Source organism: Sporosarcina newyorkensis, from assembly GCF_900167515.1.
Lineage (GTDB): Bacteria > Bacillota > Bacilli > Bacillales_A > Planococcaceae > Sporosarcina > Sporosarcina newyorkensis.
Genome location: NZ_FUYJ01000002.1, coordinates 461,370 through 519,040 on the forward strand (window position 1 = coordinate 461,370; position 57,671 = coordinate 519,040).

Annotated in this window: 54 protein-coding genes, 1 tRNA gene and 1 other annotated feature (2 of these 56 cut by a window edge); of the genes, 42 read left to right on the forward strand and 13 right to left on the reverse strand. The window is 42.7% G+C overall.

The annotated features are described in order from the left end of the window. From B5D59_RS18160 to B5D59_RS06490, 8 genes are all read left to right on the forward strand, one after another. Positions 1–92: the 3' portion of a hypothetical protein gene (locus B5D59_RS18160; protein ID WP_176132517.1), read on the forward strand. 79 nt of this gene lie to the left of the window's left edge; 92 of the gene's 171 nt are visible here — the last part of the coding sequence; the start codon falls outside the window, past its left edge; its stop codon occupies positions 90–92. Between the two features lie 73 nt (positions 93–165). Further along, complete coding sequence (addB, locus tag B5D59_RS06465; protein ID WP_078817325.1) at positions 166–3,657, forward strand: helicase-exonuclease AddAB subunit AddB; 3,492 nt, start codon at positions 166–168, stop codon at positions 3,655–3,657. Further along, positions 3,641–7,351, forward strand: a complete 3,711-nt coding sequence (gene addA / locus B5D59_RS06470; RefSeq protein ID WP_078817326.1) for a helicase-exonuclease AddAB subunit AddA — start codon at positions 3,641–3,643, stop codon at positions 7,349–7,351. Before addB ends, addA begins: the two co-directional genes overlap by 17 nt. Beyond that, positions 7,348–8,535, forward strand: a complete 1,188-nt coding sequence (locus tag B5D59_RS06475) for a DUF418 domain-containing protein (RefSeq protein ID WP_078817327.1) — start codon at positions 7,348–7,350, stop codon at positions 8,533–8,535. The genes addA and B5D59_RS06475 overlap by 4 nt, the downstream gene beginning before the upstream one ends. Positions 8,536–8,590: 55 nt before the next feature. Next, complete coding sequence (locus tag B5D59_RS06480; RefSeq protein WP_040758326.1) at positions 8,591–9,490, forward strand: fumarylacetoacetate hydrolase family protein; 900 nt, start codon at positions 8,591–8,593, stop codon at positions 9,488–9,490. A gap of 100 nt (positions 9,491–9,590) precedes the next feature. After that, entirely contained in the window at positions 9,591–9,965 is a 375-nt protein-coding gene (locus tag B5D59_RS06485; RefSeq protein WP_078817328.1) for a YisL family protein, read from the forward strand. Between the two features lie 33 nt (positions 9,966–9,998). Continuing rightward, complete coding sequence (locus B5D59_RS18530; protein ID WP_281250648.1) at positions 9,999–10,127, forward strand: hypothetical protein; 129 nt, start codon at positions 9,999–10,001, stop codon at positions 10,125–10,127. A gap of 194 nt (positions 10,128–10,321) precedes the next feature. Further along, positions 10,322–11,773: an alpha-amylase family glycosyl hydrolase gene (locus B5D59_RS06490; RefSeq protein WP_078817329.1), complete on the forward strand. Its 1,452-nt coding sequence runs from the start codon at positions 10,322–10,324 to the stop codon at positions 11,771–11,773. A 321-nt stretch (positions 11,774–12,094) separates the two neighbouring features. Here B5D59_RS06490 and B5D59_RS06495 read toward each other — a convergent pair whose 3' ends face one another. Both B5D59_RS06495 and B5D59_RS06500 read right to left on the reverse strand, forming a co-directional pair. Beyond that, the gene (locus B5D59_RS06495) at positions 12,095–12,952 is read right to left on the reverse strand and encodes a DegV family protein (RefSeq protein ID WP_009765732.1); all 858 of its coding nucleotides are present in this window, start codon (positions 12,950–12,952) and stop codon (positions 12,095–12,097) included. Between the two features lie 31 nt (positions 12,953–12,983). Then, positions 12,984–13,823 (reverse strand): Cof-type HAD-IIB family hydrolase, encoded by an 840-nt coding sequence (locus B5D59_RS06500; protein WP_040758322.1) that lies wholly within the window; start codon positions 13,821–13,823, stop codon positions 12,984–12,986. 175 nt (positions 13,824–13,998) lie between these two features. Here B5D59_RS06500 and B5D59_RS06505 point away from each other — a divergent pair, with 175 nt between their 5' ends. The 4 genes from B5D59_RS06505 (at position 13,999) to B5D59_RS06520 (ending at position 18,264) form a co-directional block, all read left to right on the forward strand. Next, positions 13,999–14,775 (forward strand): prolyl oligopeptidase family serine peptidase, encoded by a 777-nt coding sequence (locus B5D59_RS06505; protein ID WP_078817330.1) that lies wholly within the window; start codon positions 13,999–14,001, stop codon positions 14,773–14,775. Positions 14,776–14,821: 46 nt separating this feature from the next. Continuing rightward, positions 14,822–15,133 (forward strand): metal-sulfur cluster assembly factor, encoded by a 312-nt coding sequence (locus B5D59_RS06510; protein WP_009765729.1) that lies wholly within the window; start codon positions 14,822–14,824, stop codon positions 15,131–15,133. Positions 15,134–15,468: 335 nt separating this feature from the next. Beyond that, entirely contained in the window at positions 15,469–15,948 is a 480-nt protein-coding gene (rraA, locus tag B5D59_RS06515) for a ribonuclease E activity regulator RraA (protein WP_078817331.1), read from the forward strand. Between the two features lie 165 nt (positions 15,949–16,113). Continuing rightward, entirely contained in the window at positions 16,114–18,264 is a 2,151-nt protein-coding gene (locus B5D59_RS06520) for an ATP-dependent Clp protease ATP-binding subunit (protein WP_425441333.1), read from the forward strand. 56 nt (positions 18,265–18,320) lie between these two features. On the opposite strand, the gene B5D59_RS06525 is transcribed toward B5D59_RS06520, so the two are convergent. Then, entirely contained in the window at positions 18,321–18,503 is a 183-nt protein-coding gene (locus tag B5D59_RS06525; protein WP_009765726.1) for a YjzD family protein, read from the reverse strand. 178 nt (positions 18,504–18,681) lie between these two features. On the opposite strand from B5D59_RS06525, the gene B5D59_RS06530 reads away from it, so the two are divergent. Continuing rightward, positions 18,682–19,614 (forward strand): beta-ketoacyl-ACP synthase III, encoded by a 933-nt coding sequence (locus tag B5D59_RS06530; RefSeq protein ID WP_078817333.1) that lies wholly within the window; start codon positions 18,682–18,684, stop codon positions 19,612–19,614. A gap of 237 nt (positions 19,615–19,851) precedes the next feature. Next, positions 19,852–21,087: a beta-ketoacyl-ACP synthase II gene (fabF, locus tag B5D59_RS06535; RefSeq protein WP_078817334.1), complete on the forward strand. Its 1,236-nt coding sequence runs from the start codon at positions 19,852–19,854 to the stop codon at positions 21,085–21,087. A 425-nt stretch (positions 21,088–21,512) separates the two neighbouring features. Here fabF and trpS read toward each other — a convergent pair whose 3' ends face one another. Further along, complete coding sequence (gene trpS, locus B5D59_RS06540) at positions 21,513–22,499, reverse strand: tryptophan--tRNA ligase (RefSeq protein ID WP_078817375.1); 987 nt, start codon at positions 22,497–22,499, stop codon at positions 21,513–21,515. Between the two features lie 51 nt (positions 22,500–22,550). Continuing rightward, positions 22,551–22,765: a binding site (T-box leader), on the reverse strand. Positions 22,766–23,182: 417 nt separating this feature from the next. Between trpS and spxA the strand changes: the two genes are divergently transcribed. The 4 genes from spxA to pepF all read left to right on the forward strand — a co-directional run bounded on the left by spxA (position 23,183) and on the right by pepF (position 28,220). After that, entirely contained in the window at positions 23,183–23,581 is a 399-nt protein-coding gene (gene spxA / locus B5D59_RS06545; RefSeq protein ID WP_009765721.1) for a transcriptional regulator SpxA, read from the forward strand. A gap of 230 nt (positions 23,582–23,811) precedes the next feature. Continuing rightward, on the forward strand, positions 23,812–24,462 hold the full coding sequence (gene mecA / locus B5D59_RS06550) for an adaptor protein MecA (protein ID WP_078817335.1): 651 nt from the start codon (positions 23,812–23,814) through the stop codon (positions 24,460–24,462). Between the two features lie 746 nt (positions 24,463–25,208). Further along, positions 25,209–26,351: a competence protein CoiA gene (locus B5D59_RS06560; protein WP_176132518.1), complete on the forward strand. Its 1,143-nt coding sequence runs from the start codon at positions 25,209–25,211 to the stop codon at positions 26,349–26,351. 51 nt (positions 26,352–26,402) lie between these two features. Further along, the gene (gene pepF / locus B5D59_RS06565; RefSeq protein WP_009765717.1) at positions 26,403–28,220 is read left to right on the forward strand and encodes an oligoendopeptidase F; all 1,818 of its coding nucleotides are present in this window, start codon (positions 26,403–26,405) and stop codon (positions 28,218–28,220) included. A 277-nt stretch (positions 28,221–28,497) separates the two neighbouring features. Here pepF and B5D59_RS06570 read toward each other — a convergent pair whose 3' ends face one another. From B5D59_RS06570 to B5D59_RS06580, 3 genes are all read right to left on the reverse strand, one after another. After that, a complete protein-coding gene (locus B5D59_RS06570) occupies positions 28,498–29,322 on the reverse strand; it encodes a DsbA family protein (RefSeq protein ID WP_009765716.1) in 825 nt (274 codons plus the stop codon). Continuing rightward, a complete protein-coding gene (locus B5D59_RS06575) occupies positions 29,319–29,711 on the reverse strand; it encodes a globin domain-containing protein (protein ID WP_009765715.1) in 393 nt (130 codons plus the stop codon). The genes B5D59_RS06570 and B5D59_RS06575 overlap by 4 nt, the downstream gene beginning before the upstream one ends. Positions 29,712–30,044: 333 nt before the next feature. Next, on the reverse strand, positions 30,045–30,731 hold the full coding sequence (locus B5D59_RS06580) for a lytic transglycosylase domain-containing protein (protein ID WP_009765714.1): 687 nt from the start codon (positions 30,729–30,731) through the stop codon (positions 30,045–30,047). Positions 30,732–30,888: 157 nt separating this feature from the next. Between B5D59_RS06580 and B5D59_RS06585 the strand changes: the two genes are divergently transcribed. The 5 genes from B5D59_RS06585 to B5D59_RS06605 all read left to right on the forward strand — a co-directional run bounded on the left by B5D59_RS06585 (position 30,889) and on the right by B5D59_RS06605 (position 35,037). Next, the gene (locus tag B5D59_RS06585) at positions 30,889–31,281 is read left to right on the forward strand and encodes a UPF0738 family protein (RefSeq protein ID WP_078817338.1); all 393 of its coding nucleotides are present in this window, start codon (positions 30,889–30,891) and stop codon (positions 31,279–31,281) included. A 39-nt stretch (positions 31,282–31,320) separates the two neighbouring features. After that, the gene (locus tag B5D59_RS06590) at positions 31,321–32,154 is read left to right on the forward strand and encodes an NAD kinase (protein ID WP_009765712.1); all 834 of its coding nucleotides are present in this window, start codon (positions 31,321–31,323) and stop codon (positions 32,152–32,154) included. Beyond that, the gene (locus tag B5D59_RS06595) at positions 32,138–33,073 is read left to right on the forward strand and encodes an RluA family pseudouridine synthase (RefSeq protein ID WP_078817339.1); all 936 of its coding nucleotides are present in this window, start codon (positions 32,138–32,140) and stop codon (positions 33,071–33,073) included. The genes B5D59_RS06590 and B5D59_RS06595 overlap by 17 nt, the downstream gene beginning before the upstream one ends. 67 nt (positions 33,074–33,140) lie before the next feature. Further along, positions 33,141–34,517, forward strand: coding sequence for a magnesium transporter (gene mgtE / locus B5D59_RS06600; RefSeq protein WP_009765710.1), 1,377 nt, complete (start codon positions 33,141–33,143; stop codon positions 34,515–34,517). Positions 34,518–34,638: 121 nt separating this feature from the next. Next, positions 34,639–35,037, forward strand: a complete 399-nt coding sequence (locus B5D59_RS06605; protein ID WP_078817340.1) for a hypothetical protein — start codon at positions 34,639–34,641, stop codon at positions 35,035–35,037. A 72-nt stretch (positions 35,038–35,109) separates the two neighbouring features. Here B5D59_RS06605 and B5D59_RS06610 read toward each other — a convergent pair whose 3' ends face one another. After that, complete coding sequence (locus B5D59_RS06610) at positions 35,110–35,712, reverse strand: CotY/CotZ family spore coat protein (RefSeq protein WP_078817341.1); 603 nt, start codon at positions 35,710–35,712, stop codon at positions 35,110–35,112. A gap of 128 nt (positions 35,713–35,840) precedes the next feature. Between B5D59_RS06610 and B5D59_RS06615 the strand changes: the two genes are divergently transcribed. The 7 genes from B5D59_RS06615 to B5D59_RS06645 all read left to right on the forward strand — a co-directional run bounded on the left by B5D59_RS06615 (position 35,841) and on the right by B5D59_RS06645 (position 38,940). Continuing rightward, positions 35,841–36,233, forward strand: a complete 393-nt coding sequence (locus B5D59_RS06615; protein WP_078817342.1) for a hypothetical protein — start codon at positions 35,841–35,843, stop codon at positions 36,231–36,233. After that, complete coding sequence (spoVAC, locus tag B5D59_RS06620; RefSeq protein WP_078817343.1) at positions 36,233–36,688, forward strand: stage V sporulation protein AC; 456 nt, start codon at positions 36,233–36,235, stop codon at positions 36,686–36,688. Before B5D59_RS06615 ends, spoVAC begins: the two co-directional genes overlap by 1 nt. Next, positions 36,682–37,701 (forward strand): beta-ketoacyl-[acyl-carrier-protein] synthase family protein, encoded by a 1,020-nt coding sequence (locus B5D59_RS06625; protein WP_078817344.1) that lies wholly within the window; start codon positions 36,682–36,684, stop codon positions 37,699–37,701. Before spoVAC ends, B5D59_RS06625 begins: the two co-directional genes overlap by 7 nt. Continuing rightward, positions 37,698–38,060 carry a stage V sporulation protein AE gene (gene spoVAE / locus B5D59_RS06630; protein ID WP_009765704.1) on the forward strand — a complete coding sequence of 121 codons (363 nt, stop codon included), beginning with the start codon at positions 37,698–37,700 and terminating at the stop codon, positions 38,058–38,060. Before B5D59_RS06625 ends, spoVAE begins: the two co-directional genes overlap by 4 nt. 71 nt (positions 38,061–38,131) lie before the next feature. Beyond that, positions 38,132–38,275 carry a YjcZ family sporulation protein gene (locus B5D59_RS18535; protein WP_078817345.1) on the forward strand — a complete coding sequence of 48 codons (144 nt, stop codon included), beginning with the start codon at positions 38,132–38,134 and terminating at the stop codon, positions 38,273–38,275. A gap of 15 nt (positions 38,276–38,290) precedes the next feature. Then, positions 38,291–38,545: a stage VI sporulation protein F gene (locus B5D59_RS06640; RefSeq protein ID WP_009765702.1), complete on the forward strand. Its 255-nt coding sequence runs from the start codon at positions 38,291–38,293 to the stop codon at positions 38,543–38,545. A gap of 83 nt (positions 38,546–38,628) precedes the next feature. After that, positions 38,629–38,940 (forward strand): hypothetical protein, encoded by a 312-nt coding sequence (locus tag B5D59_RS06645; RefSeq protein WP_078817346.1) that lies wholly within the window; start codon positions 38,629–38,631, stop codon positions 38,938–38,940. A 63-nt stretch (positions 38,941–39,003) separates the two neighbouring features. Here B5D59_RS06645 and B5D59_RS06650 read toward each other — a convergent pair whose 3' ends face one another. The 3 genes from B5D59_RS06650 to B5D59_RS06660 form a co-directional block, all read right to left on the reverse strand. After that, on the reverse strand, positions 39,004–39,444 hold the full coding sequence (locus B5D59_RS06650) for a GNAT family N-acetyltransferase (RefSeq protein WP_009765700.1): 441 nt from the start codon (positions 39,442–39,444) through the stop codon (positions 39,004–39,006). A 7-nt stretch (positions 39,445–39,451) separates the two neighbouring features. Next, the gene (locus B5D59_RS06655) at positions 39,452–39,967 is read right to left on the reverse strand and encodes a YjcG family protein (protein WP_078817347.1); all 516 of its coding nucleotides are present in this window, start codon (positions 39,965–39,967) and stop codon (positions 39,452–39,454) included. 87 nt (positions 39,968–40,054) lie between these two features. Next, the gene (locus B5D59_RS06660; RefSeq protein ID WP_009765698.1) at positions 40,055–40,777 is read right to left on the reverse strand and encodes an esterase family protein; all 723 of its coding nucleotides are present in this window, start codon (positions 40,775–40,777) and stop codon (positions 40,055–40,057) included. Positions 40,778–40,886: 109 nt separating this feature from the next. On the opposite strand from B5D59_RS06660, the gene B5D59_RS06665 reads away from it, so the two are divergent. The 7 genes from B5D59_RS06665 to B5D59_RS06690 all read left to right on the forward strand — a co-directional run bounded on the left by B5D59_RS06665 (position 40,887) and on the right by B5D59_RS06690 (position 47,763). Further along, complete coding sequence (locus tag B5D59_RS06665) at positions 40,887–41,441, forward strand: phosphatidylglycerophosphatase A family protein (protein ID WP_040758313.1); 555 nt, start codon at positions 40,887–40,889, stop codon at positions 41,439–41,441. Positions 41,442–42,227: 786 nt separating this feature from the next. After that, the gene (locus B5D59_RS06670; RefSeq protein ID WP_009765696.1) at positions 42,228–43,235 is read left to right on the forward strand and encodes a TAXI family TRAP transporter solute-binding subunit; all 1,008 of its coding nucleotides are present in this window, start codon (positions 42,228–42,230) and stop codon (positions 43,233–43,235) included. A gap of 93 nt (positions 43,236–43,328) precedes the next feature. Next, a complete protein-coding gene (locus B5D59_RS06675) occupies positions 43,329–43,856 on the forward strand; it encodes a DUF1850 domain-containing protein (RefSeq protein ID WP_009765695.1) in 528 nt (175 codons plus the stop codon). Between the two features lie 40 nt (positions 43,857–43,896). Next, entirely contained in the window at positions 43,897–45,879 is a 1,983-nt protein-coding gene (locus tag B5D59_RS06680; protein ID WP_245799473.1) for a TRAP transporter permease, read from the forward strand. 357 nt (positions 45,880–46,236) lie between these two features. Beyond that, positions 46,237–46,386: a hypothetical protein gene (locus B5D59_RS18165; RefSeq protein ID WP_009765693.1), complete on the forward strand. Its 150-nt coding sequence runs from the start codon at positions 46,237–46,239 to the stop codon at positions 46,384–46,386. 187 nt (positions 46,387–46,573) lie between these two features. Next, a tRNA-Val gene (locus B5D59_RS06685) sits at positions 46,574–46,646 on the forward strand. Positions 46,647–46,848: 202 nt separating this feature from the next. Then, positions 46,849–47,763: an RluA family pseudouridine synthase gene (locus B5D59_RS06690; RefSeq protein ID WP_009765692.1), complete on the forward strand. Its 915-nt coding sequence runs from the start codon at positions 46,849–46,851 to the stop codon at positions 47,761–47,763. A gap of 246 nt (positions 47,764–48,009) precedes the next feature. On the opposite strand, the gene B5D59_RS06695 is transcribed toward B5D59_RS06690, so the two are convergent. Further along, positions 48,010–48,642 carry a LysE family translocator gene (locus B5D59_RS06695; RefSeq protein ID WP_078817348.1) on the reverse strand — a complete coding sequence of 211 codons (633 nt, stop codon included), beginning with the start codon at positions 48,640–48,642 and terminating at the stop codon, positions 48,010–48,012. Between the two features lie 324 nt (positions 48,643–48,966). On the opposite strand from B5D59_RS06695, the gene B5D59_RS06700 reads away from it, so the two are divergent. Continuing rightward, a complete protein-coding gene (locus B5D59_RS06700; RefSeq protein ID WP_078817349.1) occupies positions 48,967–51,072 on the forward strand; it encodes a heavy metal translocating P-type ATPase in 2,106 nt (701 codons plus the stop codon). A 93-nt stretch (positions 51,073–51,165) separates the two neighbouring features. Next, the gene (locus tag B5D59_RS06705) at positions 51,166–52,554 is read left to right on the forward strand and encodes an aldehyde dehydrogenase (RefSeq protein ID WP_078817376.1); all 1,389 of its coding nucleotides are present in this window, start codon (positions 51,166–51,168) and stop codon (positions 52,552–52,554) included. On the opposite strand, the gene B5D59_RS06710 is transcribed toward B5D59_RS06705, so the two are convergent. Then, on the reverse strand, positions 52,531–53,613 hold the full coding sequence (locus B5D59_RS06710) for a two-component system sensor histidine kinase NtrB (protein ID WP_078817350.1): 1,083 nt from the start codon (positions 53,611–53,613) through the stop codon (positions 52,531–52,533). The genes B5D59_RS06705 and B5D59_RS06710 overlap by 24 nt on opposite strands. Positions 53,614–54,051: 438 nt before the next feature. Here B5D59_RS06710 and B5D59_RS06715 point away from each other — a divergent pair, with 438 nt between their 5' ends. The 3 genes from B5D59_RS06715 to B5D59_RS06725 form a co-directional block, all read left to right on the forward strand. After that, positions 54,052–55,542: a UDP-N-acetylmuramoyl-L-alanyl-D-glutamate--2,6-diaminopimelate ligase gene (locus B5D59_RS06715; protein ID WP_078817351.1), complete on the forward strand. Its 1,491-nt coding sequence runs from the start codon at positions 54,052–54,054 to the stop codon at positions 55,540–55,542. A 102-nt stretch (positions 55,543–55,644) separates the two neighbouring features. Beyond that, on the forward strand, positions 55,645–57,219 hold the full coding sequence (locus B5D59_RS06720) for a peptide chain release factor 3 (protein ID WP_040758311.1): 1,575 nt from the start codon (positions 55,645–55,647) through the stop codon (positions 57,217–57,219). A 172-nt stretch (positions 57,220–57,391) separates the two neighbouring features. Next, on the forward strand, positions 57,392–57,671 hold the 5' end (the start) of the coding sequence (locus B5D59_RS06725) for an efflux RND transporter permease subunit (RefSeq protein WP_078817352.1). 2,792 nt of this gene lie beyond the right edge of the window; the window shows 280 of its 3,072 coding nt (coding positions 1–280); it begins with the start codon at positions 57,392–57,394; the stop codon falls past the right edge of the window.

Genomic DNA, 57,671 nt, shown 5'->3' on the forward strand with positions numbered 1-57,671 from the left:
AGACAGGCGATCTTCCTGACTGGCTCATTACGGGAGCCATCCGCAAGCGCCGAAGTGAGTCCAATGCCGACGCTTCTTCCGCCATACACTAGCTCGCTGGATTTTAGCCAGCTTTTCTGTAATTACATTCACCATACCTTACAAGGATAGAAAGGAGAGAGAAAGATGTCGTTGCGTTTTGTGACTGGTCGATCCGGGACAGGAAAGACCACTTTTATCGAAAGGGAAATTGCGGAAGAGTTAAAGGAGCGGCCGATGGGGCCACCGATCATTGTTATCGTACCCGATCAGCTATCCTACTCGATGGAATATAGCCTATCTACAAAATTTGGATTATCGGGGATGATCCGCGCCCAAGTATTGACGTTCAAACGTCTGGCCTGGCGCGTGCTGCAAGAAGTTGGCGGCATCACTAGGGAAGAAGTCGACAGCTTCGGCTATCGCATGCTCGTGCGCAGCGTGCTGGAGGAAAATAAAGATTCATTCCGCTTATTTAAACAAGCCGCTTCAAAACATGGCTTTGCTGAGCAAATCAGCGACGTCATGAAAGAATTCAGCAAATACTGCATCGATCAGCAGGCATTTGCTGAACTGACAACTCTGCTCGAAGACAAACAAGCTCCGCGGATACTGCAGGACAAAGCACATGATCTTCAACTTTTGCTTCAGAAAATCGAAGAGCGTCTGGGTACTACGTTTATGGACAGCGAAGGACAGCTTACAGCTTTAGCTGAGCAAATCCCTTTTGCAGAGTGGCTGAAAGATGCATCGGTCTATATCGATGGCTTTGGAGACTTTACCACACAGGAATACAATATCATCAATCAATTAATGAAATTTACCAAGCGGGTCACCGTCGTATTGCCGATGGAGGACAGGCTGCACAGCGGGGAACATGAACTGTTCTATACCGCGGAGCAACAATATTCGATGCTGCAGCAGCTCGCTCATAGCGATTCTGTAGACATGGAAAAACGGATTCATTTAACTGAAATGAAACGTTTTACGAATGAGGAACTCCAGCATTTAGAGGCGCAGTTCGATCGCTATCCTCCAGTGCCGAACGAAGCGGAAGGTCATATCCAATTGATCGAAGCGACGAACCGACGAGCAGAAGTTCACGCAGTGGCGCGTTCGATTCGTAAAATGATGCGTGAAGGCAAACGTTACCGCGGCATGGCTGTCGTCTATAGACAGCCAGATGTTTATGACGAATTGATTCAGACGATCTTTTCTCAATACGATATCCCAGTTTTCATCAGTCAGAAAAAACCGATGCTCCATCATCCGCTCATTGAGTTTGCGCGTTCACTGCTCGAGGCGGTGCGGACGGATTGGTCGTATGAAGCAGTGTTCCGTGCTGTGAAAACCGATTTGTTCTTCCCGGTGAATGAAAATAAGCGGGTATGGAGGGAACGGGCGGATCGGTTGGAGAACTTCGTGCTGGCTAAAGGAATTCATGGCAGTTCACGTTGGCTTGATGAAGAACGCTGGAAGGTCAACCGCTACCGCGGTCTTGAAATGATTCGTCCGGTTCAAACCGATGAAGAGTTGGCAATGCAGGCGGAGTATGCGGAAACGCGTGATTTGATTCGAGACCCGATTTTGCAATTAGAAAAGCAGTTAAAAAAAGCAAAAACAGGACGCGACGTGGCGGAAGCATTGTTTTTCGCGATGGAGTCGCTGAATGTCTATGACAAGATGGTAGAGTTGCAGAAGGAAGAGCGGAGTGAGCACAGACTGCGTGCGGCGGCAGAGCATGAGCAAGCATGGAATAGCTGGATCAATGTGCTGGATCAGTTTGTCTTGATGTTTGGGGATAAGGAATTGCCGTTTGAGGCAGCCATTAAAATTTTGGATGAAGGTTTTGATACGCTGGAGTTCAAACTCATTCCGCCATCGCTCGATCAAGTGACCGTTACGACGGTGGAGTTGTTTAATTCGATGGATGTTGAGGCGCTTTTCGTCCTCGGTGCGAATGAAGGTGTTTTGCCGTTGCGGAGTGACCGGGAAGGGCTGCTGTCCGATGGCGACCGCGAATTGTTCAGTGAACTCGGTATCACGCTTGCGCCAACTTCGAAAATGCTACTCATGCGTGAGTCGTATATGGTTTATCGTGCATTCACCGGAGCAAGTGAGCGATTGACTGTCAGTTATCCGATTGCGGATGAAGAAGGAAAAGCGTTGATTCCGTCTCTTTATATTCCGAGATTGCGGCAGATTTCATCGGGCATTCCGGTTGAATTAGCGGTGATTGAGCCGACGGAATTGCCTAATACGGAAAACAAGATGCACTATATCGAGCATCCGAAAGTCGCGTTGTCCTATGTGGTGCGTGTCATGCGACAGGCCAATTCGCAGGAGGCCATTGCACCGGAGTGGCAGGCGGTGCTCGCTTATTATAAAGAGGATCCGCTGTGGTCGTCGATCATTCAGTCGATCGTACAGCCGGCGCTGAAACGGCAGAAAACCGAAATGCTCGATCCGCATCTGACGGCTGGTTTATACGGTTCGTCTTTTACGACGAGTGTTTCCCGTATCGAATCTTATTATAGTTGTCCGTTCCAGCATTTCACGACGTACGGACTTGGTTTGCAGGAGCGTTTTGAGTTCCATTTGGAAGCACCCGATATCGGGGATCTTTTCCATGCCGCCCTGAAGTGGGTATCGGATGAAGTGATGAAGCGGGGATTATCGTGGGCATCTCTGACGAAAGAACAGTGCTGGCAGCTTGGACGAGAGGCGATTGAAGCGTTGACGCCAATGTTCTTCCATCGGATCTTGCTGTCCAGTCAGCGGTATGCGTACATTCAGCGGAAGCTGATGCAAATTATTCAGCGGACGATCCGTGCCTTACAGTCACAAGCCCGCAATTCAAGATTCACACCGATTGCCATGGAAGCAGGATTCGGTCCGAATGAAGAAATTCCGCCGCTTGAAATTCATTTGAAACAAGGTCAGCAAATGAAAATCAGAGGACGGATTGATCGCATCGATACGATGAAGAAGGATGATCAGACGTTCTTGCGTGTCGTCGATTATAAATCTTCCGCTCGTGCGCTTGATTTGACCGAAGTGTATTACGGACTGTCGCTTCAGATGCTGACGTATTTAGATGTGGCGCTCGAACACGCAGAGGATTGGCTCGGTGTCCATGCGGATCCGGCGGGCGTGCTCTATATGTATGTGCACAATCCGATGCTACGCTTGACGAAAGAGCTCGCCGAGGATGCAGTGGAAAAAGAGTTGATGAAATCGTACAAAATGCAAGGGTATATCGTGGAAGATGCCGAAGTGGCGCTTGCAATGGATGACAATATTGAGAGTGAATCGCTCATTATCCCGGCACGGCTGAAAAAAGACGGCTCCTTTTATTCCACGTCGAAAGTGGTACCTACGGAAGACTTAAATATGATGCGTTCATTCGTCCGCAAACGGCATCAACAGGCGGGAGATGGCATGCTTGCAGGGGATACGCGAGTGTACCCGTACCGCCTGAAAGAGCATATGCCATGTCAATTTTGCTCGTATCAATCGATTTGCCAGTTTGATCGGACCGATCCGACACAGCCGGCACGAAACTATACGGCGTTTAAGCCTGAAGAATCATTAGATAAAATGCGGAAGGAGATAGGCTGCGATGAAAATTCCCGTTAAACCGCCACATGAGACGTTCACGGATGAACAGTGGAAAGCCATTTATGCATCCGGCAAAGACCTTCTCGTGTCAGCCGCGGCAGGTTCAGGAAAAACAAAAGTCCTCATTACGAGGATGATTGAAAAAGTGTTGAATACAGAACAGCCGATTGACGTCGACCAGCTGCTTGTCGTGACGTTCACGAATGCAGCTGCTGCAGAAATGCGTCATCGTATGGCCAGTGCGCTGGAAGAAGCTATTTTGAACGATCCAACTTCGGTGCATTTGCGCAGACAGTTGAATTTGCTGAATAAAGCTCAAATATCTTCGTTGCACTCCTTCTGCCTGCAAGTCGTCCGGCAATATTCCTACGTGCTCGACATCGATCCCGGATTCCGTATTGCAGATCCAACAGAAGCTGCGGTATTGCGTGATGATACGATTGCATTGGTGCTTGAGGATGCCTATGGCCAGCCAGACCCGGAAGCGATCTATCGACTGAGTGATAGTTTTACCGCGGACCGTAACGACCAGGCGATCGAGACATTGATTGACCGGTTATATGATTATTCACGCGTTCATCCGAATCCTGCTGAATGGCTCCAGATGATTCCGCAACAATATGAAATCGGCGATGACGCAACGATTGATGAATTATCATTTATCGAGCCGCTGAAATTGGCTATCCGACATACGTTGGAAGAAGCGAAGACAGTGGCGCAGGATTTGCAGCGACTTGCTGAGATGAATGACGGTCCGCTGCCGCTTCTTGACACGGCGAAAGCAGATGAGGCATGGATTGATGATGCACTGGAATACGTCATCAACGGTAATTGGGAAGATGTCTATGCCTATTTCCAGACACTTAAATGGATGAAAGCAGGGATGATCAAGAAAGATTCCTGCGATGAAGAACTGGCGAAGCGTGGTAAGGCGATGCGCGAGTCGGTCAAAAAAATTGTTAACGCATTGAAAGAGACCTATTTTACGCGGACACCGGAGAGATTGCTGGAAGAAATCCGTCTGATGGCTCCATTGATGCAAACACTCGTCGAGTTGGTCGAAGATTTTGCGGTTCGTTATCAGGCGCTGAAAGAAGAACGAGGGCTTGTGGATTTCTCTGACTTGGAACATTATGCGCTGCAAATCTTATCGGATGAGAAAGACGGAAAACTTGTACCTTCTGATATTGCGATGGATTATCAAAATCGCTTTGCTGAAGTATTGGTTGATGAGTATCAAGACGTGAATTTTTTGCAGGAAGCAATTCTTCAATTGATCAAGCAAGGCGGAGAAGCGGACGGCAATTTGTTTATGGTGGGCGATGTCAAACAGTCAATCTATCGATTCCGGCTTGCAGAACCTGGTCTGTTCTTGGGCAAATACGAACGCTTTACGGCAGAACCGCTCGATCAAGGACTGAAAATTGATCTGAATGCGAATTTCCGGAGCCGTACGGAAGTGCTTGATGCGACGAACTTCATTTTCAAACAGATTATGGGTGTGCGTGTCGGGGAAATCGAATACGATGACGCAGCGGCATTGAAATATGGTGCGCAATATCCAGAGAAAGAAGTGGCGGCCGGGCTAACGATTCTTTATGAGAATGAAGAGGACGCGGATTTATCGGAAGAGCAGGAAGCACAGCAAGAGTTGAAGAAGTCACAGGCTGAAGCGCGTTTCATTGCACAGAAAATCAAGCAGTGGCAGGCTGATAAGGAGCAAGTGGCGGATGCATTCAGCGGCAAGAAACGGCCGCTTGAGTATCGCGATATTGTCATTTTGATGCGCTCGATGACGTGGTCCAGTGAGATAGCGGATGAATTGAAAGCAGCCGGCATTCCGGTCTATGTGGAATTGTCTTCCGGTTATTTCGATGCGATTGAAGTGATGATTATGCTCAACACATTGCGGGTCATCGATAATCCGTATCAAGACATTCCGCTCGTATCGGTTTTGCGTGCACCGTTCGTCGGTATGACCGAAAATGAACTGGCACAAATCCGCCTGGCGAAACCGAATGCTCCGTTTTACGAAGCGGTTCAAACGTTCATTCAGACAGGCGGGGCTGGCGTGGAGCCGGTAACACAGGAGAAGCTTCAGCGTTTCTTCCTGCGACTCGAGGACTGGCGTAATATGGCGCGCCATGGATCGCTGTCGGACTTGATTTGGAAAGTATATCAGGATACGTTTTATTATGAAATGGTCGGAATTCTGCCGAATGGTAAACAGCGTCAGGCCAATCTGCGTGCGCTGCATGATCGAGCGATGGCATATGAGAAGACGTCTTTCCGAGGATTGTTCCGATTCCTGCGTTTCATCGATCGCATGCAAAAACGAGGAGACGATCTCGGGGAAGCGCGTTTCATGAGTGAGAAAGAAAATGTCGTGCGAATCATGACAATTCATTCGTCGAAAGGCCTGGAATTCCCTTATGTATTTTTAGCTGGGATGGGACGTCCGTTCAATAAAATGGACTTTCATCAGCCGTATTTATTCGACCAGCATTTTGGATTGGCCGTCAAAGCGATTGATCCCGAAAAACGCATCACATTCACTTCACTTCCGTTCCTCGCTGTGAAAGAGAAGAAGGAGCTGGAGATGCGTGCAGAAGAAATGCGTGTGCTCTACGTGGCGATGACGCGGGCGAAAGAGCATCTGGAACTGATTGCCTCAGTGAAGGATATCGAAAAGGCAATCAGTCAATGGCAGGAAGCGCAGCTGCTCGATCCATCTGCTCCGCTGCCTGAGTATAAGCGTTCGCGGGCGGGCGGTTATCTAGATTGGATTGGTCCCGCGATTGCACGCCATATCGATTTCGGCAAGTTCGGCAAGGCGGTTGGCGGCGAATTGATGGACGATTCGTCTTCCTGGGACGTCAATGCCTATCCGTTTTCAGCATTTCACAGTTCAGATGCCGTGGAAGTCGATGACTGGATCCCGTTGGACAGTGAAACTTCGTTTACTGCCGATTCACAATTAGTGGAAAAGATCCAAAATCGTTTTGAGGCGCGCTATCTGTATGAGCACGCGGTAGAAATGCCTTCCAAGCAGTCTGTCAGTGAATTGAAACGGATTGCCCTACTGGAGTTAGAACGGGGAGATGCCGATCCGTTTGAAGAGAGATCACCTGAGATATCGAATAAACCGTCCTTCCTGCATGATCGACCGTCCTTTTTGCAGCAGCGTTCCTTGACGAAAGCGGAAGTCGGAACGGCCATGCATACCGTCATGCAGCATATTGATCTGAAGCGCCCTTTAAATGTAACGCAAGCTAGCGAGTTTGTAGAGGAACTAGAGAAACGTGAGTTGCTGACGAAAGAAGAGGTGGCTGCTGTTGATGCCGATGCAATTGTGCGGTTTTATGGAACATCTTTAGGTAAACGCCTGCAACAAGCCGATCAAGTATTGCGTGAAATGCCATTCACCTATGCGCTGCCTGCTGAACAAGGAGAGTTCCAACTCTTGCAAGGGATCGCGGATTGCTTGTTCCATGAAGATGGGGAATGGGTACTCGTCGATTATAAAACGGACCAAGTAAGCGGTTTTCATTCGGAAAAAGCTTTGTCGAATGAAATGCAGAAACGCTATGGTACGCAGTTGAATTTATATAAAAATGTACTGCAATCCATTTTGGCTATTGAAATAAAAGAAATGCTCCTCTACTTATTTGATGGAGCGAAAACAATTAGACTACAGGAGGAATTGGTTTGAAGTTGACTCCTACTTCCCTAACGGAGCGAGTTGAAGGACTCGATTTTCTAAGGGGAATTGCTTTATTAGGAATTATCATCGCAAATATGCTGCACTTTCATTCGCCTTATGCGTATATGGATCCCTATACATGGTTTTCAACGCCGGGTGAACAGTCGGCATTTCATTTTATTGATGTGTTTGTCGAAGCGAGTTTCTATCCGCTGTTTGCGATGCTGTTCGGTTACGGATTAAATATGCAGTATGAGAAATCGTTGAAGAACCATACACCGTTTGCACCGTTCATGGCACGCCGCATGAGTTGGCTGCTCTTATTCGGAATTCTGCATGCGTTGCTGATCTGGTTTGGAGATATTTTATTTACGTATGCCATCATGGGCTTTGTAATGATCGCTCTTGTTAGGATACCGAAGAAATGGCTGTTTTCATTGGCACTTGTCTTATATATCGTGCCTTCGGTGTTGGTGTATATCTTGCTCGTCTTCAGCCGGAAAATTAATCCGAATTCTTTGCTCGACGGCTTTGTGGATATCCATCAGATCGAGCTTGCCATCTCGGCTTATGCACACGGTTCATTTGGAGAAATCTTCATGTTTCGGCTGGGTGAATGGTTCACGTTCGGAGTAGTCGGTGTGTTCACGTCATTTTTCGCTGTTTTGCCGCTCATGATGCTCGGTGCTGCGTTTTCGAAGTGGAAAGTCGTCGAGAAGATGTATGCAATGAAAGGGAAATTGGTCGTCACCATGATCGTCGGTATTACATTGGGTGTTTTATTGAAGAATGTACCGTACATCGACGGACCGAAATTTGAAAATATCATAATTGTACAGTCAACATTTGGCGGGCCGATTCTAGCGATAGGATACGCTGCTCTGTTGATGTTGTTATGGCAAATTCCATTCCTGAAAATCGTGACGAAACCGTTCGCAACGCTCGGGAGAATGGCATTCACGACGTATATCATGCAATCGATCATTGCGACGCTGATTTTCTATTCATACGGAGCTGGTCTCTATGGTAAAGTAGATATAGTGACAGGTACGTGGCTGGCGATCGGAATATTTGTGATCCAATTGATCGCAGCACAAATTTGGCTGTCGAAATTCCGCATCGGACCTCTTGAATATGTATGGAGAAAGTTGTCTTATGGGAAGAATTTTAGTAATAAAGAGGAAAAAGTATAGATTTTGTCGTAACATAGTAGTATGTGAATACACATGGAAAGGGTTGGGCATACACATGAAATTATTGTCATTCCGTTACGAAGGGCAAACTTTATTCGGACCGAAAGTGAAACGTGAGGAAGCAGTTTGGGATGTGCTCGCTATGGCGCAAGCACAGCAGCAAGCAGATTTTCCGAAGACGATGATCGAGGCCGTGTCCCTTGGCATGGATTTTGTGGAAATGGTTCGTAAATTAGTAGAGGAAACTGAAGCGGGTGAAAATGCGGCGCAATTTAAATATGCATTTACTGATGTTGAATGGCTATCACCGATTCCTCGTACGCCTAAGAATGTAATGTGCGTAGGCAAGAACTATGCAGAGCATGCGCAGGAAATGGGAGCAGAAGCACCGCCTGAAAAGGTCATGATATTTACAAAGGCTCCGACAGCAATTGCCGGAGATGAGCAGACGCTGCCAATTCATAGTGATGTGACAGATTCCCTAGATTACGAGGGAGAGCTTGCCGTCGTCATCAGTAAAACAGGAAAAAACATTCCAAAACAATTAGCGTATGACTATGTATTCGGCTACACGATCGGTAACGATATTACTGCACGAAATGTCCAAGCTGACCATAAACAATTTTTCCTTGGTAAGAGTCTAGACGGCACATGTCCAATGGGGCCTTATGTTGTAACGAAAGACGAGATTCCAAACCCACAGAATTTATCAGTCGTCACAAAAGTGAACGATGAAGTACGTCAAAATGGCAATACGTCATCCATGATGTTTAAAATTGATGAATTAATTGCAGAAATCTCCAAATATGTAACGCTTGAACCGGGTGATGTCATTTTAACAGGCACTCCAGCTGGCGTAGGGAAGGGCATGACACCGCCTACTTTCTTAAAGCAAGGCGATACGGTGAAAGTTTCAATTGAAGGAATCGGGACATTGGTGAATCGTTTCGAATAAAATTTATTTACAGTTTCGATAATATGAGCAATAGAATAGTAGTCGATTGGAAAACATGGTAAAGTATCATTCGACTACATAATAAAATGAGGTGTCAGGATTGGGATTCTTAACAGATACGACCCACTTTCATATATTTACTTGGGTAGTGGGTATCATTCTCTTTCTAGCTTCAGCTAGTATGGCTGCAGGAACGAAAGGGAAAAAGATTACACATATGATTTTGCGTTTGTTTTATATTTTAATTATTGTGTCTGGTGCTGCATTGTTTTTCAAATACCAGACGAATGATTCGATGCTATACGGCATTAAATTCTTATTAGGTCTTTTGACGATCGGATTCATGGAGATGACATTGGTCCGAGGAAGCAAGGGGAAGAACACAGGTCTTATGTGGATTTTATTCGTTGTGTTCTTGCTGGCTACTCTATTCATCGGATTCAAACTGCCGCTCGGTTTCGACTTTTTTGCATAATACCGAACGATTAGAACAAAAGGAGATGGGCAAATGTCAACACAGACTGGATGGATCTTCTTAGCAGTAGTCCTCTTGTTGATGGCGCTGTTTGCAGTCTCCGTTTTCGTTAGTTCGCGTAAACAGCAAGATCCGGATTTTTTTTCGGAAGATGACAATTAAATGACCGGAAAGAGCTAACAGAGGAGGAATTCATAACATTCCACCCTCTGTTTTTTGTTTGCTTGCACCTAGCTGCAATTCACAAGATTGCCGTATTTACAATGAGCATTCACCCTTTTATGAAGAAAGAATGGCGTCACCTTCAGCCGTTTGATAAACTAATAAAAGAGTTTGCGTAAGGAGGATTTACTACAGTGAAACGAATCACCGGACTACTGGCAGCATGCATGCTTGCCCTATCCATAGCACAACCGATCACATACGCTGATACGAAGCAATCCTTCAGTGATGAAAGTATCTATGATCTGCTCGTTGACCGTTTCAATAACGGCTTGGGATCGAATGATATAGAAGTCAATGCAAGGGACCCTCATGCTTTCAATGGCGGGGACTTTGCTGGGATCAGCAACAGATTGCAACATTTGCTCGATATGCATTTTACAATGATTTCCGTTGGCCCTGTTTTCAGCACAGCAACGTATGATGGGAATCAAGTACTCGATTATTCAGAGATCGAACCGCATTTCGGAACGAAAAAGGAATTTACTGAACTGATCAAAGAATTGCATGACAATAAATTGAAAGTCATGGCGGATTTTCCACTTGGAAACGTTAGTTCCGACCATGTCTGGGCAAGTCAGCTCCCGACAATCCCTGCTGAAGAAGGAACGATTGATTGGGATTTAAGTAAACCGAAAGCGCAAGATCAAATCATTAGTGCAGTTGTGCAATTTGTCGAGGATTATAAAATTGACGGAATCCGTCTGACGCATCTTGAGCAGGCAGACACAGAGTTTCTTGATAAGATGATCAATGCGCTGAAAGAGATGCGCGAAGGATTATACGTCATTACCAACGAGCCTAGCGAAGCCGCATTCGACAGTGTACCGGCTGAAGAGCGCAGTCAGGCAATTCAAAAGTCGTTTGTACAGGTGAATCCTGATTCTTCTGCATTGGATATTTTCACCAATGAGGATGCGGACAAACTTCTGCAATTTGATGATTTGACAGGACCGCGTTTCACTTATGAAATGGTGGAATTGCGCCAATTCCCGCCCACTCGTTGGAAGGTAGCAACAACTGCGCAATTCATGTTGCCGGGCGTTCCGTTAGTTCCGTATGCGACAGAAATTGCAGTGAACGGAAAAGAAGCACCAGAATCACATCCATTCTTTAACTTTAAGACAGATATGGAATTACATGAGTGGATTGGTGACCTTAACACGCTGCGTAATGATTCCGAAACATTGCGATCCGGTGATTTCAAGATTTTGCACAATAAAGATGGATTTATCGTGTTCGAACGTTCTTCTGAAAAGGAAAAATGGATCATCGCGATCAATAACACATCTGAAGTACAAAGCTTAGAGATTGATCCTTCAGAAATTGGGGAAAAGAAAAAGCTGCGTGGTGTATTAGGTCAAGATTTAGTCAAGGAAACGAAAGACAATAAATTTCACATCGTTCTGGACCGTGAATTAGCTGAAGTTTATATCGTAGAGGATGATAAAGGATTCAATACACCTTATCTGATTGCTTCGATATTAGTGTATGTCTTCTTCCTGGCATTCTTGTTTTCGGTGATTCGCAAGGGAAGACAGCGCAGGAGAGATGAAGCGTCGAAAGAAGAACAAGCGAAGGAATAACATAAGAACCGGAGTTGTCCAGGAAGTCATTTTTAACTGACTTTTCGGATGGCTCCTTTTTTATGTATGAAAATTATTCTAAATAATTGCCAGGGGAAGGAAAGGTGTGGTGAGCCGGCTGTTTGGATCGCTTGATGGCTGGTTTGGTGCGGTACTACTAGACTAATGTTTGGAGCCGAAGAGTTTTGGTTCGGTTTGTCGGCACTTTGGTTCGGTTTCCCGGTATTTTAGTGCGTACCCCTGATTCTACTCCCTACTAACGAGAAAAAAGGCAATCACTGAAGGACGTTTTTGACTTCAGGATTGCCTATTTGCTATTGGTTAGGTAGAACTTACTTTATTAAGGAAGAAAAGTGCGATAGTTCCAGGTCCTGCATGGGAACCGATGACCGAGCCGATTTGGTGGATTTCGATTGCTTTTGGCTGGATTACTTCTTCGATCATCGCTTTGAATTCATTTGCGGTGGCCAGATCGTCTCCGTGGCTGATCGCAATGGTTTGTTCTTCTAAGTTACTGCCGCGTTCTTCCATTATTTCGATCATGCGCCGGAAGACTTTTTTACGGCCGCGGTGTTTTTCAATTGGTACCAGTTTTCCGCCTTCTACGTGCAGTAAAGGTTTGATATTGAGAAGGCCGCCGAAAAATGCGCTCGCTTTGGACACTCGACCACCCTTTGCTAAATAATCTAAGTCTTCTACTGTGAATAAGTGTTCCATATGAGAAGCCATAGCACGGATTTTTCGTTCAATTTCTCGAACATCCAGCCCTTCCTTGCGCAATCTAACAGCTTCCTTGACGAGCAGGCCGTAACCGAGCGAAGCGCAACGTGAGTCGATGAGTACTAAATTCATAGAAGGGTTGCCTTCTTTTACTTGGTCGCTGGCCATGACGGCTGTTTGGTAGGTGCCGGAAAGCTGGGAAGAGAAGGCGATGTAGATGCCGTCTTCTCCAGAGGCAGCCAAGTCTTTCCATGTTTTTATCATTGTGTCCAGCGAAACTTGAGATGTTTTTGGTTGCTGTCCTTTACGGATTGCATCGAATATTTCTTTCGAGTTAATTTCTACGATATCCTCGTATTCATTTCCATTCAGCAAGACGCTTAGCGGGAATAATTCAACTTCGTTTTCTTCAAAAAAGGATATAGGCAGATCACATGCACTGTCAGCAAAGATTTTCATTGGAATTCCCCCTGAACTTATATATTTACGATCAATTACTGCTGTTCGTCTTAAGTTTTACTTTCCCTAAAGAGAGCCGATCTTTCAGGATATGCGAGATGCCGTCTTCATTATTAGAGTCGGTTACTTCGTCTGCAATGGTTTTTAGGCGGTCGATGGCATTGCCCATTGCGACGCCCACTCCTGCGTAATCAATCATTTCCAGGTCGTTGTCTTCGTCGCCGAAAGCGATGATACGGTCTTGTGGGACATTCAGCCATTTTGAGACTGCATCTATGCCGACAGCTTTATTTAAACCGTGGCGTACAATTTCCACGATATTAAAAGGTGCGCCCCAGCGGCGATGGTCGATTACTTCCGCATGAATATCTTCAAGGTGCTGACGGATTGGATCCACTGTTTGTTCGTTTGCTTGGATCAATAAACTGGTCGGATCCGTTTTTAAGGATCTTCGGATATCGCCTTCTGTAATTCGTGGATTACCGAAGCTTAGGATATCCAAAAAGCGCTCATCATGATACTGAGCATACACATCGTCCATCACTTCTGCAACGATATTCTCAACCGGAAACTGCTGCATCGCTTCCACTACTTCGTTGACGATAGGAAGGGCAATCGTTTCGTGAATAGTCTTCCAGGAAGTATCTGATGGGTGATGGACGAAGGCGCCATTAAAATTGACGATCGGTGTAGTCAGTCCAAGCTGGCGGTAATACACTTCGCTAGCCCGGTATGGACGACCTGTCGCAATCATGACATAGTGCCCCTCAGAAGCCGCAAGTTGCAATGTTTCTTCAGTCTTTGGAGAAATTACTTTTTCATCAGTCAATAACGTTCCGTCTAAGTCTAAAACAATTAAATGTGGTTTCAACGTATCCTCTCCTACTATAGTGATATGATTAAGTCTACTCATTATATCTTCATAGTTTATCGTTAATGGAGCAAGTAAGTCAAAAAATCAAGGGCAAGGCGAAGTTTTTGTCTTCTATCGTAATTGTTGTTATCCTAAAATAACAGTACACATTTGTCAGAAAAGAGGAATTTGAATGATCATTCGTTCGGAACAGTGGCAACATATCCCTGTACTACATATCGTAGACCAATCCAAAGAGCAAGAACATATTCCTACGGTCATCTTTTTTCATGGATTCATGAGCGCTAAAGAGCATAACTTGCATTATGCTTACAATTTAGCGAAGCAAGGAATCCGGGTAATTTTGCCGGATGCGAAGTTGCATGGAGCACGTTCAGAATCGAACGATGAATTTCAACTGCAACTGCGGTTTTGGGAAATTGTCTTAACTTCAATTAAGGAAGCAGACGTGATTCATCAAGAGTTGAAAGCGAAAGATCTAATAGAGAACAGCACGTCAATCGGTGTCGGTGGTACGTCTATGGGCGGCATCACGACATTCGGCTGCCTCGCGAGCTATGACTGGATAGACGCAGCTTCCGTTATGATGGGTTCTCCAGCTTTTACACGACTTGCCAAAGGACAGATCGCTTACGCGGAACGAGCCGGCAAAGAATTACCGGTTACCCCAGCTGAACGCGAACAACTTTTCGCTGCATTGGAGCAAGTAGATTTGTCGAAAAATCCAAACAGACTGAATCGTCGCCCGCTTTTCATGTGGCACGGCGAGCAGGATACACTTGTGCCGTTTGAACTTACAAATGAATTTTATTCTGAAATTCAGCAAGACTATAAAGACCATCCGGAACGTTTGGGCTGGATGCCGGAAGAGGAATCAGGTCATGCTGTTTCGCGTCCCGGTATGCTCGCGTCAGTCGATTGGCTTGCACAGCATTTGATTGCAAGGTAGTATGTTGGTAAGATGAAGATAGCACACAACAGAGAGGAGTATTCCGATGAGCAAAGATGAAATCAAAGATTACCTGTTTGGCGCGTTGGAGAACGTCATTGACCCGGAGTTAGGTGTCGATATTGTCAACTTAGGGTTAGTGTATAACGCCGAGCTGCTCGATGAAGGTCTGGCAAAAATCACGATGACATTGACTTCCATGGGCTGTCCGATGGGGCCGCAAATCGTAGCCAACATCAAACAGGAGTTAATGGAACTTCCTGAAGTAAAAGATACAGAAGTTGACATTGTCTGGAACCCGCCATGGTCCCGAGATAATATGTCCCGTTACGCTAAGATGGCACTGGGCGTACGCTAATATGCATCACCGAACCATACTCTTTGTGGTATGGTTTTTTTGTGCTGTTTAAAATAAAAACAGACGGGGTGAGTGGAACGGGATTTACGCTTCAGACGGTATGCTTTCCGGGGGGCGTGGCCTTGAGCCTCCTCGTTCGCTACGCTTCCTGCGGGGTCTCAAGACGCACGCCCCACGGTAAGCGTCCACCCAGAGCGCAAATCCCCGGACCGCCATCCCTCGGACTACTCGCCCTGTAATCTTTTATTTCAGTCTATGAAAAAGAAGGAATTGCAAAATTTTGTCGAATATGAAGGATGTAGCGTTAAACAGTATCTATTAGGGGGAATAGGGAAATGTCAGTAAAAACAGCAGATTTATGCGATGACTTCATCGATGAACTACAAGTATGCACCGTGGAATTCAACTCGTATGGCAAACACAAACGATTCTCGGGGCCGATTTCCACAGTTAAAGTCTTCGAAGACAATGTCTTGGTAAAAGAAGCACTGCAAACGATTCCTGAAGGCAATGTACTCGTTGTTGACGGAGGAGGCTCAAAGCGCTGCGCATTAATGGGGGACATGCTTGGCGAAATTGCGCAAAATCGAAAACTGGCTGGCGTTATCATCTATGGATGTGCACGCGATACGGCAGATCTCGGCACACAAGAAATCGGAGTCATGGCAATCGGCAGCATGCCAGTGAAAAGTATTAAACGAGGCGAAGGTCAAATTGGAGAAGTCCTTCATTTCGGAAATGTCGAATGGATTCCCGGACACTATGTCTACGCAGATGAAGATGGGGTTGTCGTGGCGCCGCGGAAATTGGTGTAAAAATTATATTGGCCGTTTGCATAATGCAAACGGTTTTTTTATGGGAAATAACCACATAATAAAGTAACTCTTAACTAAGCAAATCAATTTACTTCTCGTAGAAAAGAGACTATAATTAAATTAATCAAAGATAGTCAAAGTCAAACAAACGAAAGGTGGATGTTTATGCGTATGGATGGTGTACAAGAAGACCAGCGCTCACCACTTGAGCAATTTGGTCGTAATCTTGTTGATGAAGTGAAAAATGGAAAAATGGATCCGGTCATTGGCCGGGATGAAGAAATACGAAATGTGATCCGAATTTTGTCTAGAAAAACAAAAAATAATCCTGTGCTAATCGGGGAACCAGGTGTTGGTAAAACTGCAATCGTTGAAGGGTTGGCACAGCGAATTGTCAAAGGTGACGTGCCGGAAGGTTTGAAGGACCGTAAAATCTTTGAACTGGATATGAGTGCGCTCATTGCAGGTGCCAAGTATCGGGGAGAATTTGAAGAACGTCTTAAAGGTGTCCTCAAGCAGGTGAAAGACAGCGATGGCGAAATAATCTTATTTATTGATGAAATTCATACGATTGTCGGCGCGGGGAAAACGGAGGGCGCGATGGATGCAGGGAATATGCTGAAACCGATGCTTGCTAGAGGTGAGCTGTACTGTATCGGTGCGACAACGCTTGATGAGTATCGTATGTATATCGAGAAAGATCCAGCATTAGAACGTCGTTTCCAACAAGTGATGGTGCGCGAGCCATCTGTTGAAGATACCGTTTCAATTTTGCGAGGATTGAAAGAACGTTTTGAACTGCATCACGGTGTACGGATACATGACCGTGCTTTGGTCGCTGCCGCCACGTTATCGGATCGTTATTTAACCGAGCGTTTCATGCCCGACAAAGCGATCGATTTGATTGACGAAGCTAGCGCGATGATTCGGACAGAAATCGATTCGATGCCGCAAGAATTAGATGCAGTAACTCGCCGAATCATGCAACTCGAGATTGAAGAGCAGGCTTTGCGGAAAGAAAAAGATTCCATGAGTCAATCTCGATTGGTTACGCTGCGAGAAGAGTTGCAGCAACTGAAAGATTCATCTAAAGATATGCGTGAGCAGTGGGATTCTGAAAAAACAGCACTGAAGGAAGTTCAGAGCAAGCGGGAAGAACTCGATCGCTATCGAAGAGAACTGGAAGATGCGCAAGCTCGTTTTGATTTGAATAAAGCTGCTGAATTGCAGTATGGTAAAATTCCTGAATTGGAAAAAGAATTAAAAGCGCTTGAGAGTCCATTGGAAGGAAGTCAGGACCTTCGTTTGTTGCGTGAAGAAGTGACGGAAGAAGAAATTGCTTCCATCGTAGCCCGTTGGACAGGCATTCCTGTGACGAAACTTGTGGAAGGTGAGCGGGAGAAGTTACTTCGTTTGCATGAAACATTGAAAGAACGCGTTATTGGTCAAGATAACGCGGTGCAGCTCGTGACGGAAGCTGTTTGGCGTGCACGTGCAGGAATTCAAGATCCGAATAAGCCGATTGGATCGTTCTTATTCTTAGGTCCGACTGGTGTCGGGAAAACGGAATTGGCGAAGACGCTGGCTGCCACTTTATTTGATTCTGAAGATCATTTCGTCCGGATCGACATGTCTGAATATATGGAGAAGCATAGTGTGTCACGTCTTGTTGGGGCACCTCCAGGATATATCGGCTACGAAGAAGGCGGTCAATTAACGGAGGCTGTTCGACGAAACCCGTATGCTGTCGTGCTGCTGGATGAAATCGAGAAGGCGCATCCAGATGTGGCGAACATTTTGCTGCAGATTTTGGATGACGGTCGGATAACAGACAGTCAAGGGCGGTTGGTCAACTTTACGAATACCGTTGTGATTATGACATCCAATATCGGCTCTGCTTATTTATTAGAAGGCAACTTAGAAGACGGAGATCATGCAAAAGAAGACTTGATTATGGCAGAGTTACGCCGCCATTTTAAACCCGAGTTGTTGAACCGGATGGATGACATCATTATCTTTCACTCGTTAACGGCGGACTCGTTCAAGTCGATTACCCGCAAAATGTTGGGTGATTTAGTGGAACGTTTGGCAATGCAGGATGCGACGTTAAGCTACGATGAAGACGTCGTGAACTGGATTGTGGCGGAAGGTGCAGATGCGGATTTTGGTGCACGGCCGTTGAAGCGATTTATTCAGCGTCATGTGGAAACGAAGGTCGCTAAAGAAGTGATTAGAGGTAGTCTGCAGGAAGACGAACAAATTCAATTGTCGATGGAAGATGGACAATTAGTTGTTCAGCTCATCAAGAAAGATTAATCTGTGAAATTTTAAAAAGCGTAAGAACTGTCAATAGTTCTTACGCTTTTTATGTGTTATACGTCTGCTGGAGCTTCATCAGGGATAATTGCTGTGATAATAAGTACAACAACAGCCATAACGATAGAGACGATTACACCTGTCATGAAGTCAAATGGTGCCTCGACAATTGAACCTGCAACATAGTTCAACATGGCAACTAATAGGAATGACCAAACAAATGTCATAATATATTGCATGATTTTCACCTCGACTAGTCTATTTCAAACTTCATCATACCATAGCCGATCAAAACGATGAAATAATAAATAAATTTAATTTTGACGAAAAAGTGTCCTTGTATTGAAAAGTGAGCGATTTTCTTCTATAATTAACACCAGGTACTAATAATAGATGATAAGAAACGGGGTAGATGAAATGAGAGCAGGGCTGCTGGGTATGGGGAAATACAACCCGCCACATGTTTTGACGAATGAAGATTTGGAAAAACGAATAGATACTTCAGATGAATGGATTCGTACACGCACAGGTATCGAAGAACGCAGGATTGCAGATGATGATACGAATACATCAGACATGGCTTTTGAAGCGGCGAAAGAAGCGCTCGCATCGGCAGAAATTCGCCCTGATCAGATAGGTCTTATCCTAGTGGCGACAGTGACACCGGATTATACGTTTCCTTCCGTTTCAACAATGATTCAAGAACGTTTGGGTGCAAAAAATGCGGCTGCAATGGATGTTTCGGCAGCATGTGCAGGATTTATATATGGTGTGGTGACTGCAAAGCAATTTGTCGAAGCAGGCACGTACGATTATGTCTTAGTTGTCGGGGTGGAAAAGCTGTCTAAAATTACAGACTGGGAAGATCGCAACACAGCTGTTTTGTTTGGAGATGGTGCAGGTGCTACAGTTGTAGGGAAAGTGAGTGAAGGAAGAGGAATTCTTTCATTTGAACTAGGTGCGGATGGTTCTGGAGGTAAACACCTATGCCATAGAGAGTTCATCGAAATGAACGGTCGCGAAGTATTTAAGTTCGCAGTCCGTCAGATGGGCGAATCTGCGCTCTCAGTCACTGAAAAAGCAGGACTTACTAAAGATGATGTGGATTATCTGGTTCCTCATCAAGCAAATATACGCATTATGGAGGCTTCGCGTGAGCGCTTAGGATTGCCGATTGAAAAGATGTCGAAGTCCGTTCATAAATACGGCAATACTTCCGCAGCTTCTATTCCAATTTCATTGACGGATGATTTAGCGGAAGGTCGCGTCAAAGATGATGACGTGATTGTATTGGTTGGATTTGGTGGCGGCTTGACATGGGGCGCCTTATGTATAAAATGGGGTAAGTAAAACATTAAAAAGAACGAACAAGTTGATCTTTATTCAGCAGAAAACTCTCACCTTTACAGTTGGTCACATGAATACGATTTTGTTTCCTGTTCAGTGGCTGTTCAAACGCCTGCTGAACAAAAATCATGCCTCCGGCGGATGTCACAGATTTTGAGAGGAGTGAATTGTGCATGCACAATTCAAAATCTGGACGCAATTACGCCAAGGCGTAATTGATTATAGAAAGGAAGTTTAGAATTGGAAAAACGACGTGTAGTGATTACGGGAATCGGTGGCGTTTCACCAGTAGGAAATACCGCAGAAGACTCATGGAAAGCAGTTGTGGAAGGAAAATCCGGCATTGATATTATGACGCGACTGGATCAGGAAAAATTCCCGGTCCGTGTGATGGCGGAAGTTAAAGATTTCGATATCGAACAATTTGTTTCACGTAAAGACGCACGTAAGATGGATCGTTTCACACACTATGCCGTCGCTTCTGCCATGATGGCAATGAAGGATGCGGATCTTGAGCTGGATGATGAACTGGCGCTTCGCACAGGCGTGTGGATCGGGTCGGGGATCGGCGGTATGGAATCGCATGAAACCCAATTCAATACATTCCTTGAAAAAGGCTATCGACGTGTCAGTCCATTTTTTGTCCCCATGATGATACCGGATATGGCGGCAGGACAAGTATCAATTTTCACTGGAGCAAAAGGCATCAACTCCTGTTCGGTAACAGCTTGTGCTTCCGGCACGAACTCGATCGGAGATGCGTTTGAAGTTATACTTCGCGGAGATGCAGACGTCATGATCACTGGAGGAACAGAAGCGCCGATTACGTCACTTGCAGTAGCAGGTTTCATTGCAAGCACGGCACTCTCCTTGAATGAAGACCCTGAAAAAGCATCTCGTCCGTTCGATAAGAATCGTGATGGATTCGTAATGGGAGAGGGAGCAGGAATTCTGATCTTGGAAGAGTATGAACATGCGGTCAAACGTGGCGCAAAAATTTATGCGGAAATCGTCGGCTATGGTTCTACTGGAGATGCACACCATATCACGGCTCCAGCACCAGGCGGAGAAGGTGGCGCACGTGCAATGGTACAGGCGCTGGAAAAAGCGGAGATTGATCCTACGCAAATTGATTATATTAACGCGCATGGGACGAGTACGCCGTATAATGATTTATTCGAAACGATGGCTGCCAAAACAGTGTTTGGTGAACATGCCTATAAGTTGGCAATGAGTTCGACAAAATCCATGACGGGCCATTTACTCGGCGCGGCTGGCGGTATTGAAGCGATCTTTACCGTAAAGGCTTTGCAGGAGGGCATCATTCCTCCGACAATGAATTACGAAACTCCGGATCCAGAATGTGATTTAGATTACGTGGTCAATGAAGCACGTAAAGCAAACATCACCTATGCAATGAGCAACTCTCTAGGCTTCGGCGGTCACAACGCTTCGCTGGTATTTAAGAAAATATAATGAAAAAGGAAAGAGCACAGTAGCTCTTTCCTTTTTTTGACTTTTAATAAACGATGAAATGATAAAGTGAATTAACGTTGGAGGGGAAAGCTCGGATAGGGCACATGGGCTTGTGGTCGCTCTGTTCATTCTCTTCATGATCCATGCATCTACTCTTAATACTTTCCGTGCAAGCAAGTTGAAAGTACTCGTCTAAAAGGCATGTACTTATACATAAGATGAAAGAAAACGATAAAGGGCGAGGATCCGTTTGACGCGTTTTCTAGTTTTCCTATTCAGCTATTCTATTATCGTCATCTGTGTTGCCAATTTACTCTTCTACTTGAACTACGCAGCACTCGGTTACGATTATAAGCAAATTACTTTGTTTATGTTGCAGTCGACAGACTTTACAATGCTCGTCATAGCCATTATTTCGTTAGTGTTTACCGTCTGCGTCCCAAGCCCATCGCGGCCTCCATCTTCTTGAGAGTGGTGGAAGCGATGGCATTTGCTTTTTCAGCGCCTTGGTCCAGAATAGAATCCAATTCAGGTGAATCAATTAATTCATGATAACGCTGCTGGATTCCTGCTAAATGATTGTTGACCGTTTCAGCTACGCCAGCTTTAAAGGCGCCATAGCCAAGCCCCTCATATTTTGTCTCCAGTTCTGAGATGGACAATCCGCCTAATGAAGATTCGATGATCAATAAATTTGAGACACCAGGTTTGTTTTCAACATCGAATTTCACAACGCCTTCTGAATCTGTAACAGCACTTTTGATTTTCTTTTCAATTTCTTTCGGCGTATCCAGAATGGAGATCGTCGCTTTTTTATTTGGATCGGATTTACTCATTTTCTTTAAAGGATCTTGTAAAGATTTTATTCGGGCGCCGTTTTTTGGAATACGAACGGCAGGAATGGTCAATACTTTGCCATAGCGGCTATTGAAACGTTCCGCCAAATCTCTTGTCAGCTCCAAATGTTGCTTTTGGTCTTCACCGACAGGGACGATATCTGTGTTGTACAGTAAAATATCTGCAGCCATTAATGGAGGGTAAGTCAACAGCGCTGCAGAGACACCTTCAGCACCTTCAGATTTGTCTTTGAACTGTGTCATGCGTTCTAGTTCGCCGATGTAAGAGACGCATTGCATAATCCATCCTGCTTGTGCGTGAGCGGGAACTTCCGATTGAATAAAGAGTGTAGATTTTTCTGGATCGATGCCGCTCGCGATATAGGTGGCGGCAAGGGATCGGATAGCTTGTTTTAAGTCGTCAGGATTTTGCTGCACGGTAATAGCGTGTTGGTCAACGATGCAAAAGATGCAGTCCTCTTCATTTTGCAACTCTACAAATTGGCGGAAAGCGCCAATATAATTTCCTAATGTGATGACACCTGTTGGTTGAACACCTGAGAATATAGTTTTCATTGTATTTCCTCCTTTATAAATTGGCATAAAAAAACACCAGCCATCCCTATAAAAAGGGACGATTGATGAAAAGTAACCGTGGTACCACCCGAATTGCTTCGTTAAAAGCCGCTCTATTCCCTTAACGCGGGATACGTGTCGGACTACTGTTGTTCGTCCGTCAAGCTCGGGAGCCCATTCTTTTTGTACGATTTTGCCTGCTTCCACCATAGACAGGCTCTCTGAGAAAATCGCGTCAAAAATACTTTTTCCTTCTTCGCCATTTACTTATTGCTCTAAAGTATATCGATTTCGATTGGAAAATGCAACTTTCAGAAAAAAATAAGGATTAAATTGAAACCTTTCAGTACATCTGTACGTACTATAGAGGAGAGAGAAAAAGATAGAACGACTTTCTAAATGAGAATACCATTTCTTTCTTTTTAGTAGGTTTAAATCAATTCATTACTGGGTATAAAAAGAGAAGATGTTCAATTACCGCATAAAACAGCATCATTCTGCACAGATTTGTAGGAACTAAAGAATGTCGAAATTCTGTATAATTTTTTTGGAAAAACTATATTAATTGAGAATGATTATGTGTATAATGAGTAGTATGAAGACAAATTATAATAATTCTAAATTGAAATCTAAACATATCAAATCTAAATGAGCGTAAGCCGTGGGAAAGGACGTGTCAATACATGGGTGTTACACTTTATACATCACCTAGTTGTACATCTTGTAGGAAAGCAAAAGCATGGTTGGAGGAACATGAGATTCCTTATACCGAGCGTAATATCTTCTCTGAGCCATTGAACATTCAAGAAATCAAACAAATTCTTCGCATGACAGAAGACGGTACAGATGAAATTATCTCCACGCGTTCCAAGATTTTTCAAAAGTTGAATGTTGACGTAGAGAGTCTGCCGCTTCAAAGGTTATATGAATTAATTCAAGAACATCCGGGCCTTTTAAGAAGACCAATCATTCTAGATGAAAAAAGACTCCAAGTAGGGTACAATGAAGATGAGATTCGTCGTTTCCTACCGAGAAAAGTTAGAGCCTATCAGCTGCTCGAAGCGCGGCGAATGGTGAACTAATCTGAATACAAAAGCTGATAGGGATGACACACTGGATACATTTGTGCCTATCAGCTTTTTTGAATTGAAATTCCCTTGTATTCCTCTAGGATTTTCGCTTCAATGCTTAGGCAATTGAAATAAACCCTTTCGAAATCGGTTTGGTCGACATATAGTAAGAGTAAGCATTGCAAGTGAGTTTAAATTATAAAACAGGGGAAGGCCTGTTTGACAGAAGGGAGAGATAAGGGATGGAAATAGAGCGCATTAACGAAAATACGGTAAAGTTTTATCTTTCTTATGGAGATATAGAAGATCGCGGCTTTAGCAAAGAAGATGTTTGGTATAACCGCGATAAAAGTGAAGAGCTTTTTTGGGATATGATGGATGAACTTGGCGATGATACAGAGTTCGAAGTAGAAGGACCGCTTTGGATTCAAGTCAATGCTATGAATGAGGGAATTGAAGTGATTGTGACAAGAGCACATCTTCCGAAGAACGCTGAATCTTCACAATTTCCTTTTGGCATTGAAGACCCTGAAGAATTATTCGATCCGATTTTTGACGCGATCAATGAAACGGAAGAGGATAGTGAAGAAGAAGTGCAAGTCAATGATAAGTTGTTTGTATTCAGAGATTTTGATGAGCTGATTCCATTGGCATCTCAAATGGCTTCACTCGAAGACCCTTTTGAAACTCAGCTGTATGCATTTGAGGGTCGTTATTATCTCAACTTGCGGTTTGATTACACTCTTATAGATACGAAACGCGCCAAGGACATTATCAGTATGATCACAGAATACGGCATTCTATCTAAGATGTCGATTCATCGTATTGAGGAATATGGCACAGCCGTTATGGAGTCCGACGCTTTCGCTCAAATAGATAAATATTTTTCATAATCCACTGGAAAGCTACCAATAATTTGGTAGCTTTTTTTGTATGCGCCCTTAGTTAAAGTATGGCTTTTTATCAATCGTGAGGCGGCAGGCAAAGGAAGTGTCGTCACTGAACTCACTTCGGCGCTTGCGGATGGCTCCCGCGATGAGCCAGTCAGGAAGGGCCCCTGTCTGTCTCATCACTCCGCCTACCGCTTGTAAGGCGCCTACGTTTAGTGTGGGGAGAGCATTCTTTGCAAACTACAAAGCGGACACTGAAATATCTTCTATTTTAAACACCGCACTCTTTAATTTGTACGTAAAAGCGAAGCCGCAACTGCAGGGTCGGCCGAAGCCATGAGGCAGCTAGCGTTCTTTGCTAGGTGGCTCATGGCGGGAGGCAATCCCCCAGCGGCGAAGCGGCGACAATGTACACCCCTGTACCTATCTTGGACACATTAAAAATTCGAGCAACGAGATGATGATATATTACTTCTTTAAACACCACACTCAAGTACTTCCTGACACCAACAAAGGGGTCAGCCGAAGCCAGGAGACAACCCCAGCGGCGAAGCGATGACAATGCACAACCTCTGCCCCTTGCCATAACCCACTATGAGTCAAGCGACGAGACAACAAAATATCAAAAAACAATAACCTCATACAATAGTTCAGCAAAACAAAACGTCACAAGCTTTTAGTATGTAAAAAGACTTGCGAAATAATCAGTTAATTCGTAGAATATAGCTGGAAGGAGAGTGAACAACTTGTTGACAGCTCGTACAACTGGCGGGGAACTGGTGATCTTGACTAAACAATATTCCCTAGAACACTTAAGAAAATGGCGTGAAGACGAAACGTTCTATTGTCCCCAATGCAAAGAAAAGCTGATTTTGAAAGTCGGCGACGTTATGATACCACACTTTGCGCACCGTCAGCAGACCAACTGCCGAGACAGCTTCTCAGAAGGAGAATCTCCAACTCATCTGCTTGGTAAAACTCAACTATACGAATTGTTTTCCCGCCACGCCCTCAACGTCAACTTAGAACCTTTTTTAGTAGACGTGCGACAAAGGCCGGACCTTCTCGTTACTTGGCAGGATACTGCGGTCCCTATCGAGTTCCAATGTAGTGTCATTCCACTTTCGCTTGTCCAGCAAAGAAACGCTGGCTACCACATGCTAAACATGCTGCCGATCTGGATTGTCTTAACCCCTCAAACGATCCATGCCACTTCTGCAGCCACACTCTCTATTCGTATCTCTCAGTTCCATCATTTTTTTATTCGGCAAATCAATGACCGGATCACCATCCTTCTTACATACCATCCGCTTAGCGAACAATTTCATTACCTCAGCCATATGATTCATCTGCATGGTTCTACTTATGCCGTTCGCCATTTGATTTTGCGCATAGATAAACAAACGGTTCCTTTTGCTACGCCCGCAGCACCGAACCCGACAGATATAGAGGAGCTGACTCGTCACTATCAATCAGCCCGGCGAAAGTATCTTCGTTCTGTGATCGGTTACAATCCACTAGGAATTCATAATCGTTTTTTACGTGCGTGCTATGAAATGCGAATTCAACCGATTCAACTGCCTTCATGGGTTGGCGTGCCGACGGCGGGACAGGAGGCATTCAAACAGCCTGACTGTGAATGGCAACTGTTGCTTGTTGCAGCAATGCGGGAAACTAGAAAAATGCCTAATCAGCTTAATTCATCATTTTTTCGAACGTTTATTAAAAGATTTGAAGGAGAGACGGAAGATCAATTAAAAGCATGCAGAGTGTATACGGATTTTTTACGCCAAGAGCGCATAGATATCTACAGAATGGATAAATTTATTGGAGGTAATTTCGTGCAGGAAATTCTGGCAGGGCGATTTCTTGCAATGCATGCGAAGAATTGAGAAAATATAGTGGATTCGAATTACGGTGAAATGGCTGAAGGAGGAATTTGATTGACAACCGATCAAAAAGTTTTAACACGTGACGAAGTAGCTGAAGAAGAAACTTGGCGTCTGGAAGATATTTTTGTTTCCGATGAAGCATGGGATAAAGAATATCAAAAAGTTGAAGAGATGGTCAATGAAGCTGAGCAGTATAAAGGGACGCTCGGCAACGGAGCAAGACAACTTTTTGAGGCATTGACGTACCGTGATAAATTGGCAGAGCGTTTACGCAGATTGTATACGTATGCACATCTTAAAACTGATCAGGATACGACGAATGGTTTTTATCAAACAATGGATGGCCGTATCAAGTCACTAGTAGTAAAGGTGTCCACAGCATTGTCTTACTTTACGCCCGAGCTGCTTTCTATAGACGAAGAGCAATTAAACCAAACGATTGAATCGCATGAAGGTTTGCGTTTGTATAAACAAGAGTTTAAGGAATTGAATGCAGAACGTGCGCATATTCTATCAACTGAACAAGAGGCATTACTCGCTCAGTTGTCCGAAGTAACTGGAAATCCGGCTGAAACGTTCAGCATGTTGAATAATGCTGATCTAACCTTCGGATTAGTTAAGGATGAAGAAGGAAATGAAATCCAACTAACACATGGCCGGTATTCTCGTTTTTTAGAGAGTAAAGACCCTAAGGTGAGAGAAGCTGCATTTAAGGAAATGTATGCAAAATATGGAGAGTTCAAAAATACATTTGCATCCACACTTAGCGGGAATGTCAAGGCACATAATGTAAATGCGAGAATCAGGAATTATACTTCTGCAAGAAATGCAGCATTATCCAGCAATCATATTCCTGAACAAGTATATGAGAATCTCGTTTCTACGATCAATAAGAACTTAGACTCGCTGCATCGCTATGTTGCTTTGCGTAAGAAAGTACTGCAACTTGATACACTTCATATGTGGGATATGTACACGCCGTTAGTGGAAGACACAGAAATTAAATACACTTATGAAGAAGCGAAAGAGACGATGCTGGAAAGTTTTCATCCGCTAGGCGAAGATTATACCTCGATCGTAAAAGAAGGACTTGAGAATCGTTGGGTCGATGTCCGTGAAAACAAAGGAAAGCGTTCAGGTGCTTATTCTTCTGGTTCATATGGAACAAATCCGTATATCTTAATGAATTGGCAAGATAATGTGAATAACTTATTCACGTTGGCGCATGAATTCGGCCATAGTGTCCATAGCTATTATTCTCGGCAAAATCAACCGTTTATTTACAGTGGCTATTCAATTTTCGTTGCAGAAGTAGCATCTACAGTGAATGAAGCATTACTCAATGATCATTTATTGAAGGTAACTACAGATGAAGACAAACGAATTTATTTGCTGAACCATTGGTTGGATGGATTCCGTGCAACTGTATTCCGCCAGACGATGTTTGCTGAATTTGAGCATCTCATCCATAAGTTGGATCAAGAAGGAACGCCATTGACAGCTGAAAAATTAACAGAAGAGTACTATGCATTGAATCAAAAATATTATGGTGAAGCAATCGTCAGCGATGAAGAAATTGGTTTGGAATGGGCGCGTATTCCACATTTCTACTATAATTATTATGTCTATCAGTATGCGACAGGGTATAGTGCAGCAGTAGCGCTAAGTAAACAGATTCTCGAAGAAGGGGAGCCGGCAGTCGACCGATACATTTCCAACTTCCTGAAAGCTGGATCTTCTGATTATCCGATTGAGGTGCTGAAAAAGGCAGGAGTCGATATGACATCTGAAAAACCGATTGAAGAAGCGTGCCGTGTTTTTGAAGAGCGATTAAATGAACTCGAGCAGCTTTTGGCGAAGAGAGGATAAGCGATAGCTATAAATCTCTAGGTATGTTGTCGGAGTATGTGACATAAGGATGAAAGCGAGTATAATTTGTTGAAGTCATAAGTTAGATATGGTATGTTATGTACGTGGAATAAATCACATACCAAACATACACCCCTTTTGTTTGAACGTGAACATTTCTCCCATTCCCTTTGAAAAAGAGTATTCACTCCCCCCCAGGAGAGAATGCTCTTTTCTTTTTTTGTATAAAGAAATCCGAAGTGATCATTTTCTTGATCACCTCGGATATGAATAAGTACTATTTAATTAGAGAGCAATTTGGTTGTTTTTTACGCCAAAGCGTTCGATCTTGGAAAGGAATTCGTTCGATTTGCTGCTTGAGCAGGCGCTTCTTCAATTCGCGTTCTGCTTCTTTTTCTGAAATATGATAGATTTCGGCAACTTCTTTAGTGGTTAGTAAATCAAAACGATTGAACAATGAGCTAATGGATGGCGGAATATCGGGTAAGATCTGTTCGCCAATCAATTCCTCTAAGATTTGTTCGTAAATCCCATAATCATAGAGACCGCTCACTTTCAAACCTTCATCTTCAATATTGCTATTGAAAAATACGAAAGTCGGTGCTTCATCTACTTCCATTTCATTTCCTAGAAACATATCGACTTGCAAGGCGCGTATTGCTTCTTCCGACGTGAAGTCGACAATGAATTCATCTACATCTAGATTGATCCGTGCGGCAATTTCAACTAGCACAGAAAAAGATGTGACATCACGCTTCTTTAAAAACGAATACTCAAATAAGCAAGATAGGTAACGGAAGCCAGCCCGTTTCCCTTGAAATTCAGCAGCTTTCACCGCGAGGCTCGGGAAACATGGGTTTGATCGCTTTGTCGGCTGGGGGTCTTGTCTCTCCGTTAAGCAGTTCCTATTTAGTTTATTTATAGGTGTACGCAACGCAACTCTCAACGTAAAATAATGATCATATTCTACTTGAAGTTTACGTAGGAGCGGTTGGAGTGACCAGCAGTCCTTGCAGTATGGATCCAAAAATACATAAAGTTCAATTGGTTTTGCTGAAGTAGAATAGTGTAACGTATCATCAATAACAGTTAGATAGTTCACTGGTCTTCCTCCTCGTTCCTATTTACCATATGGTTGGCTGTTAAGACAAGGCGTTGATAATAGACATTCCGAAGCGGTCCCTCCAGTCCCACTTCATCCATTGCTTCTTCCATGCATGCAAGCCACGCTTTCGCGCGAGTAGGCGTAATTGGGAACGGCATGTGCCGTGCCTTCATCATGGGATGGCCGTGTTCTTCCGTATATAGGTTAGGGCCTCCTAAATATTGTGTCTGAAATTGTTTTTGTTTCCGAATTGTTTCGGTTAAATCTTCAGGAAATATTGGAATAAGGTCCGGGTGCACAGCCACTTTATCATAGAAGCGTTCAATTAGTTCATGTAACCTTTTCTCGCCAATCTCCTCAAAAGGGATGACAGGTTTTCGGGTCATTACATTCACACCCCTTCGTTCATCTGTGACTTTATTCTATCAACGAATTATTTTGTATACAAATAAAACAGCTTATTTCTAATTATTGTTATATAGCAGGCAATTGCTGGTTGGATGTAAATAGGGATTCCGAGAACCGTTGATTTGCGCTACAGGCGTGACGCTTTCCGCGGGGCGTGCGGTGAGCCGCTTCCTTCGCTTCGCTCAGTCCAGGGTCTCACCTGTCACGCTAATCCCGCTGGAGTCGCCCGCCTTTCACTCCAATCAACTAGCGTGTTCCTTAGAAAATAGTGAAGGAAACATCAAAACATCAAACTTTAAAACATATCTATGCTACGCCATCTGCCCGTAGTAATTCATGACTTTTTTGACGTATTGTTGTGTTTCTTTGAAGGGAGGAATTCCACCATATTTTTTTACGTTCCCTGGTCCTGCATTATATGCGGCCAGTGCGGTTTCTATTTTTCCGAATTGATCTAGCATTTTTCGCAAGTATTTGGCGCCGCCCATGATGTTCTGTTGCGGGTCAAAGCGGTCTGTGACACCGATGAATTTAGCTGTTCCGGGCATTAATTGCATTAAGCCGGCTGCTCCTGCGTGGCTCGTGACATTATTATTAAAGTTGGACTCTTGCTTGATGACAGCGGCAATCAGATTTTGCGGCAATTGGTATTTGTCAGCAGCTTGCTTGATGATGTCTCCATACGGACCTTGGTAGGTTGCACCGGATGATGGTGCAGCTATTGTTGGAGAGGAGTTCTGTAACTGGAATGCTGGAATATGGGCTGGCATGTATACTGGATTGGCGCCTTGGTAAAGCAGGCCGTCAGCAGCAGTGCCATTCACTGTATTTGATGAACTTACTGACCCTAATGTACTTTCTGTCATTAACTGCGTCAGCATCGATTGGAATTCGTTAGAGCTGCCTGAAGAGTTCGTGCTGAAGGACTGAACTGCTCCGAGCGTTTGCAGCGCGTTGATTTCTAGGAGTAACCTTAGATTTTGTAGGTCTAGGCTCATACTTTCTCCCCCTATCTATGATTTTTCTATTAGTTTTTCATTGGTCGATTATATCCATTATACCAACTTTTGTACCCGAATGTACAATAACAAAATGCAACTATGTGTGTCATATGGTAGACTGAACGTAAAGACTTGTATTAAGGAAGTGATCATATTGGATATCAAAAATAAAATAATAAAAGTGAGTCAGCAAGGGAATGAAATACACTTTATTTTGGATCCGGAAGCAGAGTGGCCTTTAGATAGTGTCCCTACAGGAAAAATGCTGACAGACACAGACCGACAATCATTTGTTTATGTATTTGATCATGATTCGGGCTATCAGTATGCATATTTTCCACAAGAAAGCTGGTACGGCCTTGTAGATTTGCTGTTGAATGAGATGGAACCTTTTCTAATTTGGGTAGATCAGAAAATACCTCTAGAAAACGCGGCAGAGGAACTACAGGCACTGGTATTGAATATCGAAGGCAATGATAATTATGGTGAAGCATTCAGTGCAGCTGTTGAGAAAGTCTTCCAATCTGTATTAGAACAGGAAAACTAAGCGGTATACGAAGAAACAAAATAGAAAGGAAGTGGCGTAATGAAATTCACAATTCAGTCTCGAAACGACGAACTTTCGAATAAGTTAATGAAAGAAGCGCGAGTATATTTACGAGATTTCGGTTTAAAGTATGATGAGGAAGAACCGGACATTGTATTGTCAATTGGTGGAGATGGCACATTACTGCATGCTTTTCATAAATACATACATCGACTCGACAAGACGTCATTCGTCGGTATCCATACAGGTCATCTAGGATTTTATGCTGATTGGAAACCTTCTGAAGTAGAAAAATTAGTGATTTTGATTGCTAGACAGGAATACGAAGTCATTGAGTATCCATTAATTGAAGTGACGATTAATTACCGCCACTCAGAAAAAAGTGCATCCTATTTGGCACTTAATGAATCAACAGTGAAATCACCTGAAGTGACATTAGTTATGGACGTTGAGTTAAATGGGGAACATTTTGAACGCTTTAGAGGAGACGGCTTATGTATGTCAACGCCATCTGGCTCAACTGCCTATAGTAAGTCACTTGGTGGAGCGATCATTCATCCATCTTTACCTTCGATGCAACTGACGGAAATGGCATCGATCAATAACCGCGTCTTCCGAACAGTTGGTTCTCCTCTTATTTTGCCCGATCACCATATCTGTACGTTGACTCCTGTAAAAGGGCCTGATTTCATGGTGACAGTGGATCACTTGCAATTGCTTCATAAAGACGTAAAGTCTATTGAGTACAAAGTTTCCAATGAAAAAATGGGCTTTGCGCGGTTTAGACCTTTCCCATTTTGGAAGCGAGTGAATGAATCTTTTATAGCGAGTGATTTAAGATTTGAACGTGAAGACAATGAACAGGATAGCTAATCATTTGTTTCAATTAGACTATGAAGTGGAAGAACAACTGATACTGCGAGATTTTTTAGCGAGGAAAGATATTTCCAAAACCACATTGACCGCCATTAAATATCAAGGCGGGGATATCTTGGTGAATGGTCATGCACAAAATGTTCGTTATATTTTACGGCCAGGTGATCAAGTTACCGTAGTGTTCCCTCCTGAACAGATGAGCGAAGGGTTGAAGCCAGAATTGGGTCCATTGTCTGTTTTATATGAGGACAAGACGATTTTATTACTTGATAAACCTGCAGGTCAGAGTACAATCCCTTCACGTAATCATCCGTCCGGAACACTTGCGAATTTTGTCTGTGGGAAGTTTGAAGAAGAGGGCATACTATCGACAGCTCATATCGTGACGAGGCTGGATACAGATACGTCAGGAGTAATTTGCGTGGCGAAAAATCGACACATTCATCACTTATTAAGTAAGCAGATGAATGAGCAGCTCTTTCATCGGCGCTATACGGCATTCGCGGAAGGTCACATCAATACTCCTTTGATTAGGATCGAACAACCAATCGATAGAAAAGAAGGAAGCATAATTGAGCGGAAGGTAAGTGCAGAGGGACAATACGCAAAAACAGATGTAACTCTTCTGGGTAATTATGTCAATGACGTTCAGGCTTTTTCTGTAGTCGAGCTGAAACTGCATACGGGAAGAACTCATCAAATACGTGTTCATATGCAATGGTTAGGCCATCCTTTAGTTGGCGATGATTTGTATGGTGCTTCGAGTCACCAATTTGCGCGTCAGGCATTGCATTGTTCATCTATCAGTTTTCTTCACCCGCTTACGAAGGAAAGAATGATATTTGATAGTCCGTTGCCAAGTGACATGAAGTACTACTTAAAGCAAAGTAAGACAGTCGAAATAAGGAGTATGTAATAATTTCCCGGGGAATAACAGAAGGATTTGATATGAACCGTAACTGCAGAAGGGAAGGTGTATAATCATGAACAATCAACCAGAGGAATTAAAAAATGAAGTCATCTATGATGAAGATAGCTTGCGTGAGTTGCTCGTAAACGAAGATATCCATTCATTTAGACAAGAATATTTAACCCTTCATCCATATGATCGAGCGATTTTTTATGAAAAAGTTGATCCGAAACTCCGAGAATTGATGTATTTCTATTTATCACCAAAAGAACTTGCTGAAATTTTTGAGACGAGCGAAATTGATGAAGATGAATACAAAGAGTTCCTTGAGGAGATGGACGCGACATATGCTGCAGAGATGATATCTTACATGTTTGTGGATAATGCGGTAGATGTCCTGAAAGAACTTGATAAAAAGCAAGTAGTCAGCTATTTGACATTAATGGATAAAGACGCTGCTGTTCAGATCAAAGCTTTGCTACACTATGAAGAGTACACAGCAGGATCCATCATGACCACTGAATTTGTTACGGTTCCCGAAAATTCAACCGTCCGTTCTGCGATGACTATACTGCGTAATGAAGCTCCGAGTGCCGAAACAATTTACTATGTCTTCGTCGTGGATGATCACCAGCGTTTGACTGGTGTCGTTTCTTTACGTGATCTTATTATTGCGGATGAAGATACGTTGATTCGTGAAATCATGAGTGATCGCATTGTCAGCGTGTCTGTTTCAGATGACCAGGAAGATGTTGCGCGAACAATCCAGGATTATAATTTTTTAGCCGTTCCTGTTGTCGACTTTCAACAACACATTTTAGGAATTATTACAGTCGATGATATTATTGATGTTCTTGATGAAGAAGCTTCAGATGATTATTCAAAGCTTGCCGGTGTTTCTACAATGGACACATTCGACAAGAACTCCTTTTCTGCCGCGAAGAAGAGGATACCCTGGTTGATCACATTGATTGTTCTCGGTATGCTCACTGCTAATTTAATTGATTTATTTACAGAAACGATTTCTCAGGTTGCTTTACTCGCTGTATTTATACCGTTAATTGCAGGAACTGCGGGAAATAGTGGTACCCAATCATTAGCCGTTGCCGTTCGGGGTATTGCGACACGTGATATTGAGGATGAAAGTAAGTTCAAATTGTTAGTGAGAGAAGCGGGTACCGGATTGATCACCGGATTAGTCTGCGCAATATTCGTTGTTCTGCTGATATTTATCTGGAAACATGAATTGGTCATTGCACTTTTAGTGGGTACAGCTACCCTTGTATCGATTTTTGTCGCTACCATTTCAGGGTCGTTCATCCCTTTATTCATGCATAAGATCAAGGTGGACCCCGCAGTAGCCTCCGGACCATTTATCACGACGTTAAATGACGTCATCAGTATTATTATTTATCTAGGACTAGCAACAGCATTTATTAGCTCCTTGTGAGGTGTAAATGCTGTTTTTTCTATTTGAACATTTGAAAACGTATAGAAAATTGAAGATAAACTGGAACTCGGAACGTTAGGCTTTTTGTTTACATATGCTAAACAAAAAGGATGTGAGAGGTATGCGTAATGCAGAGCCGTTATTGTTTATTAAGAGCCCGGTGATTCGGAAATTCATGTATACGCCAACTGTTGAAGAAGAGAGTACTTCTGTTTTTGAAATGGAGCATACTCGAGAAGCGGAACGAGTCATTGAATTGCCTCAATTAGTCGTATCGGATGAAGAAGTTTCAGTGGAAATAAATCCGCATATTCTGAGGAACTTGGATTATTTGGTTCATCCTTTCCGAAAAGAATTGTATCAGCCGATTGAAATTGTGACAGAGGAGAGAGTGGTAATGGGGAAACTTGAGGAACTGAAAGATGAAGTACTTTGGATGAAGGAAGGCGAAGATCTTACTTCAATCGCCATCCACGATATTAGAGACATAAAGTGGAAACAGCAATCATTTTCTATATAAATAGTAAAAGGCGAACCCGTAATTTCGGGTTCGCCCTTTTTTCGCATTGCAAGCGTTAATTCTAATTAAATTTTAGTCCTCATCGCAGAAGTCGATATACACATCGTCGATGCATTGGATACCGCAGAAACAGCTTAAATCAACAGTCAAGCACGTATCGGTGGCTCCGAAACCGTTTACTTGACAAATTTTTTCTACGCAGATTTTTCCGTTATTTGTAATATCGAAAGGCCTGCCATCTTTCAATGGTTGTAATACTTGAAGCGTTGCACAGCAAGAGTCAAATACTTTCTGTACGCGGAAGAATACGGAAACGCAGCTTGTTGATGGTGCTGGACCTGGTCCTGGTCCGGGTCTTCTGCCACTTATTTCATCTTCAGTTGCTCTCGGTTGCGGGCGAGGTCTATGATTCCTTTTCCCACCGCGGAATACGGCCTTGAAGTAGTCCCCATCGTCTGTTAACAAACTGAATACACGAGTATTCACACGACCGCGCGCCGGAAGAGTTAAACTGCCGAGCGGAGCCATGAAGCAATCCGTATCACATTCAACACAATCCACCTCTGGACTCGTGCTTTGGACACGTTTAATAAAACGCACTACCTCACAAATACAATTGGACTTGTTACAGCAACCATAATTCTCTCTTCCACTATCTGTTCTTTCACATCCCACTACTGTCCACCTCCTGTTTGTCTTTCCCTATACCTTATGCGGTGTGAGAAAAGACGTCAGGGCGTTTGCACCGGTATGCATAAATCGCTTAGGAATATTCCATACTATTTACAAGGAGGGAGATACTCTTGAAAAGAATAGGTTTGCTGTTTACTTTGCTCATTCTATTGACTGGCTGCAGTGAAAAAGGAACCAAGATCGAAAATACAACGGCTTATAATGAAGATAAGTTGGAAGAAGTTTTGGATCAAAACGGTCATGTCAAATTAGCGATAGCACTTCTTCATGAAAAGGACTTGATAACGGGCATTCGTGTGAATACATTTTCTCGCTTTCAAAAGAAAAAGATTGCATCGGAAATTAAAAAGAAATTAGAAAAAGCTTATCCAGATTTGACGGTTACTGTTTCTGCTGACAGTAAAGTGTTGTTGGAAACAAAGAAATTGATAGATAAAGAAAAACAAGATGAATACCAAAAGAAAATAGATAAAATTAAATCCATTGAAAAGGAGCAAACCTAATGGAACAAGAAAAGTATGCCCATTTGGAGAAAGAATTATCGCCTAAACCTCCCATTCTAAAAAATGTCATTAAAGCGTTCTTGGTAGGTGGTCTCATTTGCCTAATTGGACAGTTTATCGCACTTTTCTATATAACGTTCTTTGATTTTACGGAACGTACAGCGAGCAATCCAACAGTTGCCACGATGATTTTCCTTTCAATGTTGCTAACGGGTTTTGGTCTGTATAAAAAGATTGCTCAGTTTGGGGGAGCGGGTGCAGCAGTTCCTATCACAGGTTTTGGTAATGCGGTTGTTTCATCTGCAATTGAGCATAAATCAGAAGGATATGTGCTCGGTGTCGGGGGGAATATGTTCAAACTTGCAGGCTCTGTTATTTTATTTGGCGTATTTTCTGCATTTGTTGTGGCACTCATCAAGACAATTCTTGTGAAATTCGGTGTTGTTTCATGGTGAAGAATGGAATCCTGACCTTCAATTCTATGCCAAGTATTCATTCAGCCGGAGTTACTGCAGGACCTCTAGAAAAGAAGAAAAGTGTTTTTGCCCAGAGTTTTGACAAATTATATGAAGACGAACGATGTGATTTGCCGACAAATGAGGATGGCCACAAACAGTTGATGTATGATGCTGTGATGGTTGCTCTCAGTAAAGCTAAAAAAGATGTCGAAAAAATTGATTTCTTTTTAACGGGCGACTTGGTGAATCAAATGACGCCATCTAATTTCACAGCCCAGGCTTTAGGAATTCCTTACTTAGGAATGTTTTCAGCTTGCGCAACATCCGTTTCTTCTATGATTACAGCCGCGCTGCTTGCAGAAGCTAAACAAGCAAATTGGCTCATCGCCGGCTCGTCTAGTCAACATAACGCAGTTGAACGGCAATTTCGTTATCCGCTCGAGTACGGTACTCAAAAAGCAGCTACTGCACAATGGACAGTGACAGCAGCAGGGGCTGTTTTGATTGGACAGAATAAGCCGGGAACTCCTTCGATATCTTGCGCCACGATTGGCAAAGTAGTGGACATGGGAATGACGGATCCTCTGAATATGGGAGCTGCTATGGCGCCTGCTGCGATGTCCACTTTATCTAGCCATTTAAACGGTCACAGTAAAACGGTTGATGATTATGACACGATTATCACGGGTGATCTGGGGAGCAGTGGATTTAAGCTTTTAAAAGCTCTTGCAAATGAACAAGGGCTACCCCATACGAAGAATTTTCGAGATGCAGGAGAAGAGTTCTATGGGATGGATCCTTCATTTTTTGCTGGTGCCAGTGGAGCTGGCTGTTCAGCCGCCGTGTTCTTTTCGGATGTATACCAGAAGTTGCAAAAAGGTGAATATCAACGTGTGCTGCTGATCGCAACAGGTGCATTGCTATCCCCATTGTCCTATCAGCAAGGAGATACCATTCCTTGTATCGCACATGCAATAGAAATTTCGATAAATGAGGTGAGTATGATATGATTTCCATTTATATTACTTCGTTTATTGTTGGTGGTCTGATCTGTGTCATTGGACAACTTTTGATGGATGTTGCAAAACTGACCCCGGCGCATACTTTATGTTCACTTGTAGTTGCTGGATCGGTATTGGATGGGATCGGTTGGTACGAGCCATTGATTGATTTTGCAGGCGCTGGTGCTACGATTCCAATCACTTCATTTGGGAATTCATTGACACATGGGGCTTTAGCAGAAGCGGAAAAACATGGCTTGATCGGCGTAGTGACAGGAATGTTTGAAGTGACGAGTTCTGGTATCAGTGCAGCCATTGTTTTCGGTTTGATTGGAGCACTTCTTTTTACTTCGAAAGGAAATGTGTGAAAATATATTAACCGCCCTCTCCATTTTGTTCTTCTCTGCATACGATAGAGAAGAAGGAAGGAGGGGTTTTTATGTTTGGATGTTATCCGTCTTACGGTCAAGGTGGATTTGGATATGGCGGCGGAGGCTGTGGAGAAAGATATGGCGGTTCTTCTTTCGTTTTAATTGTGGTCCTGTTTATTTTGCTGATCATTGTAGGCAGAAGCTATTTTTAAGGAGGAGATCTGAAGATGAATGATTCATTCTTTCGAAAAATAGAATCCAAGACAGGCGTCCCGATGGAAGAAGTTTTTGCCTTAGCCAACGCGATTCAGTTTGCCGATTTTAAAGATGAACGTCAAGTTAGAAAGATTGTACAAAAGGTGAGTCAGTTGGCTAGAAAAGACGTACCACAACACGTAGAAGATGAATTGGTCAATTCGATCATTCAAAGTGGAAAAGGGCTTAACTTAAACGATATTAATCACATGCTTGATGGGAATTAATTAAATATTTAAAAAAGATGTTTAAAAGTTTCTACTAATGGGTATACTAGATAGAAAGCACAGAATCTAAGGAGGTGCACGTCATGGGATATATTTTACCGATCCAACCACTTCAGGCTCAACAATACGCAGAGCGAATGAATAACGAACGTCATAATTTTGCTTATATTGGCCGAGTAAGCCCAGTACGTCTAGAAAATGAGGAATCTAGTTATTGGGAAGATATCTTGGAGGACGAGAATCGGCAACAAGTAGAGCAAATGGAAGAACGGAACATGAAGCGTGCACCGCTTCCTTTAGTCAAAAGGGGTCCGGTAGCTCCGAACCCAACGCAATTATCTCCCGAGATAGCGGCAGTAGTAGGAAAAGGTCTAGCGGTTAACACATATGTGTGAGAACTCTAAAAATACCCCTGTCAGCTAAACAAAGCTGACAGGGGTATTTGATTGGGCACAGCATTATGATTCATCTAGTAAGCTCTTTTCCATCGCTCGATGCGGAATGTCTGCATCCATAAACTCTGGTGAAGTGACTACGTATCCTAATTTTTCATAGAAAGGCACGGCGTATGCCTGAGCATTCAACAGAAGTTTTTTCATAGAACTTTTTCTCGCATGTTCCTCTAATGTATGCATAATCATATTGCCAAAATGCTTGCCTCGATGTTCAGGTAAAACGCAGATTCTTTCGATTTTTCCGTGCGCGTTGACTAATCCTCTCATTCGACCGGCGCCGATTGGATTGTCTTCGCTGTCATAAACGACAAAATGTGTAGCGTCTTGATCATATTCATCCAATTCCAAATGCAGAGGTACTCCCTGTTCTTCTACAAAAACTTTCTTGCGAACAGAGAATGCATCCTCCCTACCCTTATCATCTGTGACGATCTTCACTGTCATCAGCAAATCAAGACTCCTGGTCAAGACGAAATGTTTCGTACACTGTCCACGAACCATCTTCTAGTTGGTACAGTAAATGGATGCGGTCGATGAGTTCAGAATGGTCGACACCTACCATTTTCAATTGGCTGATTATATCGTCATGTTCTCCTGATGTCAGGTTTTGGGCAATTGTGATGTGCGGTGCAAACGCATAATTGGATTCTGCTTCATAAAAATTCGAATTCAAATCTTTGTGTAGTTCGAGCAATTCATCGTTCGGTGTAACCTTGAAGTAAATTGTATTCGTAGTTGGAGCGAATGTGCTTACTTTTGTGGCATTCAACTCAAAAGGACTGTTCTTGATCGTAATTTCTTTTAACGCTTTTGCTACTTCTTCAATTTCCTTATCGTTCGCTTCAAACGGATCTTTAAGAGTCATATGCGGTGTGATCAGCGAGTAATGCGGATCATATCTCTTACGATAGCCATTTGCCAAGTCTTGGAGTTTCTTTGAAGGGAATGCAACAATACCGTATTTCATTTAAGATTACCTCCTCGTGAATTGAGTGAATTTTAGTTCATCCACTTCAGTATATCAGAAAATAGTCGGACTTGTCTTTTATTATCCCTATAAGTTGTTAATTTGTAGGAGAGCCCGTCGGATATCGGGTTGCCATGATTTCCATGTATGATCTCCGTCTAGCTCTTCATAAAAATATGGGAAACCTTTTTCTTTAATCAATTCATGCAGCTCACGGTTGGGCGTTAAAAAGTCTAGTCTGCCATCAGCGGTTGTTGGGACTGCTGTTTCTTGTTGACCGATCACCTGGTAAATGGACAAGGCAGCTGGATCTTGAATGGACTTTACAGCTTCCATGACATGTTCATTGACAAAAGGAGAATGCAGGACGACTTTTCCGAAACAATTCGGGTATTTCGCTGCCGTCAGTAATGATATGGAAGCAGCTAGAGAATCTCCAATTAACATACGACTTGAGCCCATTTGGTATGTTGGATAGGTTTCATCAATATACTGGATTAATTCATGAGCTAGAAAACGAATATACGCTTGGTGGCGGTCGCCTTCAGGATGATACATACGTCTGCGCTCAGGAACTGTTTTGTACGGAATGCCAACGATGATGACAGGGTCGATCAATTCTTCTTCCATCAACTCTTCTGCAACACGACCGATTCGGCCTAGTTGAAAATAATCTTTTCCGTCTGATGCCAGCACGACGTTATGCTTGTATAAAGGAGAGTAATGGGAAGGTAAATAAAGCAATAGTTCCATTTCTTCTTGCAGTTCATTGCTGTAAAAACGAATTTCTTCAATCTTGCCTGGGTTCATTTTGTAGGACCTCCATAAATAATGTACACTTAGAAGATATCATACCGGTAAGTAATGGGGAAAAGCCAGTGAAAAACTATCTGGTATGAGGAGAGAGAGGGGAAATAATATGGTAGCAGGTAAAAATATTGTTCATTCCGATGTAGTGACGGCAGCTGCAAAAGATGCATTGCTTCGCCGTGGAGTAAAAATTGAAGATATCGCGAAAATCGTTTATGAGATGCAGGTACCTTACAACAAGGGCTTGTCTCTAGATCAATGTATCGACTCTGTAGAAAATGTCTTGCGTAAGCGGGAATTGCAGCATGCGATCTTAGTTGGTGTGGAATTGGATGAAATTGCGGAAAGAGGTCAGCTTTCAGCTCCGCTTCAGCAAATTGTCGAGTCGGATGAAGGATTATTTGGTGTGGATGAAACAATTGCGTTAGGAGCAGTTTACACGTACGGTTCCATCGCAGTTACGACATTCGGTCATTTGGATAAAAACAAAATTGGCATTATCAATGATTTGGATACAAAAAAGGGCATAGGCATTCATACATTCTTGGATGACTTAGTCGCTAGTGTGGCAGCCTGTGCTGCATCTCGAATCGCCCATAGAACACGCGACTTACAAGAAGCGGGCCTGACGTTTGAAGATGTACGGAATGGGAACAGCGAATAAATCAAAATAAACGCACAAATACTTTACTCATAGTATTTGTGCGTTTTGTTTGTAGATTGAGGAAGGAATAAATGAGAACCGGAAACCTTCTTATCTCAGTCTAGGCTCATGCTGGTCTACCTGGAGTCAAACGTCCTCCGCTCAAATGCTGTATAGCAGGAAAAAGGAAAGGAAATCTTCTATCCTTTTTTCTCTTTTTGACCCTTCATAAAATTCTCCACAGTGCTTTATCGATTTTATTTTCTAATACACCATTTCGAAGATCCAACATATTTACCTGGTTCAAATAGGGGTGTGAAATGAGTAGGTTTCCTTATATGAATTCTAAGATACTAGCATCCATTCTAATATGAAAAATATATAGTACAAACCATTGTCTTGGCCCGCACTACTAATATTAGTATGTTTCCGAAAGGCGCAGCTGAGCTACCTCAACTGAAAGTATATACTGCTTACGCTTCGATAATGCTTGGGAAAGCCATTCTTTGTGGTGGCTTTTCCTGTAGTGTTTAACGCGAATGATGAGACACGATGCTGAGCGAAGTGAGGAAAGCGGCTAATGTGCCTCGCGGAGAGCATCCCCTTAGCTGTAAACTAAAGCGTACTAATACCGCTAGAACAGCGTACAGGTATTTTTAGAAGTAGCAAGCATTTAAGTACAGTACTATTTAATTATTGCTAAGTGTTCGACTTGCCGGTTTGTTTTGAAAATCATTGACACACTAAAGCGCTTTCATGGTAGAATGGAAATGTCTATGACTATATTAGAAAAGGGGAGAAAGACACATGAAGAAAAAATCACTTCGCCTATTGGCGCTAGTTTCCATGCTTGCTCTTCTTGTTCTGGCTGCTTGCGGAACCGACAATGCAACAGACGGAGACAAGGATGCAGGGGATGGAAACAAAGAAGACGATAAGCAAGGTCAAGATTACAAGTTCTTGAGCTTATTAACTGGTGGAACGCAAGGAACATACTATCCGCTAGGTGGTTCTTTCGCAGAATTCATCGGTGAAGAAACCGGCATCAAAACGACTGCAGAAGTATCACAAGCATCTGCTGCCAATATGACAGCATTAAAAGATGGAGATGCACAAATCGCATTTGTACAAACAGATATTGCATATTATGCATCTAAAGGTGAAATGATGTTTGACGGAGAAGTAATCGACGAGGTATCCGCTGTCGGTAACTTATACCCTGAAACCGTTCAATTGGTTACATTGAAGAAAAATAATATTACAACGTTTGAAGATTTAAAAGGTAAAAGCGTTTCAGTAGGTGCTCCAGGTTCAGGTACGTATGCGAATGCTGAGCAGTTACTTGAGATTCACGGTCTTACAATGGACGATATTAAGCCACAAAACCTAGACTTCGGAGAGTCACAAGAAAGCCTACAAGCAGGGCAAATTGATGCGGCATTCATTACTGCAGGTACTCCAACAGGTGCTGTAGAAGGCTTGAACGCGGTAGCTGAAGTATTCATCGTTCCTGTAGAAGATGCAAAAGCAGATGAACTAATTGAGAAATATCCATACTATGCAAAAGAAATTATTCCAGCTGGAACATATGGTTCTGAAGAAGATACACCGGCAGTTTCTGTAGGTGCAATGCTTGTTATGCAAAATGACATTTCTGAAGAGCTTGGCTACCAAATCACGAAAGCAATTTATGAAAACGCTTCAAAAATCCAACATGCTAAAGGTGCATTGATCAAGGCTGAAAACGGCTTGGATGGGATTGGTATCCCTGTACACCCAGGTGCACAGAAGTATTTTGACGAAGTAAACAAATAAAAATAAGAAGTTTGAAATGATGAAGAGGGACGGTGAAGCGTTTAGCTTTATCCGTCCCATTCTTAATTGTTCATAAAAGGAAGGAAAAGGCGGATGAAATTCGGAAAAGTCATTCTTCTGCTGATATTTCTAATTACTAGTTCGGTACTTATACTACTCTTTTATCCCTATAAACAAGTGATCGTACTTGAAGAAGTGCGGAGCGAACAACCGAAATTGTATTATCTTCCATTACATACTGATCGTCATTTTCAAGTAAATTATATTCATTCGATTCACTTATCTAATGTGAAGGAACAATATGAAATTACCGATAACGAGAAGCTCCGTTTCGAATTTATGCAGTATGAAGACGTAGCCATCGGATTGCCGGGTTACGCGGATGAAGGCGAAATTTTGAAGGTGGAAGATGGTGTTTATACGCTTACATTCGAAAATCGTGTGATCGACTCATTTGTTCTGTATGTAGGTAGAGTAGATACCGGGTTATCTTTGCGATATGAAAACAAAGATTATAATTTGAAAGATTTTCTTCAGAAAGGTCATTCGTATAGTTTTCATATAACTAAGATATCGAATTTTGAGTTGTTGAGAGGAGTTGGAATTGATGGCAAAAAATAAGGATAATAATGAAGAGATCCCACGTTTATCTGATGAAGAAATGGGGACGCTGACTGAACAAGAGCAGCTCGAAATTCTTCAAAAATATGACCCTGAGTCCAATACAAGAAATTTGAAGGGCATTTTAAGCAAGATTGTGTTTTTCGGTTTATTGGCATTTTCTATTTTCCAGTTATATACAGCGATAGGTAAACCATTCACCGCGCAAATACAGCGTTCCATTCACTTAGGATTCGCGCTATCTCTTATTTTCTTATTGTTCCCAGCTAGAAAGAAAATTGGAATCCGTCGTGATAAAGTACCGTTTTATGATATTATCTTAGCTTTGTTGGCGATCGTAGTTGGCTTATATTGGCCGCTTTTTATGGATGATCTTATATATCGTGTTGGCCGGGTTTCGGATATCGACTTGATTGTCGGTATATTAGCCGTTCTATTGACACTAGAGGCGGCGAGACGGGCTGTTGGTTTGCCGATCACGATCATTTCCATTGTGTTTTTAATCTATGCTTTTTTCGGGCCATACTTCCCTGGGTTTCTGGCGCACCGAGGACAAAGCGTAGAAAACCTTGTCCAACTGATGTTCTTCACAACGGACGGTATTTTAGGTACGCCAATTAGTGTATCTGCCACCTTTATATTCGTCTTCCTATTATTCGGCGCGTTTTTGGTGAAAACAGGAGTAGGAAATTATTTTAATGACTTAGCCGTTGTATTGGCTGGCCGCTTGACTGGCGGTCCTGCTAAAGTAGCAATATTCTCTAGTGCTTTGCAGGGCACGATTTCAGGTAGTTCTGTAGCAAACGTAGTAGGGTCAGGTTCGTATACAATCCCTATGATGAAAAAGTTAGGTTATAGAAAAGAGTTTGCCGGAGGGGTAGAGGCCGCGGCTTCGACTGGCGGACAGATTATGCCGCCGATCATGGGAGCGGCAGCGTTCCTGATGGTAGAGTTTATCGGAGGCGTGACGTATTGGGAGATTGCCAAAGCAGCTGCCATTCCTGCATTACTCTATTTTACAGGTATTTGGATCATGACGCATTTCGAAGCGAAGCGTGTTGGTTTGCAAGGAATGGATGCATCCCAAATACCGAATCGTAAAGAAACATTAAAGAAAATTTACTTGCTTCTTCCGATTCTTGGGATTATCGTCTTCTTGTTGGTCGGAATTCCGACAATGAAAGCAGCACTATTAGGTATCGTGTTAACAATTGTTGTCAGTGCGATCAGTAAAGATACGAGAATTGGTATCCGGGATATGATTCATGCACTGGTAGACGGTGCACGAACTGCATTGGCTGTTGCGGCAGCGACAGCGTGCGCGGGTATTATCGTTGGAGTTGTAGTGAAGACCGGGCTGGGATTAAGTTTAGCGACAGGCTTGATTTCAGCTGCAGGCGGTAACATCTTCTTAACATTGTTCTTTACTATGTTAGCAGCGATCATTTTAGGTATGGGATCGCCAACTACAGCGAACTATGTTATTACATCTACAATTGCAGCGCCAGCCATTATTACATTGTTGATGCTGGATGCGCCTCCAGGGGCAGCTGTGCCGATTGTAGTCGCCGTTTCTGCACATTTATTCGTATTCTATTTCGGAATTATTGCGGATATCACTCCGCCGGTTGCACTTGCTGCTTTTGCTGCCTCCGGAATTTCAGGCGGGGATCCCATTAAGACAGGTGTCACCTCTGCTAAATTGGCGATCGCGGCCTTCATTATTCCGTATATGTTTGTATTCAATCCAGCGATGTTAATGTTAGATTCCAGCATACTGGAGATTGTCTGGGTAACGTTTACCGCCATTGTCGGTATGGTAGCAATCGGCGCAGGAATGATCGGTTATTGGTATCTTAAATTGAACTGGATCATGCGAATCCTGACGGTAGGAACTGGTTTGTTGTTGATTTATCCAGAAACTATGACGGATATGGTCGGTTTAGGGATGTTCGTGGTTTTATTGGTGCTTCAATTGATTTCTAAGAAAAAGATTGATTCATCACAACTTGCTTCAAATTAATCTAGTAAGACTTGTCTACTCCTGTAAAACTGGGCAGACAAGTCTTTTTATTTCTTAATAATAGTAGTCATTCATATTGAAGAGGTTGTGTGGAAAGTACTATTACTTTAGAAAAATTGAACTGCCGATAATCTAGTAATGACGTGTTGCTAGATAGAATGATTAGTCCGATTCATGTGTGTGTTAAAATGTCAAGACTCCAAAGGTCTATAATATAAAGAATTGATTTTGGACTAATTACGCAGTTTTGCCAAGGACGGTTATGTCTATACTACATATAAGCAAATCAATCACAAATGTTGATGTACATACAACGATTATGGATTTTGACTAAAACGTAAAAGGAGTGGAAATACTATGCAATCACAAGATATTTGGTTTGAAAATTTATTTGAGGGACACTTGGCACATGGATTCAATAAGGAACGTATCGGTGAACTTGATCATGAAGAATTTCTGTATTTTGATAACGATCAAGTGGAAGAATCAGTAAATCAAATGCAGTAGATGGAAGGAGAGTCTCAACTGGCCATTTTAAAAGTGTTCCACAAAAATCGGTAATTTTTCTTCTTGATAAGAAAAATTACCGATTTTAAATTTTCCTATTTACAATATGCGAAGATGATGCTATTATAATATTTGTGCTTATCCAAGAGAACTTATTTGCGATAGTATGCACATCTTAGTTCTATTCGATTCCTTAGCTCAGCTGGGAGAGCGCCACCTTGACAGGGTGGAGGTCGCTGGTTCGAGCCCAGTAGGAATCATAGGTGCCAAACCTAAGTTAAAGTCCGTCGGAACACGGTTCTTTAACACCAAGAGACCCTATTAGGCCGGATGCCTAGGGGTCTTTTTTGTGTTTAAATCGATTTAAAATAGGTTTACTTTATTTTTCTTTAATACAGTAACAGCTTGAACGTACAAGTCCAGAGACCGTGGTGTATTATTTACATACTAGAACCTAATTAGATGAGTAGGAGGTATTTTTTGTTGAAAAGAAAACCAGAAGCATTTAGCAAAACGGAATATACTGTTCAGGAACAGATCGAGTTATTGCCATTTTTATTGAAAGTACTGTCAAAAACCAGTCGTAATTCGGTTAAATCGATTCTAACCCGTGGCCAAGTTATGGTGGATGGGCAAATGATGAGGCAACATAATTACTCATTGCAAATTGGTCAGAAGGTTGAAATTCAAAGTAACCAAGTGGCTCTAAACATCTCGAAATTAGTAGGCGTAACAATTTTACATGAAGATGAAGATATAATAGTGATCAATAAAGAAGCGGGTATCCTTTCTGTTGCTTCCAAACGAGAAAGGGAGATGACTGCATATCGACAAGTTACGGACTATGTCCGAAGCAGTGATGTTAGAAATAGAATTTTTGTAGTGCATAGACTTGATAAAGATACATCAGGTGTCATGATGTTTGCCAAAAATGAAAAAACACAACAAACTCTGCAAAATACATGGAGTGAGTCAGTAAAAGAGCGCATGTACACTGCGCTTGTACAAGGAAAGGTGAAAAGTGAATCGGGTACCATCACATCCTGGTTGACTGAAAATAGCGCGTTCAAAGTATATTCAAGTCCGATTGATAATGGTGGTCAGCATGCAATTACACATTATAAAAGAATTCAGTCGAACAAAAAGTGTTCGTTGTTGGAAGTTCTCCTTGAAACGGGGCGAAAAAATCAAATCCGCGTGCATATGGAGGAATTAGGTCACCCTGTTCTTGGTGACAAAAAGTATGGCTCTACAAGTAATCCGCTACGCAGACTGGGGCTTCATGCGACAGCATTGTCCTTTCTACACCCGCGAACCGGTGAATTGGTACGATTTGAAGCAGAAGTACCTGCGATGTTTATCACACGATCTAAGTAAGATCAGTAGGAATTATAGGAGTCAAACCTGCGTTAAAGACCTTCAGAACACTATTCTATAACACATAGAGATCCTAATGGCGGATGCCTAAGGGTCTCTTTTTTTATGTTTAGTGACCCATTTTAAAGCAAACCATTGAACGTATCCCTCGCCCTTCATTAACCTTCTTATTTTTGAAGTATGAAGCGAAAAAAAACCGTTTGGATAATCCAAACGGTGATTTAAAATATAGAAATTAGCGGAAGGTTAAAGTGCGGTTCTCACGCCAAAACTTGCTAAGAGTACACCGGTTGACTTTTGAAAAGCCGTAAGAAACTTAGAATTACCTAACCACTTTCTAGAGAGATCTATTAGATGAATAATAACTAAAAACCATACCACTGCGATTACGGTAGCGATCAACCCTAAAACGATTAGTTGTTGATTTACGCTTCCTGTTAAATCAATAAATTGAGGCATGATTGTAATATAAACTAAAACTGTTTTCGGATTAAAAATATTGCTTAGTAGTGCTTGCGTAAAGGAATCTTTGTAATGTTGATTAGAAGATTTCATTAAAGAGTCAGATGGGTTTTCTTGAATAGCTTCTAAAGAAATTGAGTTTTTGGAGAAAAAACTTCTTACTCCTAAAAACAATAAATAGGCGGCGCCTAAATATTTGATGGCAGTGAAAATAACCGCTGACTGTGCGATAGCCATGGATAATCCAAGGACAGCAATGAGAGTCCAGAAAGAAAGTCCCGTAGCCATTCCGAGTACAGTATAAAGTCCAGCTTTTTTTCCGTGACTAATTGTGTTTTTTACAAGAAGTATCATATCAGGACCAGGTATGAAAACCATTACTGCGATCATTATGATATATGTAATTATATTATCCATGTATTACCTCCAAACAATAAATTATATATCACTATATACCATTTAGGTTGAAATAGAAATATCTAATTAATAAGTTAATTGGATTATTATCTGAACTTGAAAGACGGTAGTATAGTTGAAGCTTGGTATGATGTGATGCTTGCCATCATTTCTTTTTTTCAGGCACGTAAGATACTTAAGTACCTTTTGGTTATATCGTTCAAACTGGTGCTTGATTGAATTGACAAAAGTTATTGGATTGAATATACTGAAAGTAATCAATCAAACGGGTGATTGAATGATAATGCAGATAGATTACTCTGAATTTTGGGAAGGACTGATCACATGGCTACTGAGAAAAACGTCTACCGTCTGCAAGGGCTTTCATGCACAAGTTGTGCCGCGAAATTCGAAAAAAATATTAGGCAAATCGATACAGTGGAAGACGTGCAGTTGAACTTTGGGGCATCTAAGCTAACGGTGGATGGCGATGTTTCGATCTTGCAACTGGAAAAAGCGGGTGCATTTGATGGCATAAAAGTCTTTCCTGAAAAACAAAGAAACACGAAGCAACATATTCCTTTCTGGCTTAAACGTGAAAACCAGACGACATTGGTCTCGCTGGTATTGTTACTGGCGGGCTATGGCGTTTCAGCAGCCAATGGACAGAATAACTGGTTATCCATTGTCTTATTCGCATTGGCTATTTTGATTGGCGGTTACAGTTTAATGAAAGAAGGACTGCTAAATCTTTCAAAATTGGAATTTGACATGTCGACATTAATGACCATCGCGGTCATCGGGGCTGCGTTGATTGGAGATTGGGCGGAAGGTGCCGTTGTCGTGTTTTTGTTTTCTGTCAGCGAAGCGCTGGAAAGCTATTCGATTGATAAAGCGAGAAACTCCATTAGTTCATTAATGGAAATCGCTCCTACCACAGCGACTGTATTGCGAAATGGCGTAGAGTATGAAGTAGAAGTTGAAGAATTAATGATCAATGATGTGATCTTAATCAAACCGGGACAAAAGATTGCGATGGATGGGGAAGTGATTCAAGGAAATTCTTCCGTCAATCAGTCGGCCATCACAGGTGAATCGGTACCTGTTCATAAAGTGCTCGGTGATGAAGTCTTCGCTGGAACGCTAAATGAAGAAGGTTCGATGCAAGTACGTGTCACGAAGCTTGCTGAAGATACAACGATCGCAAAAATCATTCATTTGGTAGAAGAAGCACAGGCAGAAAAAGCACCTACCCAGCAGTTCGTGGACCGATTTGCGAAATATTATACCCCGGCTATTCTCGCGATTTCCGTGCTAATTATGGTGATCCCGCCCCTTGCTATGGGTGGTTTATGGAGTGACTGGTTTTATAAAGGGTTAGTAGTTCTTGTTGTCGGTTGTCCGTGTGCGTTGGTGATCTCGACTCCTATTGCAATTGTCACAGCGATAGGGAATGCAGCGCGGAATGGTGTCTTGATTAAAGGCGGCATTCATTTAGAAGAAACTGGACAAATTAAAGTGATTGCATTTGATAAAACAGGTACTTTGACGGAAGGCCGCCCGGAAGTGACAGATGTTATTTCAGTATCTGCAGTCACTGAAGCTGAATTACTGAAACAGGCTGCATCGATCGAACGATTCTCTCAGCATCCGCTTGCAACAGCTATCATGAGAGCAGCAGGGAAGTTGTCGAATGATTTATTGGAAGTGGAGGATTTCCAATCGATCACAGGTAAGGGAGCGAAAGGATTGCTCGGCGGTAGATTAGTTTATGTTGGCAGTCCGAATCTGTATAAAGAGATGGATCGTTTAGAAGAGTCTTTTGAACAACGAATACTCGAATTGCAACGGCAAGGAAAAACGGTCATGCTCGTTTGGTCCGAAGCAGGCCTAGACGGTATGATTGCTGTAGCAGATCAAGTCCGCAAAAGCAGCTTATCGGTCATTCAGAAACTTCATCAAATGGGGATAAGAAAGACGGTCATGCTTACCGGTGATAATCAATCCACTGCGTCGGCGATCGGCCAGCAACTAGGTTTATCAGAAGTGAAGGCAGAATTGCTGCCTCATGAAAAAGTGGCAATGATTAAATCGATGAGACAATATGGGAAAGTCGCTATGATTGGCGATGGAGTGAACGACGCGCCTGCTTTGGCGAGTGCGAACATCGGAATTGCGATGGGCGGTGCGGGTACAGATACAGCGCTTGAAACTGCGGATATCGCGTTAATGGCAGATGATTTGGAAAAACTGCCGTACACAATCAACTTGAGTATGCGTACAAAGCAAATCATTCTTCAAAACATCTCCATTGCACTAGGTTTGAAAGTGATCGCACTGCTATTAATTATTCCAGGTTGGTTAACGTTGTGGATGGCAGTTATGGCCGACATGGGTGCGACAGTGATTGTCGTTTTGAACTCTTTGCGATTAATGAGAAGTCGCGTATAAAGATAAACTCCGAATCTTCAATCGTTCGGAGTTTTTTCTTTTGGATAAACTGATAGAATGGAAGGAGGTAGGAAAAAGAGGAGCGTGAGTGTTGTGAATTTTTCAGGTAATGAGTTAGAAATCATCATGAGCAAACAGAAGACGTATTACGTATCGGGTGTGACACGCAGTATTTCATTCCGAAAAATGATGTTGGAAAAATTATATGACGCCATTCAGCACTATGAAAAAGAAATTATTGAAGCGTTGCGTAAAGACTTGCGGAAGCATCCGTTTGAATCCTATGTGACGGAAATTGGATTTGTTTTATCAAGCATTACACATACAATGGACCATTTAGAGGAATGGATGACTCCAGAGAAAGTGAAAACACCGATCCATTTGCAACCGGCATCCAGTTTTATTGTTAAAGAGCCATACGGCAGTGTGTTGGTCATCGGACCTTTTAATTATCCATTTCAGCTATTGCTCGATCCTTTGGTAGGTTCCATAGCAGCAGGGAACTGTACAGTGATAAAACCTTCTGAAGATACACCTCATACAGCGGATGTCATGAAGAGAATGATTACCGGCATCTTTACGCCAGAATATGTCTCGATTTTGCAAGGTGGGAAGGAAGAAACCCAGCTTCTTTTGCATGCACCATTTGACTATGTATTTTTCACAGGCAGTGCGGCTGTAGGAAAAATCGTCATGAAAGCTTGTGCGGAACGACTAACACCATTTACGCTAGAACTTGGTGGTAAGAGTCCTGTAGTCGTGGATCAGACGGCAGATTTAAAGAAAGCGGCAGAAAAGATCGTCTGGGGAAAATTCTTGAATAATGGACAGACTTGCGTTGCCCCTGATTATGTAGTGGCTCATATATCGATCTATGACCAATTACTTGATGAATTAAAGCGCGCTATTAAGAAATTCTACGGAAAAAATGTACAGAAAAGTCCGGACTACGGCCGAATCATTAATGAACGTCATTTTCAGCGATTGGCGAACATCTTAGAACACGATCAAACGTATATCGTAGAAGGTGGAGAGTTGGATCAGGATGACTTGTTTATTGAGCCGACGATATTGGCACTAGGTAATTGGAATGGTGCAAGTATGCAGGAAGAGATTTTCGGTCCGATACTTCCGCTTCTCACTTATGAGAATTTAGGAACAGTTATTCAGCAAATTAACACCATGCCCAAGCCGCTCGCTGCTTATTTTTTTACAGAAAACGACAATGCCGCAGAATATTTCATAGAGACACTGCCGTTTGGCGGGGGATGTATAAATGACACAATCTCGCATGTGGGAAATATTCATCTGCCTTTCGGCGGAGTTGGACCTTCAGGGATGAATCAGTATCACGGCAAGGCGAGTTTCGATACGTTCTCTCATTCAAAATCGATGATGAAAAAGAGTACGTCCGTATCGGTACCAATCGGTTATCCGCCTTATAAAGGGAAACTTCCATTAGTGAAGCGAATCATTCGATAATGGCAAGTGAATAATAACTTTTGTCCAGGCGCCTTGGAGACTTTCGACCTCCAGGGTGCCTTTATGATCGACAATGATTTTCTTGGAAATCAGCATTCCGAGACCTGTGCCGTGTTCTTTTGTAGAAAAGAAAGGCTGGTAGATCGCTGCTAGTGTCGGTTCATCCATTCCGTTTCCATCGTCTTGGATAAAAATACAAAGTGTTTCATCGGTCAAACTGAAAGTAATGTCGATTTGACCGTTATGATCGATTGCCTCACAGCTATTTGTTAAAATATTAAAGAATACTTGTTTTAACGATGCTTTATTCCCAAGGAGTACTGGGTTTTGATTGATTCTATGAAGATGGCATGTAATCTCCCGTTTATTAAATTTGCCACAAAATTCATCGATAACTTCCTGAATCGTCTCGATAACTGAGAAGGAAGAGGATTGATGGAGTGTAGGTTTAGACAAAACTAAGAAATCTGTTACGATTTGATTGATATTCGTGATTTCACTTTCCATGATCTGTGTGAAAGGTGAATACGGATTCGCGGAATCGTTATTCATCATTTGGACGAAGCCTGTTATAGCAGTCATTGGATTTCGAATTTCATGTGCCACGACGGCAGCAATATTACTTGTAGTCCGAAGTCGTTCGATCTCCAAAGCATATGCCTCCGCTTGTAAACGTAAGGTGATGTCCCTCGTTATATTCGAAATGGCAACTACTTCGTTGTGTTCATTGAAGATAGGAGCCATTGTGATTTCAGCATGAAAGCAAGTTCCATCTTTGCGTTTTTCAATGACTTGGACAGAGTTAAGACTTTCTCCTTTCTTTAGTAACTCGCAGCGGGCTCGAACACTTTCTAACTCAGTATCGGGATAAAAGCGAATCACTTTACCTAAACATTCCTCAAGTTTCCAACCGTAAAGTTCTTCAAATGCGGGATTGATTGTCACGATTTTGTCGTCCAGATCAAATACGGAAATGGGATCTTGGGATTGTTGGAAAAAAAGATCAAGGTAATTATAATAACGAGTAGTGTCCCTCTGTTGTATAGGTATTTTAAACACCCCCTAATAAGCTACTGGCCAAGCGATCATCTAAGGTGGATGTGACAAGGAAATACGAGTATGATGATAGTATTCGGCTAAATATATTTTACTTCATTTTTGAAAAATTCAAAGACATTTTGAATGAAATTTATTTATCTTTATTCAGCAGAAGACTTTCACCTCTAAAGTTGATGAGATGAAAACGAATTTACTTACTGCTCAACGGGTGTCAAAACGCTTGCTGAACAAAGATAAAGCCTCCGGCGGATGTCACAGATTTTGAGAGGAGCTTTAAAAGATGAAGTTAGCCAAAACTCGCCGCGTCCTGCGGCAAAGGCTAACTGACCTGCGTCACGCAGGCCTAAGCACAATTCGAAATCTGGACGCAAATACACCGAGGCGTATTTGATTTATGACATTTTTCAGTATTTTAAACTATCCATTGGAGGAAACCATATGAATACGAAAGAACTTTTATCGGTGCTGCCTGTTAAAACGATAATAGGGACTGTGCCTGAAACGATCACAGACTTAGCGGTAGACTCAAGAGCAGTCCAAGATGGAGGAGCGTTTGTGTGCTTGAAAGGTTACACGGTAAATGGCCACCAGTTTGTTAAAAGCGCTTTAATGAGCGGGGCACGTCTACTTATCGCTTCAGAACCTATCACGGTGGATGAAGAGCGGGTGGCGGTGGTCTATGTAGAAGATACGGCGAAAGCAATCCAGCAATTGGCTTCAAAGTTTTACGGCTATCCTTCCAAACGAATGACGATGATCGGGGTGACTGGTACAAACGGAAAAACAAGTGTCGGCAACATTATCCATGATATGCTGCGGCAATCCGGAGAGCAGACGGCGGTGTCGGGAACGATTGGTTTTAAGTTAAATGATACATTGTATGAAACAGAGAATACGACGACGGATGTATTGACAACACAACAAATGATTGCACAAGCAGCAAATGAAGGCTGCCAATCCATGACGATGGAAGTATCCTCTCATGGTCTGGTGGAAGGACGACTCTCCGGAACGGAATTCGATATTGCCATTTTTACGAATTTGACGCATGATCATTTGGATTACCATAAAACAATGGAAAATTACAGTGCTGCAAAAGGCTTATTATTTGCACAGCTTGGTCAACAATTGGACCAGAAAAAAATTGCGATTATTAATACGGATGATCCTTGGAGCAGCAAAATGGCGGAGATGACGGCGTTTCCTGTTTTAACGTATGGCATCCGCTTAAAAGCCACATTTCAAGCAACTGCGATTCAGATGTTCTCAAATCGTACGGAATTTCAATTGCAGGGACCGGATGGTACATACCGAGTCACAATGCCCTTAATTGGGGAATTTAATGTTTATAATGCACTGGCGGCGGTTGCCGCACTATATGCGAAAGGTATGACGATCGAAGAAATTCTACCACTGCTTGCCAATGTATCTACGGTGAAAGGTCGTTTAGAAAAAGTGGAGACAGCATTACCGTTGACGATTTTCATTGATTACGCACATTCTCCCGATGCGATTGAAAAAGCGATCGACACTGTGCAACCTTTAAAAAAAGAAGGCAATCGCTTGTTGTTCCTTATAGGCACAGGCGGTAATCGTGATCGTTTGAAGCGTCCCATCATGGGAGAAAAAGCTGCAGCAGCGGATTATGTAGTCTTCACAACGGATGATCCAAGAGATGAACCAAACGAATCGATCTTGTCTGAATTAAGCGCCAGCATGCCTCATGATCAATATGCATGTATTGGAGACAGAGAAGAAGCCGTTCGTCATACAATTGCCATGGCGAATGAAGGAGATATCATTATTTTTGCAGGAAAAGGGCATGAAGATTTCCAAATCATCGGCAATACAAAATACCCTCATTCAGATGCGGAAATCGCGTTGGATGAGGCCAGAAAAAAATTCGGTGGAACTTCAGTTAATTCCTAAGGAAAGAGCGTATAGTTTTTTTGGCAAATCAATGAAAAAGCATTGAAATGCCTCTCCATACTCTCTATGATAGAAAACGTAAACAAAAGGAGAGTACCCGTGATGGAAAAGAAGATTCATGATGAAATAAATTCACGGCGAACGTTTGCGATTATTTCGCATCCGGATGCCGGTAAAACTACAATAACTGAAAAACTGCTGTATTTTGGTGGAGCGATTCGAGATGCAGGAACTGTAAAAGGTAAGAAGTCTGGCAAATTTGCGACTTCGGACTGGATGGAAATCGAGAAACAACGTGGGATTTCTGTTACGTCATCGGTATTGCAATTTGATTACGCAGGAAAGCGCGTCAATATATTGGATACACCAGGCCACGAAGATTTCAGTGAAGATACGTATCGTACGTTAATGGCAGTTGATGCAGCAGTCATGATGGTGGATTCTGCAAAAGGTATTGAACCGCAAACGATCAAGTTGTTTAAAGTTTGCCGTATGCGCGGTATCCCTATTTTCACTTTTATCAATAAAATGGACCGACAAGGTAAAGAGCCTTTAGAGTTAATGGAAGAATTGGAAGAAGTGCTGGGGATTCAGTCCTACGCAATGAACTGGCCGATCGGTATGGGAAAAGAGTTCCTCGGGATTTACGATCGTTACAACGATCGTGTTGAACTGGCACGTCCTGAAGGAGACGAGCGTTTCCTGCCAATCACTGAAGAAGGCGGACTGGCCGTCGAGCATTCAATGACAGCCACTTCGTATTATCAGCAAGCCTTGGAAGACGTCATGCTGCTCAATGAAGCAGGTAATGAATTCGATGAAGAACGTGTTGCAAAAGGAGATTTAACTCCTGTGTTCTTCGGTAGTGCACTGACGAATTTCGGTGTGCAGACGTTTTTAGAAACCTTTTTACAATTCGCCCCGCCACCGCAACCGAGAAAGAGCCGAGATGGGGAAGAAGTGGAACCTGAGTCAGAAATATTCTCAGGATTTATTTTCAAAATTCAAGCGAATATGAACCCGGCACACCGTGATCGTATTGCTTTCGTGCGAATTGTCTCAGGGGAATTTGAACGCGGCATGACCGTGAATGTGCCGAGATTATCGAAGAACTTTAAACTCTCCCAAACCACTCAGTTTTTAGCGGATGACCGTGAAACCGTAAACGAGGCAGTGGCGGGCGACATTATTGGGTTGTATGACACGGGGAATTATCAAATTGGCGACACGGTTGTCGGCGGGAAAAGTAATTTCCAATTTGAAGCACTGCCACAATTTACTCCTGAATTATTTGTCAGAGTGGCTGCTAAAAATGTCATGAAATCGAAACAGTTCCATAAGGGGATTTTACAGCTCGTGCAAGAAGGAGCTATTCAGTATTATAAGACATTGCATACTGAAGAGGTTATCTTAGGAGCAGTAGGTCAGCTTCAATTTGAAGTGTTCGAACACCGCATGAGAGCGGAATATCATGTCGAAGTGCAGATGGAAACAATGGGCTCAAAAGTGGCGCGTTGGATTGAGAACGAAGAAGACGTCAAAGAATCTATGGCTGGACAGCGTGCATTGTTAGTGAAAGATCGATATGATCGAAAAGTATTCTTATTTGAAAACGACTTTGCTATGCGCTGGTTCCAAGACAAGTTTCCGGATATTCGTCTTTACAATCTCCTTTAATATATAACTCCTTACAGACCCGGCTGGATTAATTGATATCCAGCTGGGTCTTTTGCTAAAATTATTGTTATTGTAAGAAGGAGTTTCAATTGTCTATGATGAAAGAAATATGGACAAATGGTATGGTAAGAAGATAGAAATTCTTTTGATTGGTACAGAGAGGAATAGATCAATGAAGATTAGCAGCTTTTCGGTAAAACGACCTGTTTTTACATTAGTTACAATGTTTTTAGTCATTATTTTAGGGGCGGTATCCTTTTTCAAGATTCCGATGACGCTAATTCCTGACTTGAATCCGCCTGTTGCTGTAGTCGTTACGAATTATCCTGGTGCCTCTCCAACAGAAGTAAGTGAGAAAATTACGAAACCTTTAGAAGAGAGCTTGTCCACAGCACCCGGTTTGAAGTCCATGCAATCTTCTTCTCAGGAAGGTGCGAACTTAATCTTCCTGC

What these genes read in the sequence shown, in the direction of transcription:
- B5D59_RS06590 (WP_009765712.1), top strand. Translation starts at nt 31,321, where the DNA reads ATGAAATTCACAATTCAGTCTCGAAACGACGAACTTTCGAATAAGTTA.
- B5D59_RS06520 (WP_425441333.1), top strand. Translation starts at nt 16,114, where the DNA reads ATGCGTATGGATGGTGTACAAGAAGACCAGCGCTCACCACTTGAGCAA.
- B5D59_RS06655 (WP_078817347.1), bottom strand. Translation starts at nt 39,967, where the DNA reads ATGAAATACGGTATTGTTGCATTCCCTTCAAAGAAACTCCAAGACTTG.
- B5D59_RS06680 (WP_245799473.1), top strand. Translation starts at nt 43,897, where the DNA reads ATGGGGACGCTGACTGAACAAGAGCAGCTCGAAATTCTTCAAAAATAT.
- B5D59_RS06665 (WP_040758313.1), top strand. Translation starts at nt 40,887, where the DNA reads ATGGTAGCAGGTAAAAATATTGTTCATTCCGATGTAGTGACGGCAGCT.
- addA (WP_078817326.1), top strand. Translation starts at nt 3,641, where the DNA reads ATGAAAATTCCCGTTAAACCGCCACATGAGACGTTCACGGATGAACAG.
- B5D59_RS18165 (WP_009765693.1), top strand. Translation starts at nt 46,237, where the DNA reads ATGCAATCACAAGATATTTGGTTTGAAAATTTATTTGAGGGACACTTG.
- B5D59_RS06715 (WP_078817351.1), top strand. Translation starts at nt 54,052, where the DNA reads ATGAATACGAAAGAACTTTTATCGGTGCTGCCTGTTAAAACGATAATA.
- trpS (WP_078817375.1), bottom strand. Translation starts at nt 22,499, where the DNA reads ATGAAAACTATATTCTCAGGTGTTCAACCAACAGGTGTCATCACATTA.
- B5D59_RS06480 (WP_040758326.1), top strand. Translation starts at nt 8,591, where the DNA reads ATGAAATTATTGTCATTCCGTTACGAAGGGCAAACTTTATTCGGACCG.
- B5D59_RS06505 (WP_078817330.1), top strand. Translation starts at nt 13,999, where the DNA reads ATGATCATTCGTTCGGAACAGTGGCAACATATCCCTGTACTACATATC.
- mecA (WP_078817335.1), top strand. Translation starts at nt 23,812, where the DNA reads ATGGAAATAGAGCGCATTAACGAAAATACGGTAAAGTTTTATCTTTCT.
- spoVAE (WP_009765704.1), top strand. Translation starts at nt 37,698, where the DNA reads ATGATTTCCATTTATATTACTTCGTTTATTGTTGGTGGTCTGATCTGT.
- B5D59_RS06675 (WP_009765695.1), top strand. Translation starts at nt 43,329, where the DNA reads ATGAAATTCGGAAAAGTCATTCTTCTGCTGATATTTCTAATTACTAGT.
- B5D59_RS06640 (WP_009765702.1), top strand. Translation starts at nt 38,291, where the DNA reads ATGAATGATTCATTCTTTCGAAAAATAGAATCCAAGACAGGCGTCCCG.
- B5D59_RS06695 (WP_078817348.1), bottom strand. Translation starts at nt 48,642, where the DNA reads ATGGATAATATAATTACATATATCATAATGATCGCAGTAATGGTTTTC.
- B5D59_RS06700 (WP_078817349.1), top strand. Translation starts at nt 48,967, where the DNA reads ATGGCTACTGAGAAAAACGTCTACCGTCTGCAAGGGCTTTCATGCACA.
- B5D59_RS06525 (WP_009765726.1), bottom strand. Translation starts at nt 18,503, where the DNA reads ATGCAATATATTATGACATTTGTTTGGTCATTCCTATTAGTTGCCATG.
- spxA (WP_009765721.1), top strand. Translation starts at nt 23,183, where the DNA reads ATGGGTGTTACACTTTATACATCACCTAGTTGTACATCTTGTAGGAAA.
- B5D59_RS06650 (WP_009765700.1), bottom strand. Translation starts at nt 39,444, where the DNA reads ATGACAGTGAAGATCGTCACAGATGATAAGGGTAGGGAGGATGCATTC.
- B5D59_RS06530 (WP_078817333.1), top strand. Translation starts at nt 18,682, where the DNA reads ATGAGAGCAGGGCTGCTGGGTATGGGGAAATACAACCCGCCACATGTT.
- addB (WP_078817325.1), top strand. Translation starts at nt 166, where the DNA reads ATGTCGTTGCGTTTTGTGACTGGTCGATCCGGGACAGGAAAGACCACT.
- rraA (WP_078817331.1), top strand. Translation starts at nt 15,469, where the DNA reads ATGTCAGTAAAAACAGCAGATTTATGCGATGACTTCATCGATGAACTA.
- B5D59_RS18530 (WP_281250648.1), top strand. Translation starts at nt 9,999, where the DNA reads ATGTCAACACAGACTGGATGGATCTTCTTAGCAGTAGTCCTCTTGTTG.
- B5D59_RS06580 (WP_009765714.1), bottom strand. Translation starts at nt 30,731, where the DNA reads ATGAGCCTAGACCTACAAAATCTAAGGTTACTCCTAGAAATCAACGCG.
- B5D59_RS06495 (WP_009765732.1), bottom strand. Translation starts at nt 12,952, where the DNA reads ATGAAAATCTTTGCTGACAGTGCATGTGATCTGCCTATATCCTTTTTT.
- B5D59_RS06660 (WP_009765698.1), bottom strand. Translation starts at nt 40,777, where the DNA reads ATGAACCCAGGCAAGATTGAAGAAATTCGTTTTTACAGCAATGAACTG.
- B5D59_RS06575 (WP_009765715.1), bottom strand. Translation starts at nt 29,711, where the DNA reads ATGACCCGAAAACCTGTCATCCCTTTTGAGGAGATTGGCGAGAAAAGG.
- mgtE (WP_009765710.1), top strand. Translation starts at nt 33,141, where the DNA reads ATGAACAATCAACCAGAGGAATTAAAAAATGAAGTCATCTATGATGAA.
- B5D59_RS06670 (WP_009765696.1), top strand. Translation starts at nt 42,228, where the DNA reads ATGAAGAAAAAATCACTTCGCCTATTGGCGCTAGTTTCCATGCTTGCT.
- spoVAC (WP_078817343.1), top strand. Translation starts at nt 36,233, where the DNA reads ATGGAACAAGAAAAGTATGCCCATTTGGAGAAAGAATTATCGCCTAAA.
- B5D59_RS06720 (WP_040758311.1), top strand. Translation starts at nt 55,645, where the DNA reads ATGGAAAAGAAGATTCATGATGAAATAAATTCACGGCGAACGTTTGCG.
- B5D59_RS06690 (WP_009765692.1), top strand. Translation starts at nt 46,849, where the DNA reads ATGAGTAGGAGGTATTTTTTGTTGAAAAGAAAACCAGAAGCATTTAGC.
- B5D59_RS06605 (WP_078817340.1), top strand. Translation starts at nt 34,639, where the DNA reads ATGCGTAATGCAGAGCCGTTATTGTTTATTAAGAGCCCGGTGATTCGG.
- B5D59_RS06595 (WP_078817339.1), top strand. Translation starts at nt 32,138, where the DNA reads ATGAACAGGATAGCTAATCATTTGTTTCAATTAGACTATGAAGTGGAA.
- B5D59_RS06510 (WP_009765729.1), top strand. Translation starts at nt 14,822, where the DNA reads ATGAGCAAAGATGAAATCAAAGATTACCTGTTTGGCGCGTTGGAGAAC.
- B5D59_RS06625 (WP_078817344.1), top strand. Translation starts at nt 36,682, where the DNA reads ATGGTGAAGAATGGAATCCTGACCTTCAATTCTATGCCAAGTATTCAT.
- B5D59_RS18535 (WP_078817345.1), top strand. Translation starts at nt 38,132, where the DNA reads ATGTTTGGATGTTATCCGTCTTACGGTCAAGGTGGATTTGGATATGGC.
- B5D59_RS06645 (WP_078817346.1), top strand. Translation starts at nt 38,629, where the DNA reads ATGGGATATATTTTACCGATCCAACCACTTCAGGCTCAACAATACGCA.